The sequence below is a fragment of the Micromonospora sp. NPDC005254 genome (genome assembly GCF_042872525.1).
Taxonomy (GTDB): domain Bacteria; phylum Actinomycetota; class Actinomycetes; order Mycobacteriales; family Micromonosporaceae; genus Micromonospora.
On the sequence record NZ_JBIAKM010000005.1, the window covers coordinates 224,808 to 279,576 of the forward strand.

59 protein-coding genes and 2 pseudogenes (2 of these 61 only partly in view) are annotated in these 54,769 nt (G+C 72.0%); 33 read left to right on the forward strand and 28 right to left on the reverse strand.

The annotated features are described in order from the left end of the window. Both ACFYPR_RS17425 and ACFYPR_RS17430 read left to right on the forward strand, forming a co-directional pair. Positions 1-287, forward strand: the 3' portion of a protein-coding gene (locus ACFYPR_RS17425; RefSeq protein ID WP_387260847.1) for an SRPBCC family protein. It extends 151 nt beyond the left edge of the window; only the last 287 of its 438 coding nucleotides appear in the window; its start codon lies beyond the left edge, outside the window; the stop codon is at positions 285-287. 195 nt (positions 288-482) lie between these two features. Then, on the forward strand, positions 483-1,250 hold the full coding sequence (locus tag ACFYPR_RS17430; RefSeq protein ID WP_355136243.1) for a polyprenol monophosphomannose synthase: 768 nt from the start codon (positions 483-485) through the stop codon (positions 1,248-1,250). 76 nt (positions 1,251-1,326) lie between these two features. Here ACFYPR_RS17430 and ACFYPR_RS17435 read toward each other — a convergent pair whose 3' ends face one another. Further along, entirely contained in the window at positions 1,327-2,937 is a 1,611-nt protein-coding gene (locus ACFYPR_RS17435) for an NAD(P)/FAD-dependent oxidoreductase (protein ID WP_355065640.1), read from the reverse strand. Between the two features lie 72 nt (positions 2,938-3,009). Between ACFYPR_RS17435 and ACFYPR_RS17440 the strand changes: the two genes are divergently transcribed. Beyond that, the gene (locus tag ACFYPR_RS17440) at positions 3,010-4,443 is read left to right on the forward strand and encodes an aldehyde dehydrogenase family protein (RefSeq protein WP_387182042.1); all 1,434 of its coding nucleotides are present in this window, start codon (positions 3,010-3,012) and stop codon (positions 4,441-4,443) included. A 55-nt stretch (positions 4,444-4,498) separates the two neighbouring features. Here ACFYPR_RS17440 and ACFYPR_RS17445 read toward each other — a convergent pair whose 3' ends face one another. After that, positions 4,499-4,900, reverse strand: coding sequence for a ChaB family protein (locus ACFYPR_RS17445; protein WP_354860117.1), 402 nt, complete (start codon positions 4,898-4,900; stop codon positions 4,499-4,501). A gap of 188 nt (positions 4,901-5,088) precedes the next feature. Here ACFYPR_RS17445 and ACFYPR_RS17450 point away from each other — a divergent pair, with 188 nt between their 5' ends. The 4 genes from ACFYPR_RS17450 (at position 5,089) to ACFYPR_RS17465 (ending at position 7,463) form a co-directional block, all read left to right on the forward strand. Next, entirely contained in the window at positions 5,089-6,075 is a 987-nt protein-coding gene (locus tag ACFYPR_RS17450; protein ID WP_355136239.1) for a YihY/virulence factor BrkB family protein, read from the forward strand. Positions 6,076-6,166: 91 nt separating this feature from the next. Beyond that, positions 6,167-6,583, forward strand: coding sequence for a DUF2795 domain-containing protein (locus ACFYPR_RS17455; protein WP_354860120.1), 417 nt, complete (start codon positions 6,167-6,169; stop codon positions 6,581-6,583). A gap of 52 nt (positions 6,584-6,635) precedes the next feature. Beyond that, a complete protein-coding gene (locus ACFYPR_RS17460; RefSeq protein ID WP_354860122.1) occupies positions 6,636-7,097 on the forward strand; it encodes an SRPBCC family protein in 462 nt (153 codons plus the stop codon). A 108-nt stretch (positions 7,098-7,205) separates the two neighbouring features. Beyond that, complete coding sequence (locus tag ACFYPR_RS17465; RefSeq protein ID WP_354860125.1) at positions 7,206-7,463, forward strand: hypothetical protein; 258 nt, start codon at positions 7,206-7,208, stop codon at positions 7,461-7,463. On the opposite strand, the gene ACFYPR_RS17470 is transcribed toward ACFYPR_RS17465, so the two are convergent. Continuing rightward, the gene (locus ACFYPR_RS17470) at positions 7,418-8,785 is read right to left on the reverse strand and encodes an MFS transporter (RefSeq protein WP_387260851.1); all 1,368 of its coding nucleotides are present in this window, start codon (positions 8,783-8,785) and stop codon (positions 7,418-7,420) included. The genes ACFYPR_RS17465 and ACFYPR_RS17470 overlap by 46 nt on opposite strands. Before the next feature lie 157 nt (positions 8,786-8,942). Here ACFYPR_RS17470 and ACFYPR_RS17475 point away from each other — a divergent pair, with 157 nt between their 5' ends. Next, entirely contained in the window at positions 8,943-9,152 is a 210-nt protein-coding gene (locus ACFYPR_RS17475; protein WP_363935782.1) for a hypothetical protein, read from the forward strand. Here ACFYPR_RS17475 and ACFYPR_RS17480 read toward each other — a convergent pair. Beyond that, complete coding sequence (locus ACFYPR_RS17480) at positions 9,149-9,598, reverse strand: hypothetical protein (RefSeq protein ID WP_387260854.1); 450 nt, start codon at positions 9,596-9,598, stop codon at positions 9,149-9,151. The genes ACFYPR_RS17475 and ACFYPR_RS17480 overlap by 4 nt on opposite strands. A 189-nt stretch (positions 9,599-9,787) precedes the next feature. On the opposite strand from ACFYPR_RS17480, the gene ACFYPR_RS17485 reads away from it, so the two are divergent. Then, positions 9,788-10,141, forward strand: a complete 354-nt coding sequence (locus ACFYPR_RS17485; RefSeq protein WP_387260857.1) for a DUF6401 family natural product biosynthesis protein — start codon at positions 9,788-9,790, stop codon at positions 10,139-10,141. 92 nt (positions 10,142-10,233) lie between these two features. Here the strand turns inward: ACFYPR_RS17485 and ACFYPR_RS17490 are convergent, their stop codons facing one another. Beyond that, the gene (locus ACFYPR_RS17490) at positions 10,234-11,097 is read right to left on the reverse strand and encodes a hypothetical protein (RefSeq protein ID WP_354860136.1); all 864 of its coding nucleotides are present in this window, start codon (positions 11,095-11,097) and stop codon (positions 10,234-10,236) included. Positions 11,098-11,295: 198 nt separating this feature from the next. Here ACFYPR_RS17490 and ACFYPR_RS17495 point away from each other — a divergent pair, with 198 nt between their 5' ends. The 3 genes from ACFYPR_RS17495 (at position 11,296) to ACFYPR_RS17505 (ending at position 15,569) form a co-directional block, all read left to right on the forward strand. Continuing rightward, entirely contained in the window at positions 11,296-13,431 is a 2,136-nt protein-coding gene (locus ACFYPR_RS17495) for a SpoIIE family protein phosphatase (protein WP_387182029.1), read from the forward strand. A gap of 63 nt (positions 13,432-13,494) precedes the next feature. Further along, the gene (locus ACFYPR_RS17500) at positions 13,495-14,172 is read left to right on the forward strand and encodes an HAD family hydrolase (protein ID WP_387260859.1); all 678 of its coding nucleotides are present in this window, start codon (positions 13,495-13,497) and stop codon (positions 14,170-14,172) included. Between the two features lie 107 nt (positions 14,173-14,279). Then, on the forward strand, positions 14,280-15,569 hold the full coding sequence (locus ACFYPR_RS17505) for a cation:proton antiporter (RefSeq protein ID WP_355136229.1): 1,290 nt from the start codon (positions 14,280-14,282) through the stop codon (positions 15,567-15,569). A 17-nt stretch (positions 15,570-15,586) separates the two neighbouring features. On the opposite strand, the gene ACFYPR_RS17510 is transcribed toward ACFYPR_RS17505, so the two are convergent. Further along, entirely contained in the window at positions 15,587-16,525 is a 939-nt protein-coding gene (locus ACFYPR_RS17510; protein WP_387261235.1) for an NAD(P)/FAD-dependent oxidoreductase, read from the reverse strand. A gap of 112 nt (positions 16,526-16,637) precedes the next feature. Here ACFYPR_RS17510 and ACFYPR_RS17515 point away from each other — a divergent pair, with 112 nt between their 5' ends. Further along, a complete protein-coding gene (locus ACFYPR_RS17515) occupies positions 16,638-16,856 on the forward strand; it encodes a DUF3072 domain-containing protein (protein ID WP_354860183.1) in 219 nt (72 codons plus the stop codon). A gap of 8 nt (positions 16,857-16,864) precedes the next feature. Here the strand turns inward: ACFYPR_RS17515 and ACFYPR_RS17520 are convergent, their stop codons facing one another. From ACFYPR_RS17520 to ACFYPR_RS17530, 3 genes and pseudogenes are all read right to left on the reverse strand, one after another. Further along, on the reverse strand, positions 16,865-17,365 hold the full coding sequence (locus ACFYPR_RS17520) for a metallophosphoesterase (RefSeq protein WP_355065620.1): 501 nt from the start codon (positions 17,363-17,365) through the stop codon (positions 16,865-16,867). A gap of 70 nt (positions 17,366-17,435) precedes the next feature. Continuing rightward, positions 17,436-18,977 (reverse strand): glycoside hydrolase family 15 protein, encoded by a 1,542-nt coding sequence (locus tag ACFYPR_RS17525; protein WP_387260862.1) that lies wholly within the window; start codon positions 18,975-18,977, stop codon positions 17,436-17,438. Between the two features lie 55 nt (positions 18,978-19,032). Next, positions 19,033-19,248: pseudogene (locus ACFYPR_RS17530) on the reverse strand (hypothetical protein); the annotation flags it as partial. Between ACFYPR_RS17530 and ACFYPR_RS17535 the strand changes: the two are divergent. After that, on the forward strand, positions 19,247-19,837 hold the full coding sequence (locus ACFYPR_RS17535) for a general stress protein (protein WP_387260865.1): 591 nt from the start codon (positions 19,247-19,249) through the stop codon (positions 19,835-19,837). The pseudogene ACFYPR_RS17530 and the gene ACFYPR_RS17535 sit on opposite strands and share 2 nt — an antisense overlap. Before the next feature lie 46 nt (positions 19,838-19,883). Here the strand turns inward: ACFYPR_RS17535 and ACFYPR_RS17540 are convergent, their stop codons facing one another. After that, positions 19,884-20,471, reverse strand: coding sequence for a DUF1684 domain-containing protein (locus ACFYPR_RS17540; RefSeq protein ID WP_355065769.1), 588 nt, complete (start codon positions 20,469-20,471; stop codon positions 19,884-19,886). Continuing rightward, entirely contained in the window at positions 20,468-20,872 is a 405-nt protein-coding gene (locus ACFYPR_RS17545; protein WP_354860150.1) for a helix-turn-helix domain-containing protein, read from the reverse strand. The genes ACFYPR_RS17540 and ACFYPR_RS17545 overlap by 4 nt, the downstream gene beginning before the upstream one ends. 94 nt (positions 20,873-20,966) lie before the next feature. On the opposite strand from ACFYPR_RS17545, the gene ACFYPR_RS17550 reads away from it, so the two are divergent. Further along, entirely contained in the window at positions 20,967-21,965 is a 999-nt protein-coding gene (locus ACFYPR_RS17550) for a hypothetical protein (protein WP_387260867.1), read from the forward strand. Between the two features lie 51 nt (positions 21,966-22,016). On the opposite strand, the gene ACFYPR_RS17555 is transcribed toward ACFYPR_RS17550, so the two are convergent. Further along, complete coding sequence (locus tag ACFYPR_RS17555; protein ID WP_354860155.1) at positions 22,017-22,586, reverse strand: TetR-like C-terminal domain-containing protein; 570 nt, start codon at positions 22,584-22,586, stop codon at positions 22,017-22,019. Between the two features lie 55 nt (positions 22,587-22,641). Here ACFYPR_RS17555 and ACFYPR_RS17560 point away from each other — a divergent pair, with 55 nt between their 5' ends. Next, positions 22,642-23,136 carry an FBP domain-containing protein gene (locus tag ACFYPR_RS17560; protein WP_354860158.1) on the forward strand — a complete coding sequence of 165 codons (495 nt, stop codon included), beginning with the start codon at positions 22,642-22,644 and terminating at the stop codon, positions 23,134-23,136. Between the two features lie 136 nt (positions 23,137-23,272). Here ACFYPR_RS17560 and ACFYPR_RS17565 read toward each other — a convergent pair whose 3' ends face one another. Beyond that, positions 23,273-23,806, reverse strand: coding sequence for a GNAT family N-acetyltransferase (locus ACFYPR_RS17565; RefSeq protein ID WP_387260871.1), 534 nt, complete (start codon positions 23,804-23,806; stop codon positions 23,273-23,275). Positions 23,807-23,963: 157 nt separating this feature from the next. Between ACFYPR_RS17565 and ACFYPR_RS17570 the strand changes: the two genes are divergently transcribed. Then, on the forward strand, positions 23,964-24,449 hold the full coding sequence (locus ACFYPR_RS17570) for a MarR family transcriptional regulator (RefSeq protein WP_354860163.1): 486 nt from the start codon (positions 23,964-23,966) through the stop codon (positions 24,447-24,449). A gap of 10 nt (positions 24,450-24,459) precedes the next feature. After that, the gene (locus ACFYPR_RS17575; RefSeq protein ID WP_354860165.1) at positions 24,460-25,446 is read left to right on the forward strand and encodes a pirin family protein; all 987 of its coding nucleotides are present in this window, start codon (positions 24,460-24,462) and stop codon (positions 25,444-25,446) included. A 56-nt stretch (positions 25,447-25,502) separates the two neighbouring features. Here ACFYPR_RS17575 and ACFYPR_RS17580 read toward each other — a convergent pair whose 3' ends face one another. Both ACFYPR_RS17580 and ACFYPR_RS17585 read right to left on the reverse strand, forming a co-directional pair. After that, complete coding sequence (locus ACFYPR_RS17580; protein ID WP_363935795.1) at positions 25,503-25,694, reverse strand: DUF397 domain-containing protein; 192 nt, start codon at positions 25,692-25,694, stop codon at positions 25,503-25,505. Beyond that, positions 25,691-26,452 carry a DUF5753 domain-containing protein gene (locus ACFYPR_RS17585; RefSeq protein ID WP_363935758.1) on the reverse strand — a complete coding sequence of 254 codons (762 nt, stop codon included), beginning with the start codon at positions 26,450-26,452 and terminating at the stop codon, positions 25,691-25,693. Before ACFYPR_RS17585 ends, ACFYPR_RS17580 begins: the two co-directional genes overlap by 4 nt. A 381-nt stretch (positions 26,453-26,833) precedes the next feature. Between ACFYPR_RS17585 and ACFYPR_RS17590 the strand changes: the two genes are divergently transcribed. Continuing rightward, positions 26,834-27,184 carry a hypothetical protein gene (locus ACFYPR_RS17590; protein WP_387260874.1) on the forward strand — a complete coding sequence of 117 codons (351 nt, stop codon included), beginning with the start codon at positions 26,834-26,836 and terminating at the stop codon, positions 27,182-27,184. A gap of 134 nt (positions 27,185-27,318) precedes the next feature. Here the strand turns inward: ACFYPR_RS17590 and ACFYPR_RS17595 are convergent, their stop codons facing one another. Then, positions 27,319-28,647: a hypothetical protein gene (locus ACFYPR_RS17595; protein ID WP_387260877.1), complete on the reverse strand. Its 1,329-nt coding sequence runs from the start codon at positions 28,645-28,647 to the stop codon at positions 27,319-27,321. 229 nt (positions 28,648-28,876) lie between these two features. Here ACFYPR_RS17595 and ACFYPR_RS17600 point away from each other — a divergent pair, with 229 nt between their 5' ends. Then, entirely contained in the window at positions 28,877-29,428 is a 552-nt protein-coding gene (locus ACFYPR_RS17600; protein ID WP_363935752.1) for a CbrC family protein, read from the forward strand. On the opposite strand, the gene ACFYPR_RS17605 is transcribed toward ACFYPR_RS17600, so the two are convergent. After that, a complete protein-coding gene (locus tag ACFYPR_RS17605) occupies positions 29,401-31,227 on the reverse strand; it encodes an IS481 family transposase (RefSeq protein ID WP_363935790.1) in 1,827 nt (608 codons plus the stop codon). The two genes, ACFYPR_RS17600 and ACFYPR_RS17605, sit on opposite strands and share 28 nt — an antisense overlap. Before the next feature lie 197 nt (positions 31,228-31,424). Between ACFYPR_RS17605 and ACFYPR_RS17610 the strand changes: the two genes are divergently transcribed. Continuing rightward, positions 31,425-32,186 carry a DUF6928 family protein gene (locus ACFYPR_RS17610; RefSeq protein WP_363935749.1) on the forward strand — a complete coding sequence of 254 codons (762 nt, stop codon included), beginning with the start codon at positions 31,425-31,427 and terminating at the stop codon, positions 32,184-32,186. Between the two features lie 40 nt (positions 32,187-32,226). Continuing rightward, a complete protein-coding gene (locus ACFYPR_RS17615; RefSeq protein ID WP_363935747.1) occupies positions 32,227-32,607 on the forward strand; it encodes a hypothetical protein in 381 nt (126 codons plus the stop codon). 44 nt (positions 32,608-32,651) lie between these two features. Here ACFYPR_RS17615 and ACFYPR_RS17620 read toward each other — a convergent pair whose 3' ends face one another. Further along, positions 32,652-33,050, reverse strand: coding sequence for a hypothetical protein (locus tag ACFYPR_RS17620; protein ID WP_363935745.1), 399 nt, complete (start codon positions 33,048-33,050; stop codon positions 32,652-32,654). Positions 33,051-33,097: 47 nt separating this feature from the next. Here ACFYPR_RS17620 and ACFYPR_RS17625 point away from each other — a divergent pair, with 47 nt between their 5' ends. Continuing rightward, positions 33,098-33,421, forward strand: a complete 324-nt coding sequence (locus ACFYPR_RS17625) for a hypothetical protein (RefSeq protein WP_363935743.1) — start codon at positions 33,098-33,100, stop codon at positions 33,419-33,421. Between the two features lie 158 nt (positions 33,422-33,579). On the opposite strand, the gene ACFYPR_RS17630 is transcribed toward ACFYPR_RS17625, so the two are convergent. Next, entirely contained in the window at positions 33,580-33,708 is a 129-nt protein-coding gene (locus ACFYPR_RS17630) for a hypothetical protein (protein WP_354860174.1), read from the reverse strand. A gap of 128 nt (positions 33,709-33,836) precedes the next feature. Between ACFYPR_RS17630 and ACFYPR_RS17635 the strand changes: the two genes are divergently transcribed. Then, positions 33,837-35,426, forward strand: coding sequence for a phospholipase D-like domain-containing protein (locus ACFYPR_RS17635; protein ID WP_355065767.1), 1,590 nt, complete (start codon positions 33,837-33,839; stop codon positions 35,424-35,426). Here the strand turns inward: ACFYPR_RS17635 and ACFYPR_RS17640 are convergent. Further along, complete coding sequence (locus ACFYPR_RS17640; RefSeq protein ID WP_387182005.1) at positions 35,375-36,130, reverse strand: hypothetical protein; 756 nt, start codon at positions 36,128-36,130, stop codon at positions 35,375-35,377. The genes ACFYPR_RS17635 and ACFYPR_RS17640 overlap by 52 nt on opposite strands. Before the next feature lie 379 nt (positions 36,131-36,509). Between ACFYPR_RS17640 and ACFYPR_RS17645 the strand changes: the two genes are divergently transcribed. After that, positions 36,510-37,343 (forward strand): SigB/SigF/SigG family RNA polymerase sigma factor, encoded by an 834-nt coding sequence (locus ACFYPR_RS17645; RefSeq protein ID WP_354860179.1) that lies wholly within the window; start codon positions 36,510-36,512, stop codon positions 37,341-37,343. 117 nt (positions 37,344-37,460) lie between these two features. On the opposite strand, the gene ACFYPR_RS17650 is transcribed toward ACFYPR_RS17645, so the two are convergent. From ACFYPR_RS17650 to ACFYPR_RS17660, 3 genes are read right to left on the reverse strand one after another with little or no spacing between them, the layout of a single operon-like run. Beyond that, positions 37,461-38,051 (reverse strand): GNAT family N-acetyltransferase, encoded by a 591-nt coding sequence (locus tag ACFYPR_RS17650; RefSeq protein WP_354858269.1) that lies wholly within the window; start codon positions 38,049-38,051, stop codon positions 37,461-37,463. Then, the gene (locus ACFYPR_RS17655) at positions 38,048-39,571 is read right to left on the reverse strand and encodes an APC family permease (protein WP_354858271.1); all 1,524 of its coding nucleotides are present in this window, start codon (positions 39,569-39,571) and stop codon (positions 38,048-38,050) included. Before ACFYPR_RS17655 ends, ACFYPR_RS17650 begins: the two co-directional genes overlap by 4 nt. Before the next feature lie 48 nt (positions 39,572-39,619). Continuing rightward, a complete protein-coding gene (locus ACFYPR_RS17660) occupies positions 39,620-40,246 on the reverse strand; it encodes a GPP34 family phosphoprotein (protein ID WP_354858351.1) in 627 nt (208 codons plus the stop codon). Positions 40,247-40,430: 184 nt separating this feature from the next. On the opposite strand from ACFYPR_RS17660, the gene ACFYPR_RS17665 reads away from it, so the two are divergent. Genes ACFYPR_RS17665 through hrpB form a run of 3 tightly spaced genes read left to right on the forward strand, consistent with a single transcriptional unit; the run spans position 40,431 to position 44,045 of the window. Beyond that, positions 40,431-41,255 (forward strand): helix-turn-helix transcriptional regulator, encoded by an 825-nt coding sequence (locus ACFYPR_RS17665; RefSeq protein WP_354858353.1) that lies wholly within the window; start codon positions 40,431-40,433, stop codon positions 41,253-41,255. 41 nt (positions 41,256-41,296) lie between these two features. Continuing rightward, positions 41,297-41,497, forward strand: coding sequence for a DUF397 domain-containing protein (locus ACFYPR_RS17670; RefSeq protein WP_354858273.1), 201 nt, complete (start codon positions 41,297-41,299; stop codon positions 41,495-41,497). Between the two features lie 28 nt (positions 41,498-41,525). Then, positions 41,526-44,045: an ATP-dependent helicase HrpB gene (gene hrpB / locus ACFYPR_RS17675; protein ID WP_387261240.1), complete on the forward strand. Its 2,520-nt coding sequence runs from the start codon at positions 41,526-41,528 to the stop codon at positions 44,043-44,045. Between the two features lie 7 nt (positions 44,046-44,052). Here hrpB and ACFYPR_RS17680 read toward each other — a convergent pair whose 3' ends face one another. Next, the gene (locus ACFYPR_RS17680; protein WP_234587811.1) at positions 44,053-44,778 is read right to left on the reverse strand and encodes a PP2C family serine/threonine-protein phosphatase; all 726 of its coding nucleotides are present in this window, start codon (positions 44,776-44,778) and stop codon (positions 44,053-44,055) included. Between the two features lie 273 nt (positions 44,779-45,051). Here ACFYPR_RS17680 and ACFYPR_RS17685 point away from each other — a divergent pair, with 273 nt between their 5' ends. The 5 genes and pseudogenes from ACFYPR_RS17685 (at position 45,052) to ACFYPR_RS17705 (ending at position 51,172) form a co-directional block, all read left to right on the forward strand. Then, positions 45,052-47,661 carry a glycoside hydrolase family 9 protein gene (locus ACFYPR_RS17685; protein WP_387260884.1) on the forward strand — a complete coding sequence of 870 codons (2,610 nt, stop codon included), beginning with the start codon at positions 45,052-45,054 and terminating at the stop codon, positions 47,659-47,661. A gap of 75 nt (positions 47,662-47,736) precedes the next feature. Continuing rightward, complete coding sequence (locus ACFYPR_RS17690) at positions 47,737-48,000, forward strand: hypothetical protein (protein WP_387260887.1); 264 nt, start codon at positions 47,737-47,739, stop codon at positions 47,998-48,000. Between the two features lie 145 nt (positions 48,001-48,145). Next, positions 48,146-49,395, forward strand: a pseudogene (locus ACFYPR_RS17695) (DUF222 domain-containing protein). Positions 49,396-49,706: 311 nt separating this feature from the next. Next, a complete protein-coding gene (locus ACFYPR_RS17700; RefSeq protein ID WP_354858284.1) occupies positions 49,707-49,847 on the forward strand; it encodes a hypothetical protein in 141 nt (46 codons plus the stop codon). Continuing rightward, entirely contained in the window at positions 49,847-51,172 is a 1,326-nt protein-coding gene (locus ACFYPR_RS17705) for an MFS transporter (protein ID WP_387260889.1), read from the forward strand. Before ACFYPR_RS17700 ends, ACFYPR_RS17705 begins: the two co-directional genes overlap by 1 nt. Positions 51,173-51,215: 43 nt before the next feature. On the opposite strand, the gene ACFYPR_RS17710 is transcribed toward ACFYPR_RS17705, so the two are convergent. The 4 genes in view from ACFYPR_RS17710 to ACFYPR_RS17725 are tightly spaced (at most 52 nt apart) and all read right to left on the reverse strand, a layout consistent with a single transcriptional unit that may run on beyond the window. After that, complete coding sequence (locus ACFYPR_RS17710) at positions 51,216-51,473, reverse strand: UBP-type zinc finger domain-containing protein (protein ID WP_387260892.1); 258 nt, start codon at positions 51,471-51,473, stop codon at positions 51,216-51,218. Next, a complete protein-coding gene (locus ACFYPR_RS17715) occupies positions 51,470-53,044 on the reverse strand; it encodes a Na+/H+ antiporter (RefSeq protein WP_387260894.1) in 1,575 nt (524 codons plus the stop codon). Before ACFYPR_RS17715 ends, ACFYPR_RS17710 begins: the two co-directional genes overlap by 4 nt. Positions 53,045-53,081: 37 nt before the next feature. Next, complete coding sequence (locus ACFYPR_RS17720) at positions 53,082-54,047, reverse strand: TIGR03885 family FMN-dependent LLM class oxidoreductase (protein ID WP_363935918.1); 966 nt, start codon at positions 54,045-54,047, stop codon at positions 53,082-53,084. A gap of 52 nt (positions 54,048-54,099) precedes the next feature. Next, positions 54,100-54,769, reverse strand: the 3' end of a protein-coding gene (locus ACFYPR_RS17725) for an NADP-dependent succinic semialdehyde dehydrogenase (RefSeq protein WP_387260898.1). It continues 746 nt past the right edge of the window; only the last 670 of its 1,416 coding nucleotides appear in the window; its start codon lies beyond the right edge, outside the window; the stop codon is at positions 54,100-54,102.

Consider the following 54,769-nt stretch of genomic DNA (forward strand, 5'->3'; position numbering starts at 1 on the left):
GGCCGTGGCCGTTCTCGTTGCAGGACGCCTCGACGGTGCTGGCCTGCGAGCCGCCGCACCGGCTGGTGCTGCGCGCCGGCCTGTGGCCGGCCGGCGAGGCGATCGTGGCGTTCACCCTGGATCCGGTCGACGGCGACGCCACCCGCGTCCGCCTCGGTGAGGACTTCGCGGCCGGCCCGCTGCGCTGGATCCGCAACAAGGCCAACGACCTCGTGCTGCACCTGCGCAACCGGGAGACGCTGGACCGGCTCTCCGACATCGCCACCCGACAGAAGGGCTCCCGGTGACGGGGCAGACGGTGGTGGTGACCGGCGCGAGCGCCGGTGTGGGCCGCGCGATGGCCCTCACCGCGATGGCCCGCCGCCTGCGCTGAGCGCGCCGCCACCTGCGGCCGGCCCGATCGACGGGGAGCCTTTTCAATCCGGATCGGGCAACTGGCTACCCTCTCAGGTAGCCCTGTCCGCAAACCGAGGATGTCCGACATGATCGAGCCCGTCCAACTGCCGTCGCCGTGGCGAGACGCACACCTGACCGTCGTCGTGCCCACCTACAACGAGGCGGGCAACCTCCCGGCGCTGGTCGAGCGGCTGCTCGCGCTGCCGCTGCCGGGGCTGCGCATCCTCGTCGCCGACGACAACTCCCCCGACGGCACCGGCGAGGTGGCCGACAAGCTGGCCATCGAGTATCCGGAGCGGATCGAGGTGATGCACCGGGCCGGCAAGGAGGGCCTGGGCCGGGCGTACGTCGACGGGATGACCCGGGCTCTCGATGGCGGCGCCGAGTTCGTGGCACAGATGGACGCCGACCTGTCGCACCCGCCGGAGGCGCTGCCGGGGATGCTGGGCGCGCTGCTCTCCACCCAGGCCGGCGTGGTGATCGGCTCCCGGTACGTACCCGGTGGCGAGCTGGACGAGAACTGGCCGCTGTACCGGCGCGCGCTCAGCGGATGGGCGAACCTCTACGTGCACACGCTGTTGCGGGTGCGCATCCGGGACCTGACCGCCGGCTTCAAGATCTGGCGGGCCGACGCGCTGAAGGACATCGGCCTGCACCGCGTGCAGTCCAACGGCTACAGCTTCCAGGTCGAGATGCACTACCTGGCGACCAAGCTGGGCCACACGATCCTGGAGGTCCCGATCCGCTTCGAGGAGCGGCGCGACGGCGTCTCCAAGATGACCACGGCGACCAAGGTCGAGAGCGCGCTGATGCCGTTCCGCCTCCGCAGCAAACACCGCAACATCACCAACTGACCCCGCCCCCAGCGGTGATCAAGAGGTTTGCGTCACCGGCGAGCCGGAATCTGACGCAAACCTCTTGATCACCGCATCAGGTCGGGGGGTAGACGGCCCGGTGGGCGGTGGCGACCGCCGCCGCGTAGGCAGCGCCGGTCAGGGCACGGTCGCGGGCCAGGGCCGCGCGGGCCGCGTTCGCGCCCGGTGCGCCGTGCACCCCACCGCCCGGGTGCGCCGACGAGCTGGCCAGAAAGAGCCGGTCCACCGGGGTGTCCGCCCGGCCCAGGCCGGGAATCGGGCGCAGGAACAGCTGCTGGTACGCGGCGGCGGTGCCCCCGCCGAGCGCGCCCCCGACCAGGCTCGGGTCGCCCTTCTCCAGCTCGGCGGGCCCGGCGACGTGCCGTCCCACGATGAGCTGCCGGAAGCCCGGGGCCGCCGCCTCCAGCACGTCCTCCATGCGCTGCACGTGCCCGGCGATCTCCTCGGCCCGCCAGTCCTTTCGGAACGGCAGGTGGGTGTACGACCACAGCGACTCGGTGCCCGGCGGTGAGTGGCTCGGGTCGGCCACGGACATCTGCCCGACCAGTAGGAACGGGTCGCGGGGCAGTTCGCCGCGGGCGAGTTCGCCGGCGTAGCGGGTCAGCCCGTCGAGGTCCGCGCCGAGATGCACGGTGCCGGCGCCGGCGACCTCCCGGTTGGTCCACGGGACCGGGGCGGAGAGCGCCCAGTCCACCTTCAGCGTCGAGCCGTCCCACCGGAAGTGCGCCAGGTCCTCGACCAGCCGCGACGGCAGCACCGAAGCCCCGACCAGGTCGAGGTAGAGGGCCGGGGCCGGCACGTCGGCGAGGACGGCCCGGCGGGCCCGCCACAGCGCGCCGCCCTCGGTGCGGACGCCCATCGCCCGGCCGCGCGCGGTGAGCACCCGGTCGACCCGCGCGCCGTAGAGGATGCGGCCACCGCGCTCGGACAGGCGGGCCACCAGCGCGTTGGTGATCTGCCGCGCGCCGCCGTCGGGCACCGGCCAGCCGACCTGCTGGCCGAGCATGGCCAGCAGCCAGCCGTACACGCCGGAGCCGGCCTCCTCGGGGGACAGATCGGTGTGCAGGGCGCAGCCGGCGAGCAGCGCCGGCCCGCCCGGACCATCGAACAGCTCGTCGCCGAGCTTGCGCACCGGCACCACGAGTCGGCGGGCCAGCCGCAGGGCGCCCGCGACCCGCAGCCGGCGCAGCAGGCCCAGGCCGCCGCGCACCGGGGGGAACGGCGTGGTGATGGTGGTGAGCATCGGCTCGGCCACGTCGAGCCAGTCGGTGTACGCGTTCAGCCAGCGCTTGCCGTCGCCGGGGGCGAACTGCTCCAGCGAGGCGGCCGTGACGTCCGGATCCCGGTTGATCACCGCCGCCCGGCCGTCGGGCAGCAGGTGTGCCAGCACGTCCGGGGCGTGCCGCCAGGACAGCCCGTACCGGCCCAGGTCGAGGCCGTTCAGCACCGGCGAGGCGTACCCCAGGGGGTAGAACGAGCTGTAGAGGTCGCTCAGGTAGCCCGGGGCGGTCACCTCGGCGGACTGCACCGCGCCGCCGGGTACGGCGGTCGCCTCCAGCACCACCACGTCCCAACCGGCGTCGGCCAGCAGGTTCGCCGCGACCAGGCCGTTGTGCCCGGCGCCGACGACGACGGCGTCCGCGCTCTGCGCGCCGGTGGTAGTCACCCGATCCGCCTACCCGGCGCGCAACCGGGCGAAACGCGTTTGTCTCGCCGGGGCCGGGGCATCCAGCGCCGCATGTACACGGTTGCGCAGCTGGTGGGCGGGGTGTGGGGCGCGGGCGGGGCCGGCGGCGAGCTGGTCGTCCACGATCCGGCGGACGGCGAACCGGTCAGCTCCGTGCCGGTCGCCACGGCCGACGAGGTCGGCAAGGCGGCCCAGGCGGCGCGGGACGCGACCGCGCAGTGGGCGGCGACCGCGCCGGCGGAGCGGGCGGCGGCGCTGCACCGGGCCGCGGACGCGGTCGCGGCCGTCACCGACGAGCTGGCGGCGGCGGTCACCGCGGAGATGGGCAAGCCGCTCGCGGACGCCCGCGGCGGCGTCGAGGCGGGGATCGGCACCCTGCGACAGTACGCGGAGCTGGCCCCGCTGCGCGGTGGGCGGACGTTGAACGGCGCGACGGACGCGGTGGACTTCATGACGCCCCAGCCGCGGGGCGTGGTCGCCGTCATCACCCCCTGGAACGACCCGGTGGCGGTGTCCTGCGGGCTGCTCGGCGCGGCCCTGGTCACCGGCAACGTGGTGCTCTACAAGCCCAGCGAGCGAACGCCGGCGACGGGTTGGCTGCTGACGCGCGCCCTGGACGCGGCGCTGCCGGCCGGGGTGCTGTCCCTGCTCACCGGTGGCCCGGAGGTCGGCGCGGCACTGGCCACACAGGACGTGGACGTGGTCGCGCACGTCGGTTCCACAGCCACCGGGCGGAAGATCGCCGCCGCCGCGGCCCGTACCGGCGCGAAGGTGCTGCTGGAGAACGGCGGCAGCGACCCGTTGGTCGTCGACGCGGGTGTCGACCCCGACTGGGCGGCGGAGCAGGCCGCGCTCGGGGCGTTCGCGAACGCCGGGCAGATCTGCGTCGCGGTGGAACGGATCTACGTACACCGGGAGGTGGCCGACGACTTCGTGGCGGCGCTGGTGCGGCGGGCCGGCGCACTGCGGGTCGGGCCGGGTCGGGACCCGGGCACCGAGCTGGGCCCGCTCGTCGACCGGCGGCACCGCGACCACGTACACGGGCAGGTGAGCGCGGCGGCGGCGGCCGGCGCGCGGGTGCGTACCGGTGGGGAGGTGCCGGACGGGCCCGGGGCGTACTACCCGGCGACCGTGGTCACCGACTGCCGGCACGACATGGTGCTGGTACGGGAGGAGACGTTCGGGCCGGTCGCCCCGGTGGTGGTGGTCGACTCCTTCGACGAGGCGCTGACCTGCGCGGCGGACTCGGAGTACGGGCTGGCCGCGACGGTGCTGACCGCGTCGATGAGCCATGCGCAGCGGGCGTGGCGGGAACTGCCGGTGGGCACCGTGAAAGTCAACTCGGTGTTCGGCGGGGCGCCCGGCGGTGCCGCGCATCCGCGCCGGGCCAGCGGGCAGGGCTTCGGGTACGGCCCGGAGCTGCTGGACGAGTTCAGCGCCACGAAGGCGGTGCACATCGAGGCGCCCGGCGGCGGTCACTGGTGAACGCTACGGGCGGACGCCGGGGTGGCGCGTCCGCCCGTACCGCGCTGTGCGTGGGTCAGTCGCCGCGAGCCTTGCGGGTGGCCCGGTCGTTGGCCTTCTCGATGGCCGTGACCAGCTCCGGCTTGGTCATGCTCGACCGACCGGGTACGTCCAGCTTGCGGGCCACCGACATGAGGTGGTCCTTGCTGGCGTTGGCGTCCACCCCACCGGCGGTGGGTGCGCGCCGCTCCGGGCCGCCGCCGGCGGCCTGCCGGTCGCTCGGTCCCTTGCGGCCCTTCGGCTCCCAGTGGTCGCCCACCTTCTCGAACTGGTGCTTCACCGCCGCGAAGGCGGTGCGGTGCGACCGCTCGCCCTCGCCGTAGGTCTCCACCGCCGAGTCGTGTGTCTTCTCCCAGGTGCGCTGCGCCTTGTCCGGGGAGCGTCGCAGCGTGCTGGGCAGATCCTCGCGCCCGGGCATCTCGTCCTCCTCCGTGTCGACAGAATCACTGTCACCGTTCCCCGCGGGCGGGGTGGCAAACGCGTCGCGGGCGGGGCCGCACCACGGCGGCGTCGGCCCGGGTTTGTCGATTTCCCGCTTCGGGTACCGGCCGGGCCAGGCCCGACCGGATGACCGGTCATCCGGTGGCCGGGGAACAGGGAGCGGGCATGACGACCACGGAGCCCGGTACGACGCGCGCCGACACGCCGGGTGCGCCGGTGCCCCGGCGGATGCGGCAGCTGAGCTGGCGGACCTGGCGCGGGGTGCTGGTGCGCAGCGTGACGAACTTCGTCAACGACAACTGCTCCGACTGGGCCGCCGCACTCACCTACTACGGCGTCCTGGCGCTCTTTCCGTCCGCCATCGTGGTGGTGGCCCTGGTCGGTCTGGTCTCCGACGGCGAGCGGACCCTGGACACGGTTGTCGACCTCGCCAAGCAGGTGGGTGCCGGATCGGTGGTGGCTGACAAGGACGGCGGCGTGGTCGGGGTGATCCGGGCCGTGGTGGTTCAGCAGAGCAACGTGAAGGTGCTGCTGAGTTTCGGTCTGCTCGGCGCGCTGTGGTCGGCGTCGGGCTTCATCGGGGCGTTCACCCGTGCCTCCAACGCGATCTACGGGGTGACCGAGGGTCGGCCGGTCTGGAAGCTGCGGCCGGTGCAGATCGGCTTGGCCGCGGTGACGTTGGTGCTGCTCGCGGTGGTCGCCCTCGCGCTGATCGTCAGCGGCCCGGTCACCGACGCGGTCGGCGACCTGATCCACGCCGGCGGCCTGGCCCGGACGGTGTGGAGCGTGGCGAAGTGGCCGGTGCTCGCCATAGTCATGGCGGTGCTGCTGTCCCTGCTGTTCTGGATCGCCCCGAACGTGCGCCAGCCCCGCTTCCGCTGGCTCACCCCCGGCGGCGCGGTGGCCCTGGTCTCCTGGGCGGCGGTCTCCTTCGGCTTCGGCCTCTACGTGGCCAAGTTCGCCTCGTACAACACGACGTACGGGAGCCTGGGCGCGGCCATCGCGTTCCTGGTCTGGCTCTACCTGTCCAACTCCGCCCTGATGCTCGGGGTGCAGATCAACGCCGAGGTGCAGCGCGGCCGGCAGTTGCAGGCGGGCGAGAAGGACCTCCAGGAGCCGATTCTGCCGCCGCGGAAGGCCGCCGACTCCTAAGCGCCGGTTGTCCGCCCGGATGTCCGGCCCGGGGGCCGGTTCGTGACGCGGTGCCGGTTTACCGGGCGGGGTGCCGGGTAGCGCAGAAGGCATGGAGCGTGGCAACAGCAAGCACGGACCGAGGATCGACGAGCAGATGAGCCAGGAGGTCAGCGGCCTCGTGCAGGGGCCGGGGACCGGTGGCTCTCGGGTCGACGAGTCCCGGGTGCCGGAACCGGCCGGCGAGGACCAGCCGGAGACCACCACGGCACCGGCGGGCGACCTGCGCACCGGCACGCCGCAGGGGATGAGTTCCACCGACGTCGAGCAGCGCAGCCGGCTCGGTCGGTTCATCTCCATGAGCGCGCTGCCCGGCGACCGACTGGTGCTCATCGCCAGCGCCCGGGAGAACGAGGCGCCCGACGACATCGTGGCGGCGCTGGAGCGGCTGCCCGAGGGCACCGAGTACCAGACGGTCTCCGAGGTGTGGGCCGCGCTCGGCAACAAGAACGAGACAACTCGCTGGTGAGCAGGATCGTCCCCCGATCCGGCCATCACCCGCGACCAGAGGAGGGTTCCTGATGAGTGGCGTCACCGAACACGTCGAGGTCTCCGTACCCGTAAGCACCGCGTACGACCAGTGGACGCAGTTCGAGGAGTTCCCCCAGTTCATGGAGGGCGTGCAGGAGGTCCGGCAGCTCTCCGACACGATGACCCACTGGACGGTGGACATCGCCGGCGTGAAGCGCGAGTTCGACGCCGAGATCACCGAGCAGCTGCCCGACGAGCGGGTCGCCTGGCGCTCCACCGGCGGCACCCAGCAGGCCGGTGTGGTGACCTTCCACCGCCTGGACGAGGGCAAGACCCGGGTCACCCTCCAGCTCGAGTTCGAGCCGCACGGGGTGGTCGAGCAGGCCGGCGACAAGCTCGGCATCGTCGACCGGCGGGCCAAGGGCGATCTGGAGCGGTTCAAGACGTTCATCGAGCGGCGCGGTCAGGAGACCGGCGCCTGGCGTGGCTCGGTGGACCGCCCGCAGCCGTGATCCCGCGAACCGACCGAGGATGGCCGCCGGAGTTCCCGGCGGCCATCGTCGTGTCTCGGGCCGGCTGGTACCCGTTTGCGATCATCGCGCCCGGGTACGGCTGAAGTCATGACGGACGACAGGGTGTGGCGCGACGAGGAACGGCTTCCGCTGGAGGAGTTGGAGCGCGCCGTGGCGGGCTCCAGCATCGACGGGCAGGCCGACGACGTGACCGGCAACGACGCCGGTGAGGAGGCCGCCTTCGGGCACGGGCCCGCGGCGGCCGACCGAGGCGGAGAGGCCGAGGGCGCCGGGCGGGAGCCGACCGACCCGCAGCGCGCCTACCGCCCGTCGACGACCGGCCGGACCGGACCGGACAACGGATAGTCCGCGTCGGGCAGAGCGGCCCGGGACTGGGCCGGCGCCCCGGACGCGGCGGGCTCGGACGCGGCGGGCCCGGCCGCTGCGAACCCGGACGCATCGGAGCCGGGGCCGGGCTGCTCCGGCCCGCTTCCGGCGGCGGGCCGGCGGGCGCCCAGTTCGTAGAGCACGATCAACGCCAGCGCGAGCACCACCAGGGCCGGGCCGAGCACCTGCACCGACACGTTGCTGATCAGCACGCCGAGGCCTGTCGGGACGAGCGCCGCGCCGACACCGGCGGCACCGATCTGCAACCCGATGGCCCGGTCCGCGTGCGCCGCGCCCACCCGGTCGGCGGTGGTGAGGGTGAGCAGGGGGAACACCGGCGCGGCGGCGAACCCCAGCACGACCAGGCCGAGCACGGCCAGCACGGCCGACCCGGGCACCGCGATCAGCGCCGCACCGAGGGCCATGCCGCCCAGGCTGACCCGCAACACCAGCCGGGGCCCCAGCCGCTCGGCGACCACGCCCTGCACCACCCGGCCGACGAAGAGGCTGCCCCAGTACGCGGAGACGCAGCCGCCCGCCACGGCGGCGCTCAGGCCGCGCCCCTGGGTGAGCAGCAGGAACGCCCAGAGTCCGGCGGACACCTCGATGGCCACGTACAGCGCGAAGGCCAGTGCCCCGGACCAGACCGCCGGCAGCCGCAGCGTGGCCAGGACCGGCACCCGGACCGCGGGCGCGGCGTCGGTCGTCCCCACGCCCGGCTCGGGAGCGGGAGCGCGACGCTGCCACGCGCGTACGGTGAGCGCGAACGCGGTGGCGAGAGCGAGTTGAGCGCCGGCCACGATGCCGTACCCCCACCGCCAGGCCAGCCCGGCGCTGAGCGCCGCCGTCATGATCAGTGGCCCGATCGCCACGCCGAGGCCGAAGAAGGCGTGCAGCCAGTTCATGTGTCGCGGGCCGAAGGCCCCGGCGGCGTACGTGTTGAGCCCGGAGTCGATCGCACCGGAGCCCAGCCCGAGCACCAGCGCGCAGCCCACGAGCACGGCCAGCCCGGGGCTCACGGCGTAGCCGGTCAGCGCCAGGCTGGCCAGCAGGGTGCTGCCGGCGAGCAGCGCGCCCACGCCGAGGCGGGCCAGCGTGAACCCGGCCAGCACGCTGGAGGCGAGATAGCCGACCGTGCCTGCGGTGAGCAGCAGTCCGACCGCCTCGGTGGGTACGCCGAAGTCCGCGCGGATCGACGGCCAGCCGACGCCGAGCAGTCCGTCGGGCAGGCCGAGGCTGACGAACGCGAGATAGGCCAGCAGGAGCAGCGTGGCGCGGGGCGGCGCGGGCGAGGTGGACACGGGACCCCATCCTGCCGCAGCGCACCTTACCGGCGGCGGGAGCCGCCCGTGCGCCGCGACAAGAACTGGTGTCCGGACGGTTGAGAATGCGGACAGCTCAGCCAGAATCGGCCGATCGGAGGACGGCAAAGGGGCCAGTTCGCGTAAGAATTTCGGGATGCATCAAGGCTCCGGAATCCTCTCCACGCGTCAGCGCCGCCTCGCCTGGCTCGGCTTCCTGCTCGCCGCGCTGCAGGCGCCCGTGTCGGCCTGGCTCGTCTCCGACGAGTCCTGGCTGTTCAGCGTCTGCGTCGCGCTCATGGTGGCCACCGTGATCATCGCCGACGACGCCGCCCGGCGTCGGCCGGCCAACGCGACCAGCGACTAGCCCTCGCCGACCGGCCGGGCCTCGTGTCCCGGTCGGCCCCGGGTGCGGCGGCGCTCCTTCATCTCCGCCTCGAACAGATGGCGTCGCCCGCCCACCAACTCGTCACGGGCCTGCCGGTCCAGTTCGCGGAACAACGCGTGGTAACCGTCGTCGAAGTCCTCGACGATCTGGAACGTCCACCGGCCGGCGATCACGTTGCGGCCGAGCAGTTCGGCGTCGATCCGTTCGGCGATGTGTGGATGTCCGGCGGCGCTGAACTGCTCCACCGCGTCGTCGAGCATCAGGTCGGCGTGCCCGATCAACTGGTGCAGCGAGTACAGGTGCCCACGGGCCCGTTCCACGCACTCCAGCGCCTCGCTGAGCTTGCCCAGCGCCGCGACCGTCTCGTCGCTCACCCCAGCCGGCCGCCGGTGCCGCTCGTCCGGCCCGTCCGTCGGTTCCCCCATCGGTGCCTCCCTGCTGTCCGCCCCACCCGGCGCCGTCCGTGCTCTGTGCCGGGCTGCGCCGTCCCTCTCCTGCTGCCCCGTCTGTGCCGGATCAACCCCCGCGGCCAGCCCGACTCGTCCGGTGGCACAACCGACACCCGCCGAGCGGCCGAGGCCGGCCCGGTGACCGGTCGGTTAGCCTCGGTCACCATGCGTGTGCCGTTGCACCGGGTCGCTTCCCGGACCGCCGTCGAGTCGGCGCGGTCGACCCTGGCCGCCCTCACCGTCTCCGTGGGCACCGCCGGCCTCGCCGCCGCCGCCGCGCGTCCCGGACTGCTGGCGCTGGTCGACCAGCACGCCGCCGCCGTGCGGGACAGCCTGGACGGCGACCGGCGGCCGTTGACCGCCGCGACGCTCGCCGGCTACGCCGAGGGGGTACGCGAGGCCGCCCTGGAGCACGGGTGGACGCCGCCGCGGGGCCCGGTGGACTGGAGCGAGCCGGAGTGGCCGCTCACCCGGCTCGTCGCCGTCTGCGCGCTGGCCCGTTCGCTCGGCCGTTCCTGACCCACCCGGTCACCCCGTACGACTCACGACGCGGAGAGGGCGCCCGCGCAACGCGGACGCCCTTCCCCTCACGATCGTGCCGTCGCGCCCCGCTACGGGCGGTACTGCTGGGTCTCGTCGGCCGCACCGGACTGGTACGTGCCGCGCCCACCGGACATCGTCGACTGCTCGTCGACCCGGGGCATGGCCTGGGTCCGGTCGCCGCCACGGTCGGCCATCTGCCGCTCCATGTCGCCGCGCCCGGCCGAGGTGGCCCGCCGATGCTCCTGCATCGCCCGGGCTTCCTGGGCGGCCCGGTCGAGCCAGCCGTCCCAGCGGTTCTGCATGGGCTTCACCAGACCACCGCCGACGCCGACGATCAGGATGCCGGCGACCGTGGCGAGCACCGCGATCAGCACCGGAGTGGTGACCGTGGTGGCGATACCCACCTGGTTCAGCGCGGCGATCACGCCGAGCGCGATGATGAAGATCGCCGTCAGGTCGGCCAGGACCTTGCCGTACGAGAGCCCGCCCAGCGCCCCGGTGACCAGATCGCGGGCGGCGTTGGCGATCGCGGCCGCGATCACCACGATGACGATCGCGACGAACGCGCGCGGCAGCCAGGCCACCACACCGCTGATCAGGTTACTGATCGCGTTGGGCCCCCAGACTCCGAAGGCGAACTGCAGGGTGAACAGCAGGACGGCGTAGTACGCCAACCTGGCCAGGATGTCGCTGGCGTCGTACTTCGTTCTCTCCAGTGCCCGTTTGATGCCTCCGCGTTCGACGGCCTCGTCGAAATGCACCCGTTCCAGCACCGCATCCACGATCTTGAGGACCGCTCTGGCGATGATCCAGCCGACCACGAGGATGACGATGAAGGCCACTGCCTTCGGGATGAAGAGCAGCACCGACCTCCAGGTGTCGGCGATGGCATCGCCGATGTCGGCCTGCCGAACCGCGAGGGTTTTCAGCATGATGTCCCTCCTGTCGCATGGACTGCGCCGGGGGCATACCCGGCCACCGGTGCGGCAGTCCGCGCGGCTCACTGCCATTTTTCCGACAAGTCGTCAAACAGGGGTCCTGACCTGCCCTAACAGTCACCCCGCCGGGGCCGGCCGCGACCCGCGCACATGATCGGATGCGGCTGGCCGACGGCCGGCTAGGCTGCGAACATGCCAGGAACGGTCGGGCGAGTCCCCACGCCAGCAATCCCGGTCCCCGGCGAATCCACCGGGCCCGGTGCGGCCGCCGTGCTCGCCCACGACTGGTCCGCCACCGCCCTCGGCCCGCGCGAGGGGTGGGATCCGGCGGTCCGGGCCGTGGTCGAGCTGATCCTCGCCTCGCCGATGCCGATGGCACTGGCGTACGGCGACGACCTCGTCCTGCTCTACAACGACGGCTATGCCGAGTTGTTGGGCAGCAAACACCCCGCTGCCCTCGGTCGACCGGCCGCCCAGGTGTACGCCGAAATCTGGTCGCTGCCCGGCTTCGGTGACGTGATCGAGCGCGCCTACCGGCAGGGCGTGCCCTTCCTGGAGAAGGAGTCCACGCTCCCCCTGATGCGGGACAGCTCCGGGGTGGTCGAGCAGGTGGTCTTCACCCGGGGTCACTCGGCCGTCCGTGACAGCGCTGGGCAGATCGTGGGAATCCTGACGGTGGCCGCCGAAACCACCCACGTGACCGAGCAGTTGCAGAGTCTCAGCGACGTCGCCGCCGCGCTCGCCGGCACCCTCACCCTCGACGACGTGGCCCGGGTCGCGCTGCGCCACACCATCACCACGTTCGACGCCGACCGGGTCTCGTTCGTGGTCGACGAGGGTGGCGGTGGCTGGCGGATGGTGCGCCGGGTCCGCGGCGAGCTGATGGACGAGGCTGACGAGCGGTTGCCGCCGCTGTGGCGGCGGACGCCGGCGGACTGGCTGGGCCCGGTCGCGCTCGCGGCCCGCTCGGGCGAGTCGTCGTTCACCCGTGACGGGCAGCCGCTGCGCGAGACCGCCGTGGACCGCCACGACCAGAAGATCCGGTCGATGGCCGTGCTGCCGCTGGGCACCTCGGTGATCCGGGGTGGGTTGACGGTCGGCTACCAGGTGCCGCACTCCTGGTCGGCGGCCGAGCGGGCGCTGCTGGCCGCCTCGGCGGAGCTGATCGGTCAGGCCGCGGAGCGGGCCCGGCGGTTCGAGACCCAGCACGGCACCGCCCAGTTGCTGCAACGCAGCATGCTGCCGGAGCACCTTCCCGACCTGCCCCGGCTGCGGATCGCGGCCCGCTACGACCCGGGGGTGGACGGCAACGCGGCCGGCGGTGACTTCTACGACGCGTTCCTGCTGCCCACCGGCGCGCTCGGCGTGGTGCTGGGCGACGTCGCCGGGCACGACGTGCAGGCCGCGGCGCGGATGGGGCAGGTGCGGGCGGCGCTGCGGGCGCTGGCCCTGGCCGACCCGGCGCCGGACGCGGTGCTGGCCGGGCTGGACCGGCTCGTGGCCAGCCTCGGCGTGGAGGCCGGCACCCACGAGCTGTTCGTCACCGTGGCGTTCGGGGTCATCGACGCCGAGCGCCGGGAGCTGACCCTGGCCAGCGCCGGTCATCCCGCCCCGCTGATCCGCCGGTGCTCCGCGGACGGCCGGTCGCACGCCGAGTACGTGGACCTGCCGGCCGGTCCCCCGCTGGGGCTGGGCGGGCGCCCGACCACCGTCACGGTCGCATTCCCTCCCGGCGACACCCTGCTGTTGTTCAGCGACGGCGTGGTGGAGCGGCGGCGGCAGAGCCTCACCGCCGGGCTGGACGCCCTCGGTGACGCCGTGGCCAAGGCCGGCACCAGTGATCCCCGCGCCCTCTGCGCGGTGGCCACCGCCGCCGTGTCCGGCGGCACCGAGGACGACGTGGCCGTGCTGGCGGTCGAGCACGCGCTCAAGCCGAGCCGGTCGGCGGCGATGGAGGTGCCGGCCGAGCCGACCGCGCCCAGCCGGGTCCGACACTGGATGACCGGCCAGCTCACCGAGTGGCAGGTGCCCGAGTCGGTGATCGGCGCGGCGGTGCTGTGCACCAGCGAGCTGACCACCAACGCGCTGCTGCACGCCGGCACGGCCGCCCGCGTGGAGATCGATCTCAGTCCGGAGCGGCTGCTGGTCTCGGTCGCCGATTCCGGCACCCGGGGCACCGTGACCCGGGCCCGCACGGACACGTTGAGCAGTCGCGGGCGCGGGCTGGGCCTGATCGAGGAGCTGAGCGACGCGTGGGGCACCGATCCGTCGGTGCGCGGCTCGACGGTCTGGTTCGAGATCCTCGTCCCGCCGGCCGAGCCGCGCTGAGGTCGACCGGCGTCGCCGAACCCGGACGAATCAGCCGGCCGCCGAACGGGTAGGAGTGCGCCCATGGCCACCGAACAACCCCACGGGGTGCTCTTCGACATCGACGGGACGCTTGTCGACACCACCTACCTGCACACGGTGAGCTGGTGGGAGGCGCTGCGCCAGGCCGACCACCCGGTGCCGATGGCGACCGTGCACCGCTCGATCGGGATGGGCTCGGACAAGCTGCTGGACCACCTGCTCGGCCCCGAGCGCGACCGCGACGACGACCCGAAGCTGCGCGAGGCGCACAACACCCTGTACACCGAGTACTGGGAGCGGCTGACTCCGCTGCCCGGGGCGGCGGACCTGCTGCGGGCGTGCGCCGAGCGGGGGCTGCGGGTGGTGCTCGCCACCTCCGCCGCGGAACACGAGGTGGGTGCGCTGCGCCGGGCCCTGAACGCCGACGACGTGGTGGACACCATCACCTCCTCGGCGGACGCGCAGGAGAGCAAGCCGGCACCGGACATTCTCGAGGCGGCGCTGGAGCAGTCCGGGCTGCCCGCCGAGCGCGTCGTCTTCGTCGGCGACTCGGTCTGGGACGTCGCCGCGGCTGGCAAACTGGACATTCCCTGCGTCGGGTTGACCTGCGGCGGCACCAGCCGGGGGGAACTCGCCGGCGCCGGCGCGGTGGCGGTGTACGACGACCCGGCCGCGCTGCTGGCCGAGCTGGCGGATTCCCCGCTCATCCGGCCGAGGTGAGACTCACTCCGGTTCACCGGGGCGCACACGCATAGCCGGAAGTCTTCCGGGGCATGGTCTGTGGCCACCTGCCCGCGCCGCGCGGGTGCGGCGAAAGGGTGGTGTCCGTGGAGCCGGTAGACGTCGCGTTCGCGCTTGTGGGCCTGGGCGCGCTGCTCGCGGGCATCCTGCCCCGGGTGTTGGAGCGCCGCCCGTTGTCCATGCCCATCGCGTTCCTCACCCTCGGCATGCTGGTCTTCCTGCTGCCGGTCGGACTACCGACACCGGACCCGCTGGCCCACCCCGAGCTGACCACCCACCTGACCGAGATCGGGGTGATCGTCGCCCTGATGGGCGCCGGGTTGAAGATCGACCGGCCGTTGAGCTGGGCCCGGTGGTCCTCCACCTGGCGACTGCTGGCCATCGCGATGCCGTTGTGCATCGCGGCGGTGGCGCTGCTCGGGTGGTGGTGGGCCGGCCTGGTGCCGGCCGCGGCGCTGCTGCTGGGCGCCGCGCTGGCGCCGACCGATCCGGTGCTCGCCGCCGACGTGCAGGTCGGCGAGCCGACCGATGTGGAGGACTCCGAGGACGAGGTCCGTTTCGCCCTGACCTCGGAGGCGGGCCTCAACGACGGTCTGGCGTTCCCGTTCGTCTACGCGGCCATCGCGATCGCCTCGACCAGCCTCGCCCCGCGCGCGTGGGTGGCCGAGTGGTTCACCGTCGACGTGCTCTGGAAGGTGGGCGTCGGTGTGGGGGGCGGCCTGCTCATCGGCTGGCTGCTCGGCAAGCTGTTCTTCCGGGCGCCCAGCGAGCTGCGGCTGGCCCGGCACGCCGAGGGTTTCCTGGCGCTGGCCGCCACCTTCCTGGCGTACGGGCTGGTGGAGGTGGCCGGCGGGTACGGCTTCCTGGCGGTGTTCGTGGCCGCGCGGGCCATCCGGGCCGCCGAGCGGACCCACGAGTTCCATTCGGTGCTGCACGACTTCGCCGAGCAGGTCGAGCGGTTGCTCACCCTGGTGTTGTTGCTGCTGCTCGGCGGCGCGATCGTGGGCGGTCTGCTCGCCCCGCTGACCTGGCCGGCGGCCGCCGTCGGGCTGGCGCTGGTCTTCCTGGTCCGGCCGGCCGTCGGCTGGTTGTCGCTGCGCGGCGCGCCCGGCCGGCCGGCCGAGCACTGGGTGATCTCGCTGTTCGGCATCCGCGGGGTGGGCTCGTTCTACTACCTGGCGTACGCCACCACGAAGGCGGACTTTCCGCAGGCGGAGCTGTTGTGGGCGACCGTCGGGCTGGTGGTGCTCGTCTCCGTGGTGGTGCACGGCGTCGCGGCGACCCCGGTCATGCAGTTGCTGGACCGCGAGGGTGAGCGGACGGAAGACCCGTCCGAACCCGAGGCCCGGCCGGTCGCCGCCGCCGGGCACCCCTGAGGAGGGGGCAGCGGCGCTCAACCCAGGCGGGCGGCCAGCGCGCGACCGAGGTCGCGGCCGGAGCGCCAGGCGCTCTGCACGCGGGGCTTGCCGAACGCGTCGCCGGCCAGACCGATCCCGTCGGCGTCGAGGTGGTGGGTGTTCCCGGTGAGGTCGCCGGCCGGCTTGGCGTACGTCCAGCGGTGCACGTGCACGTCGGTGGCCGCCTCGGCCAGCCCCAGCAGGTCCCGGACGGCCTGCTCGATCGCCGGTCCGGCGCCGGAAGGCTGGGCCAGGTGCCGGGCGGCGAACTCCGGCACGGTGTGCGCCACCAGCACCGGCGCGTCGTCACCGCGCCGGTCGCCGTCGTCGCAGATGAGCGAGAGCACCGGATGGTCGTTGACGAACGCGCCGTGGAAGTGCGGCCAGCGCCGGGACGGGAAACGCAGCACCGCGGCCAGGGCCGGCGACCAGGTCTGCTCCTGCACGACCCGGGTGGCGTCGGCCAGGGCGGGATCGAGCAGCAGGGCGGCCTGCGGCCCCGGCATGGCCAGGGCGACCGCCGCGTACGGCTCGCCGTCGACGGCCGGCCCCGGCTCCACGGCGAGCACCAGCCGGTCGACGGTCACCGGCACCGCGCCGGCCAGGTGTTCGACAAGCGACCGCAGCCCGCGTGGCGCGGCGTAGCGCAGCGGACCGGGCACGTCGTGGCGGCCGTTGGTGTCGTACGACCAGAAGGTGTCGGTCCACTCCCGGACCAGGCCGGCGGCACGCCACTCGTCGACCACGGCGGCGAAGTCCGGGTCGCTGGCGGTGAAGTACGCGGCGCCGATGTCGGCGGGGCGGCCGTCGAAGCGTTTGCTGGCCATCCGGCCGCCGCAGACGTGCCCCCGTTCACGGACCTGCACCGGCACCCCGGCCCGGCCCAACTCCACCGCGCAGGCCACCCCGGCGATGCCCGCCCCGACCACCGCCACGCCCGAGGAGTTCACGCTCATCCGTTGATCGTAGGTGCCGGCGGTCGCCACGGATGGGCATGAACCGGCGGTGATCGGGGTACTGGCACACCTGTTCGAAGAGAGGGTGATGATGATGACGGACCACAGCAACGACCAGGCCGACCCGCGCGGCGCGATCAAGGACCCGGACGAGTGGGTCACCGGCGACGAGCCGCCCACCGCGGCCCAGGAGTCGTACCTGGCCACGCTGGCCCGGGAGGCGGACGCGACGCTGCCGGACGACCTGACCAAGGCCGAGGCGTCCAAGCGGATCGACGAACTGCAGGCCGAGACGGGTCGCGGCCAGTAGCTCGGCGGTCAGGGGCGCGGCAGGGTGTGCAGCCGGACCCGCGTCAGTCGGGCCTGGGTTGTCTCGGCCTCCAGATAGGTGGCGTGCGGCTGGGATCGGCGGTCGGTGGGCGACCCGGGGTTGAGCAGGCGCAGCCCACCGGGCGCCACGCTGTCCCAGGGGATGTGCGAGTGCCCGAAGACCAGCAGGTCGACGTCGGGAAAGCGGGCCGCGCACCGCTGCTCCCGGCCGGTACGGGGGCCGGTCTCGTGCACCACGGCGACCCGTAGCCCGTCGAGGTCGACGCGGGCCACCTCCGGCAGCCGGGCGCGTAGCGCCGGGCCGTCGTTGTTGCCGTACACGCCGATCAGCCGCCGCGCGCGGGCGGTCATGGCGTCCAGCAGCGACTCGTCGACCCAGTCGCCGGCGTGCAGGACGACGTCCGCCGCCTCGATCGCCGTCCACAGCGGCCCCGGGAGGTCCCGGGCCCGCTTGGGGAGATGCGTGTCCGCCGTGAGCACCAGCCTCATGCCGGCATCATCCCCCGAGCGGGCGCCGTCCACCCGGGGACGCTCGTGGGGGCGCTCAGCTCCGGGCAGCTCAGCGCGGCGTCGGTGTGAAGTACCCGGGCGGCATACCGCGGCGACCCAGCCCCGGGTTCTGCTCGACGTCACTGAGCACACCGGCGGCGTTGATCAGGCCGATGTGCGAGAACGCCTGGGGAAAGTTGCCCAACTGCTCCCCGGTCGACGGGTCGACCTGCTCGGCGAACAGTCCCAGGTCGTTGACCCGCCCGGCCAGCGCGTCGAACAACTCGTGCGCCCGGTCCCGCTCGCCGGCCAGCGCCAGGCAGCACACCAGCCAGAACGAGCAGATGAGAAACCCCGCCGGGTCGCCGTTCCAGCGCCGCAGCAGGCCGTCGTGCGACAGCTGCGCCTCCACCGCGCGGACCGTCGAACGCATCCGCTCATCGTCGGCCGGAAGGAACCCCACCAGCGGCATCACCAGCACCGACGCGTCCAGGTCGTCGGATTCGAAACTCCCGGTGTACGCCCCGAGCCGGTCGCTCCACCCGCGTTGCAGCACCTCCGCGCGCACCTCGTCGCGGGCGGCCGCCCAGCGGGCCACGTCCTGCGGCTGACCGAGTCGTTCGCCGAAGCGGACCGCCCGGTCCAGGGCCGACCAGCACTGCACCTTCGAGGACACGTGGTGGCGTTCGATCCCGCGCTCCCCCCACATCCCCGCGTCCGGCAGCTTCCAGTCCCGCTCCGCCTTGTCGGCGAGCGACCGGAGCAGGTGGTAGACGTCCGGCTCCAACGGTTCCAGCCGGTCGCGCATCAGCCAGGCCGCGTCCAACGCCTCACCGAAGATGTCGGTCTGCCGCTGCCGCCACGCGTCGTTGCCGATCATCACCGGCGGGCTGTCGCGGTAGCCGGCGAGCTGATCCAGGCGGTGCTCCGTGAGGTCCCGCTCCCCCAGCACCCCGTACATGATGGGCACCGGCTCCTCGTCGATCCGGCCCATCGCGCGACCCAACCAGGCGAACTGCCGCTGTACCTCGTCGTAACACGCCGTCCGCCACAGCGCCCGCAGCGTCAGGCTGAAGTCGCGCACCCACACGTAGCGGTAGTCGTAGTTCCGGTCCCCGCCGAGCTTCTCCGGCAGCGAGGTGGTCACCGACGCCACCACCGCGCCGCTGGGTCGGTACGTCATGCCCTGCACCACCAACGCGCTGCGCCGCACGTGCTCGGCGTAGATCCCGTTGTACGCGTGCTGCCGGCCCCAGGAGCGCCATCCTTCGGCCGTGTCGGCGATGGTCCGGTCGGCTTCGGGCACCTGCGGCGCGGCGCGTCGTAGGTCGGGGCGTACCCGAGGGTGAAGTTGTGGGTCGTGCCGGCGCGGACGGTGAACGTCGCGGTGGCCTCGCCCTCGCCGCAGGTCAGCCGCAGGCCACTGACCAGGGCGAGCCGGCTGGCCCCGCCGACCGCCTCCAGGGCGCTCTCCCGCGCCGGGCTCCAGGGCGAGCGCGTCGGTCAGCTCCACCTCGCCCTGCGCGGTGTGGAAGACGGTCCGCAGCACGAGGGTGCCGTCGAGGTAGCAGCGTTCGACGGTGAAGTCGACCTCCGGGCAGATCGACTTCACCGGCGTCCTCGCCGATCAGCCGCGCGAACACCGACGGCGCGTCGAACCGGCCCGGGCACCACCAGTTCACCGAGCCCGAGCGGTCCACCAACGCGGCCGTGCGGCCGTCGGCGAGGAACCCGTGGTCGCTGATCTGTCCGCTCTGCACCGGACTGCCTACCCGGACCGTCCCCGCACATGCCTCACCGGAGACACGCACCCCACTCCGGCGGCGGGCGTTACCGCCCGGCACTGGCGGGAACGCGGTCGGCTGACGAGGGAGGATGCTCATGACCTCAGCTTCGGGGCCGGCCGCCGCGTGGCGGCCCGGCGCAACCAGTGGCGACGTGCTTCCGTCCGGGCCGGCAGGCCGCCTGTCGACGCCGGCCGGGGACGGGCACGGGCCGGAGAGCGGCCCACCCACAGTGACGATCGGCTCGTATCCGGACTATCCGTCCGCGCAGAAGGTGGTCGACTACCTGGCCGACAACCGCTTCCCGGTGGAGCACAGCGCCATCGTCGGCACGAACCTCACGCTGGTGGAGACGGTGCTCGGGCGGATGACCACCGGCCGCGCGGCCCTGCTCGGCGCCGGCACCGGCGCCTGGTTCGGGCTCTTCATCGGCCTGCTGTTCGGCATCTTCACCGTCGGCAACTGGCTGGCGGTGATCCTGGTCGGCCTGGTCATCGGCGCGATCTGGGGCGCCGTGTTCGGCGCTGTGGCGCACGCGATGACCGGCGGGCAGCGCGACTTCACCTCGGCCAGCTCGCTGCGCGCCGGCCAGTACGCGGTGACCGTCGACGCACAGCTCGCCGATCAGGCCCGGCAACTGCTGGGCCGGATGCAGCAGCCCGGCTCGACGCCGGCGAATTCCCGCTGATCCACCGGCACGACCGGCCGTCCCGGCAGTCCGCCGGGGCGGCCGGTCAGCCGTGGTACGCCAGCTCGCCGGCCCGCAGTGGCACGTCGACCCGGTTCTCCGGCGGCGCGAGGGGGCAGGCCCAGCGGTCGTCGTACGCGCAGCTGGGGTTGTAGAGGTAGTTGGCGTCCAGCCGGACCCGGTCACCGGGCAGCAGCTCGACGCCCCGGCCGAAGGTGCCCTTCACCGTGTCGGTGAGGTACCGCCCCCCGCCGTAGGTCTCCTGCCCGCAGGTGCCGTCGCGCAGCGGCACGAAGAGCCCACCCCCGTACGCCTCGATCCACCACAGCGTCAGCGGCCCCCACGGCGTCTCGGCCACCGCCACCCGCCGGTACGCGACGACCCCGTCCGGGCCGCCGGTGTCCACCCGCAGCTCGCCGCTGGCCGGTCGCAGGGGCGCCTCCACCACGGCCTCCGGGTTCGGCGCGAAGTAGCGCACACCGGTGAAGCCGGGCCGCTCGGCCGGCGGTATCGGGCTCTGCGGGTGGGTGGCGAAGAGCTCGTCGCGGCCGGCGCGGAAGCCGGCGAGGTCGACGTCGGACAGGTACAGCCGGGCCACCCGCTCCCGCCAGTCGGCCAGTTCCAGATCGGTCAGCATGCGGCGGACTCCTGATCGATTGACAACTCTCCGGACCGCAGGGGCCTGCCGCACGCCTGGCAGCAGACCTCGGCGACGAACACCTCACCGCACACGTCGTGGATGAAGTCGACCTTGGGTACCTCGGCGTCGCTGTAGGTGTCGCCCCAGCGCTTGAGCACGAGGATGACCTGCCCGAGGTCCCTACCCTTCTGGGTGAGTTCGTACCCGGCGACCTTGCCGTCCTCGGTCGATCGCGCCTGCAGGATGCCGGTCTCGGCGAGCTTTCGCAGCCGGGCGGCGAGCACGTCCCGGGGCGCGCCGACCGCTCGCAGGATCTCGGTGTAGCGGGAGGCCCCGAAGGCGAGCGCCCGCACGATGTGCAGCGACCACCTGTCGTTGACCGCGTCGAGCGCCACAGCGAGCGTGTCCCGAGACGGTTTGGAATTCAAACCACCGGTGCTACGGTTCGTCTGGTTGGACATTCAAACCACACTACCCGAGGAAGCACCCATGACGTCGCCACCCGAACCACGTACCGAGCGGGAAACGCCCGTCGTCACCCACCGCCGAGCCTGGCTCTCCCTCGTGCTCACCGGGCTGATCATCGGTACGGCCTTCATCGCCGTCTACGTCGGGCTGCAACGCGGTCCCGAGCCGCGCCACCTGCCGATCGCGGTGGTCGGTGAGCAGCTGGCCACCACCGCACAGGCCGGGTTCGGCGATGCCGTCGCCGTCACGCCGGTGACCACCGTCGAGGACGGATCGGCCCTGGTCCGCGACGGCGACGCCGTCGCGGTGCTCGGCGCGACCTCCCCCGGCACGCTGACGCTCGACTACGCCGGCGCGAGCGGATTCAGCGAGAGCGGCGCCGCCCGGCAACTCGCCGCCGGTCTCGCCAGGCAGGCCGGCGCGACCGTCCAGGAGAACGACATCGTGCCGCTGGCGAGCTACGACAGCCGCGGGTTGTCCGCCTTCTACGTGGTGTTCGGGGTCACCCTCTCGTCGTTCGTCCTCGCGCAGGGGCTCACCGCGGCCACCGCGAAGGTGCGCCTGCGGCACCGGCTCTATGCCGTGGGCGGATTCGCCGTCGCGATCGGCGTGATCGCGGCGACGGTCGCCGGCCCGGTCTACGGGTCACTGACGGCACCGTTCCCGCTGCTCGCCCTGTCGCTCATCCTGCTGTCGGCCGCCAGCGCCTTCACGACGAAGGCCCTCGGGGCCTGGCTCGGCCCGATCGGAATCGCGCTCGCCGTGCTCACCCTCACCACCATCGGCAACGCGACGAGCGGAGCGACCATCGGGATCGACCTGCTGCCGGGATGGGCGCAGGCGATCTCCGCGAAGCTCCCGCCGGGCGCGGCCGTGCGCGCGGTCAACAACTTCGGTTACTTCAACGGCTCGCACACGCTGGTGCCCCTGGCCGTCCTCGCCACCTGGTTCCTGGCTGGCCTGGGCTTCGTCCTGCTCCGACAGCGGACCACGCGGCGACGCCCGCCCGCGACACCCTGATCCGAGGGTGGAGCCGGCCGGGTGGGCGCACGACGGGTGCCCACCCGGCCGTCACTCCCGAGGCCAGTTGCTCAGGACGGCGTCGAGGGCGTCGAGGGCGCGGGCCCAGGATTCGTCCGTCGAGCGCGGGGTGTGGCGGAAACCGCCGGTCCGCTCCAGGCTCACGAAGCCGTGGAACGTGCTGTGCATCATCCGGACGGCGTCGGTCTGGTCCGGCTCGGAGAGCCGGTAGCCGCGCAGGATCGCCCGGGTCATCTCGGCGTGCCGGACGCCCGCGCTCGCGGCGGCCGTCTCGGGGTCGAGGTCGATCTGCATCGCGGCGTAGCGGCCCGGATGCCGTGTCGCGTAGTCCCGGTACGCGTTGGCGAAGGCGACCAGCGCGTCCTTTCCGGCCCGGCCGGCGAGCGCCTCGGCGACCCGGTCGGCCAGCTCGGCGAGCGCCAGCAGGGCGATCCTGACCCGCAGGTCATGGGCGCTCCTGATGTGGAAGTACAGGCTCGCGTCCTTCACGCCGAAGTGCCGCGCGAGCGCGGCGACGGTCACGTTCTCGACGCCCACCTCGTCGGCCAGCTCGGCCGCCGCCAGGGCCAGTCGCTCGGCGGTCACTCCGGCACGTGCCACGCACCACACCCCAAAAACTAGTCTTGTTAGTCGTTTGCCTAGGAGAGCTAGGCTGATGCCTATGTTAGCCCTCACCGAGCCCGCCATCCGCGCCTCCCTCGTCAACTGCACGCAGGGCGAGGCGAAGCGGCTGGCCGTACCGAACGATCTTGAAATGCGCCCCTGGGACGACCTGGACTTCCTCGGCTGGCGCGAGGCCGCCGCGCCGCAGCGGGCCTACCTGATCGCCGAGGCCGACGACGGCCTCGTCGGGGTCGCGCTGCGGGTGGCGCCACAGCAGACCGGGCGGGTCCGGCGCAGCATGTGTTCCTTCTGCCTGACCACCCACACCGGCGACGGCGTCTCGTTGATGACGGCCCGCAAGGCCGGTCGGGACGGCCGGCAGGGCAACTCCGTGGGCGCGTACGTCTGCTCCGACCTGGCCTGCTCGCTCTACCTGCGCGGCAAGAAGGACGCCGGGCGGCGGATCGACGAGACCATCACCCTGGCCGAGAAGATCGACCGCACCACCAGCCACCTCGCGGCGTTCCTGCGCAAGGTCACCGAGTAGCGGGGGAAGCCGGCCGGCACCCCGGTGGGGCCGCGCCGGTCCGATCAGCCGGTCAGCACGACCGCCCCGGCCGGGCAGGTTCGCCCCCTGTCGAGCTGCCCCATATCTGGTCCGGCCGTCGACGCGGACCCTTCGACTAGCGGTCGGTGGCCAGGCGGGCGTGCAGGTGCTCGTCGTAGCGGCGGCCGTCGCCGTACTGGTACGCCTCGCGCAGCGTCCCCTCGGCGAGATAGCCGGCCCGCTCGGCGACCCGGCAGGACGCCGTGTTGGCCACCGCGTGGCACAGCTCCACCCGGTGCAGCCGAAGGTCGCCGAACGCCCACTCGGTGAGCCGGATGACAGCCCGCGTCGCCACCCCGCGCCCGCGCGCCGCCGGCATCGTCCAGTAGCCGATGGAGGCGTCGCCGTGGTGGATGTGGTGCAGCGACACCGAGCCGAGCAGCTCGCCGTCGGCGGCCTTGGTCACCGCCATGGAGGCGTGGTCACCGGCCGACCAGTCGGCCCGGCGACGCACCCAGAGCAGGGCGGCCTGGTCGTCGACCGGGCCGCCACCCTGCGGGTTCCACTGCGCGATGGCCGGGTCGCGCAGGGCGTCGCGCACCGCCGGGGCGTCCGCCTCTTGCCACGGACGCAGCAGCAGGTCGTCGGCGGCGAGCTCCACGTGTTCCACGAAGCCGGAGTCTGGCACACCCCGCGCCGGCGCCGCCGCCCAATTACCCCGAGCTTTGTTCAAAGCTGTACGAAGCACACCACTAACCGGACAGACGTGACGCAGAAAACGCGCGATAGCGCTAGTTAAATTTTGAACTAGCGCTATCGTGATGGGCGTGACCGAGAGCCTGGACAGCACCCGAGCGGCCGCCTGGCGTGCCTACATCGAGGCCAGCCAGCGCCTGTTCACCCAGCTGGAAGACGACCTGCGCGCCGACAGCGACCTCACCTTCGCCGACTACCACGTGCTGGTCCTGCTCTCCGAGGCGCCGGGGCAACGACTGCGGATGGGCGAGCTGGCCGGCCGGCTGGTCTTCTCCCCCAGCCGACTGACGTACCAGATCTCCTCGATGCAGCGGCGCGGGCTGGTCAGCAAGGAGGCCTGCCCGGACGACCGACGCGGCAGCGAGGCCGTGCTCACCGCCGCCGGACTGCTCACCCTGTCCGAAGCCGCACCCCACCACCTGGCATCGGTGCGTACCCACCTGATGGACGACCTCGACGACGCCGAGGTCGCCTGCCTCACCCGGGTCTTCGACCGGCTCGGCCGCCGCCTGCGGGCGGCCGGCACCACGTCGAGCAACACCCACGCCACACGTTAAGGAGCCCCCGATGCCCGCGATCACCGTCGACAACGTCCTCGTCCTGCCCCGCCTGCCCAAGCTCGACGAGTCCACCAGCTTCCGCAAGGTCCGCACGGTGACCACCGCGCCCAGCGGCTTCGAGGGTGAGGGCTTCCCGGTCCGCCGGGCCTTCGCCGGGGTCTCGACGACCGACCTGGACCCGTTCATCCACCTCGACCAGATGGGCGAGGTGGACTACGCGCCGGGCGAGCCGAAGGGCACCCCGTGGCACCCGCACCGCGGCTTCGAGACCGTCACGTACATCATCGACGGCGTCTTCGACCACCAGGACTCGCACGGCGGCGGTGGCACCATCACCGACGGCGACACCCAGTGGATGACGGCCGGCAGCGGCCTGCTGCACATCGAGGCCCCGCCGGAGCACCTCGTGCTGAGCGGCGGGCTCTTCCACGGCACGCAGCTCTGGGTCAACCTGCCCCGCGCGGCCAAGATGAACCCGCCCCGCTACCAGGACATCCGGGGCCGGGAGTCGGCTCTGCTCACCACGCCCGACGGCGGCGCGCTGATCCGGGTCATCGCCGGTGAGGTGGCCGGGCACCGGGGGCCGGGGTCGACGTTCACGCCGATCACCATCACCCACGTCACGGTGCAGCCGGGCGCGCAGGTCGACCTGCCCTGGAACCCCGACTTCAACGCCCTGGTGTACGTCCTCGGCGGGCGCGGCACCGTCGGCGTCGAGCGCCGGCCGGTCCGCACCGGTCAGCTCGCGGTGCACGGTCCGGGCGACGCGCTGCGCTTCAGCGCGGACCCCACGCAGGACAGCAACACCCCGGCGCTGGACCTCTACATCATGGGCGGTCAGCCCATCCGGGAGCCGGTGGCACAGTACGGCCCGTTCGTGATGAACACCCGCGACGAATTGCTCCAGGCGTTCGAGGACTTCAAGGCCGGCCGGCTCGGCGTCATCCCCACCGAGCGGGTGCCGCACACCGACGGCCAGGGCCCGCGTCCCTGACCCTGACCATGCGAAAGGCCCCCGGTTACCAACCGGGGGCCTTTGCGTAGTACTGGTCAGGCGACTTCGTGTGCCTTCGCCATGTCGACGAAGCCCTGCCACTGCGCCGGCCCGAAGGCGAGCGTCCCGCCGTCGCGGTCCTTCGTGTCGCGGACAAGGACGACACCGGGAAGGTTGTCGGCGACCTCGATGCACGCGCCGCCGTTGCTGCCGCTCTTCGTGCTCTTGCGCCACTGCGCGCCGGTCATGTCCATGCTGATGCCGCTTCCCTGATGAGGTCGAGAGATTGCGTCCTGGGTAGAGCATCGCCAACTATGCGCGCCCACCGCCGTTCGAGGGTAGCAATTTCCGCCGCGTCGTCCGTGATGTGCGCCTTGACCTGGCCATCTTGATGCCCCACACGCGTGCCGTCAGGCCCCTCGGCGAGGATGAATGGGCCACCCATTCCGAGGTACATCGGAGTATCGCGCGGAACCACATGGACCTGCACCAGCTCGGCGCACACGGCGATGTGCTCACACTGCTCGCGCATGATGACACCGCTGGGTCCGACCCGCCGACGTAAGACGGCCTCGTCCATCAGCACGACGACGAGCGGGGGCCGCGGCCGGCGAAGGATGGCCTGTCGCTGCAAACGCGCCGCGGCCAGCTCGTCGACCTCGTCAGGGCTGAAGGATTCGATCTCAAGCGTGGCCCTGGCGTAAGCCTCCGTCTGCAGTAGACCGGGCACCCATGCCAGCTCGAACCATCGAATGACCGTGGCCTCGTGTTCGATCTCGGCCCATTGACGGAACCACGACGGTTCACGACGCTTGAGTACGTCCGGCCAAAGGTCCCCTACGTCCCGAGCGAGCAACCTTGCGATCTGGGAACGGTGACGCGGTCGCGGGACGCGTCCAGGATTGACCCATCGCTGCGCCGTTTTCGGGTCTACGCCCACCTGAGCTGCAAGAGATTCCGCTGTCTCGCCTGCCTCGGTCATGGCCGCGATGAGTCCGTGGTTCACAGCACCTCCCATGTGGACGTCCGGGACACCCAAAACACCTTAACCAACGCTGTGTATCAGTCCCAACACTCTCGGCAGGGTTACGTCAGACGGCGCGGCCGGTAGGGACCACCCGAGACCCGGCGGACGCGTTCGTACCGGGGCCGCCCCTGTCCGGCGAGCACCTCACGGGGGCGGCCCCTTCCCACGACAGCGCCAAGGAGGCACCGTGCGCTTCACGTTCTGGCACAGCGAATCCATCCTGAGAGGGGCAGGCCCCCGCCCCGCCCTGCCTCGCTCGGCCGGGGCCACGGTTCCCTCTGAGGCGTTCCGGGTGGACGAGGTCGGCCGAGTAGGTCACCTGCTCCGGGCACCGGAGTTCCGGGCGAACGGGGGTCAGGCGTGATCTCCGCCCAGGTTTCCGTCCCCGAGCGAGGGCCGATCGCGGACCGTCCGCGCCGGCACGGCCAGGCCCCGCCACACACGCCGTTACGGCCGCACTGGGTGTGCCGTGCCGACGGTCAGCCGTGGCCGTGCCCGACCGCGCGACTCATGCTCAAAGCCGAGTACGAGAACAAGATGCCGAGCCTGTCGATTTACCTGGCCGGGTTGCTGTACGAGGCAATGCGCGACCTGTACCACCTGAACCCACACGACGGGCCGAGCCCGCGAGCCCTGTACGACCGGTTCGTGGGATGGGGACCGTTCCGCAGGCCGATCGTTGAGCCTTCGACCCAGCACGGCGGCACCTAGATTCCCGTTGGCCGCCGTCCTGGCCAGCCTATGAGGGCCGCATCCCAGATCATGTCTTTACCAATGGAAAGTTGCGTGATTCGCTACTCTACGCAGTCCTTGCCGCAGAGTAGCCTCCGGTAGCATGGCCGGCGTTATGCCCGATTGCCCCATGGCACTTGCTCGGTGGAGCCGAACCATCCGAAAGGCGGCATCTGCTTCGAGTAATTGCCGTTGTATCCTATCCGGTGGAGGATTAGCATGGTCAAATAATGCCGCGCCAAAAACCAAGCGTCCTTAGATACGCCTGCGATGTGATAGATCTCGTCTCGCGGCGACTTGGGATGCACGAGACGGTTGCGGAAGCGGACCAGCGCCGCAGGCGCGTCTGTCAACTCTTCCTCCTTGGCGAATTGCTCAAGAGCGGGAAGGTCGAATTCGCTGAAGTTGGTGGGCATTGAGGCCAATCTGAGCACCTCACGGAGGCTCGCTTCGCCGTGCCACCTTTTGCCGTAGACCGCTTCATTTACTCTACCGCTAAGGACCAGCTCGACCCATTCGATGTTCTCGAGTGCCGAGAAGGCTGTCGTTATCCGCTGTTCGACGAACCCAACACTGTTGGTTTGAACTGCCGAAACCATCTGAAACCTGAGTAAACCTTGCCCACCATCCTGGCGGAAAGCTCGCAAAAGCGAGTGCACGTAGTTGTCAAAGTCTTCCGCAGACTGGTAGTAGAGCCATGCCGCGCCGATGTTCTGAAGGGGGTCGCAGAGGGCTGACGACCAAGATTCCCAAATTACGGTGCCGTCAGGCCCGTATCCGACTGGGAGCGCGGGTGCCACCCAGCGGCCCAATGCGAACGAGAGACCTACGCGCATCTGCTCTAGAAACGCCTTCGCAGTTTGGACTGAGAAAGGTGCGTGGTCCGACCGGCGCACTTCCATGACATGTGTCAGGACGAAGACGTTGTCGGCGTGGGCGTCTCTAACGATTTCCGAAAGGTCTGGGCGACTGTCGAGAGTGATGCTCCAGCCCTCGACTTCCCCTCGCCAGCGGCCCGCCCACCAATGAACCCGACCGTCCCTTCGTGCCTCAAGCGTGGCGTTACCCAAGATGTCGGCCAAGTTCATCCAGTGCACCAAGAGTCGATCGAGATGCGCGTCGGGGTCACCGAACTCGCAATGATCTATCCAGCCTTCACCGTGGGTGCGGCACATCCCCTTCAGTTTCCACGGCCTACCATGCCGCTCGATCGTGAAGTCGATCTCGCCCGGCCAGTCAGGGCTGTCCTCATCGTGCGTTTCGAATGACCATTTGAGTCTCGGGGATGGAGCGCAGGAAAGTTGAATCACGCCGTCACGGCACTCAGGGGCCAGGCCGCTGAAGGATCCACGGTGCAGTGAGACCGGCTCATTCGGACTGTTGAAGCGATACAAGGGAACTAGCGGTTCCTCGCTGTCACGTTTCCTGCCGTCTTGGGTCACCCGACACTCCTAACGGATCTGAGGCCAGCCGGACAGGATACGTGAAGGTCGGTGGGATTGCCAGGTTGAAGGCACGAAGAGTGCGAGGCTGAGCCTTAGGTGTCGGGTCTCAGGACGTGCGTGACAGACCAGTCTCGGGACGTGGGTGACACGTCCGGCTAGACGATCTTCGTTTCAGGGTAGCTGTTCAGGGTTCGGGTGGCCGCTCGTGACGCCCTAGGATCGGCGGGTGCTGGCTGACGAGGAACGTCTTCCGCAGTTCCCTTATCACCCGGATCCCGTGGGGACGGGTTCGATCGTGGCCGCTGAGGTGGTGTGCGCGTGTTGCGGGCGGCGGCGGCCGTTCACGTATGCCGGCCCGGTCTTTGCGGTGGAAGAGCTGGACAGGGCGCTGTGCCCGTGGTGCATCGCAGACGGCAGGGCGGCTGCGATGTTCGACGCGCAGTTCACCGACGTGAGCTGGCGGGTTCCGGACGATGTGCCTGCCGACGTGACCGAGGTGGTTCTCCGCCGGACGCCCGGCTTTGTGGGGTGGCAGCAGGAACAGTGGTTGCATCATTGCCGAGACGCGGCGGAGTTCCATGGCTCGGTCGGGGCGAACGAGTTGGCTGCCTTTCCGGACGCGCTGGAACACCTTCGGCTGGAGTTGGCCGGGTCTGGCTGGTCGGACGATGACAAGGACTGGTATCTGCAAGCGCTGAGCAAGGACGGCCCGGTCACCGCCTATCTCTTCCGCTGCCGGCACTGCGGCAGTTACCTCGCGTACTCCGACTCGACCTGACCGCCCGTTTGCTGTCGCGGGGGCTCCGGCTTGCGGACCTTGAACCGGGCGATCGGTTTGACGGTGGTGCGCGGGACTTCGGTGAGGAGCTGGTCGCCGTCGTGGACGCGGAAGGTGGTGTCGGCGGCTTCGACGGTGAGCGTTCGGCCGGCGTGGGCGATGCCGACGTGGATGCGCTGGCCCGCGATGACCAGGGCTCCTCGGCAGCTGACGCGGCGTTCGACCCGCACGGGTTCCGGGTTCGGGGTGGGTGGTGGTCCAGCGGGGCGGGCGTCGCGGATGCTGGCGGTCTCGGCTGGTGTCAGGGGGTTGGGTAGGCTGCGCAGCAGGACGCCGTCGGCGGTGATCTGCAGGAGACCGCGGTCGAGTCGGACGGTCACGCGCCTGCCGGCGAAGTGGTAGCCGACGGGATGCTGTCGGCCGGCGAGGCTGATCAGGCCAGTGGCGTTGACGAGCCGTTCGACCTCGATCGGGGCGCCGGCCTGGATGGGACCGGTGGTGATCGGTGGTGGCCCGGCGGGTTGGCCGTCGTCGGCGAGGAGTTGCCGCAGGTGACTGGGGGTGAGCCGGGATGGGACGGTCTTGAGGCGGACGCCGTCAATGAGCAGGTGAACGACGGTGGTGTCGGCCCAGAGGGTGACCGGAAGTCCGGCGCGGGTGGGGCTGAGCCAGAACTGTTGCCCGCAGACGGTGAGGTTGCCCGAGGCGGGAACGATACGGGTGACCTCCACGGCCAAGCCGACATCGTCGCCCACGGCCACTGGTGCGGCGGCGACGGAGGCCGAGTCGGCGGCTGACCCTTGCGTCGACGGCGGCACGGGCAGCGGCTTTCGGGGAGCGGGGATGGTAGTGGTCAGCGTCGGTGGAAGCCGCAGTGGCAGCTGCTCGTCGGCAGGAGAGGTCGTGAATCGGTCGCATGGGAACGCCATTCCCAGGGACTGGTGCGGCCGTTCGGTGTTGTATTCGTGCCAGAACACGTCGATGGCGGCCTGGGCCTCCTCTGGGCTGGACCAGACCTCGACGTCGTCCAGGAGTTCGCGTTGCAGGGTCTGGTGGAACCGTTCGACCTTGCCCGTGGTGGTGGGTGAACGGGGCTTGGTCAGCCGGTGGGTGATGCCGTTCTCCCGGCAGATCCGGTCGAACATCACCTCCCCGCCGCCACGACCGAACCGGGCAGTGAACTGCTTGCCGTTGTCGGTCAGGACCTCCTCCGGTATCCCGAACCGTTGCAGGGCTTCGGCGAAGGCGAGGCAGACGGCCCGGCCGGTGGCCCGACGGACCACGGCAGCGATCACGCAGAACCGGGAGTGACCGTCGACGCCGGTGACGACCTTCGCCTCACCACCGTCAGCCAGCTGGATGCCGCCGACAATGTCGAGCTGCCACAGCTCCATCGGCCGGCCACGTTCCCATCGCCGGTAGTCCTCCCGCCGACGCCGGCGAGGCGTCGGATCGATCAGGCCGTGTCGGATCAGCACCCGATGCACCGTGATCCGCGACGGAATCGAGCCGGGACAGTCGCGGCGGCCGAGTTCATAGACGAGGCGACGGGCGCCCCAGCGGGGATGGTTCCGGCGCAGCTCACAGATCAGCGCCTCCACCTCCGGCGGAGTCTGCCCAGGTGAGGAGCGCGGCCGGCTGGAGCGGTCGGCCAGCCCTTCCAGGCCCTCATCCTGATACCAGGCCAGCCACCGGTGCACGGCTTGCCGGGAGACTCCGAAGCGTTCCGCGACGTCCGTGACCGTGGATCCGGCCAGCACGTCCTGGACGGCTCGATACCGCTGTTCCATCACGCTCATCTCCACCAACACTTGGCGGAGTGTCACGCAGGTCCTGATACCGATGTGTCACCCAGGTCCCGAGACCGGACACCTAGGCGAGTTGCAATACCTGCGTGACAGATCGGTCTCAGCGCACCTGTAACACCTTCGGCTAGACGATCATGTCCAAAAGCTGGCTGCGGGACAGGGCCTACCGCAGCCCCGAAAGGAGTGACGTGGGCGCGAAGACAGCCCTACTGGCGTTCACCGACGGCGACATCCGTCCGACGCTGCGCGGCGCCACCCGATCGGAGCGAACCAAGACCGAAGCGTTGGTACGGCAAATCCACCCCGGCTACCTGGTCGAACCCGCTGATGACAACACACTGCTCGACGGCACCTACCCCCCAGACGACGTCATGTACGCCACTGTGCTGGCCGGGGCAGAGCTGTACTGCGACCGACGGCTCATGCTCGATCGCCCGTCCCAACTACCGGAGCACCTGCTCCGAGCTGGAGCGGGCCGCCGAATCATCATCCACGGGATGCACTCGGTCGTGGACTGGCTCGGCTTCGCGGTGTGGGAGGACGGCGTATTGGTCAGATCGCTGGGACTGTCGCCCGACGGCGGCATCCAGGAGAGCATCGGCAAGCCCTACGACTTCGAGTTGCCGTACTGGGCCGGTGAGCATCCCGTCGAGCCCGTACCAGGCTGGCACAACCAGGACCCCTACCCGCTGCCATTCCATCCCCTCGACCTCGGCGAAGAAGCGTTGCGTGCGTTGTTCGGCTTCGCCATCGAGGGCCTCCCGTCCCCCGACGATATCGACGCTGATGCCGTGCATTTGCACGGCTTCCGCGTGACCGACCGGTCCGGCGAGGAACAGGCAGCCCGTGAGGGCGCATACGCGGAGGCGCTACGGACCATGGGGCCGCCTCGGAGGTATCGCATGGGACCGGACGGCACGATGTACGAAGTGCAGTCCGACTGCAACTGACTTGTCGATGACCGTGCACCACGCCACGTAGTCTTCAACAGTGGACACAACAGCCCTCACACCCCGCGTGCTGGTGATCGGGTTGGATCCGTATCGGGTGCCGGGGCCGTGGGATCCCAAGCCGGTCGCAGACGGCATCGAAGTCGGAAGGGCCCGATTCGTCGAACACAAAGTGGGGGCTGAGTTCTGCCTGTTCGGCCTCGACGGCAGCGACGATGTGGAGGCGGTGGTCACCACTGCCCTGTGCGCCCAGCCTTGGGAGTGCGTCGTCATTGGTGGCGGGGTGCGCAATCAGCCGGAACTGTTCGAGCTGGTGGTCAATCTGGTGCGTCGGCACGCGCCCGAGGCGGCGATCGCCTTCAACAACACTCCGATGGACACATTCGACGCGGCCGCCCGCTGGGTTGAGGTACCCGGATGATCGCTCAGGACACAGATGCGCCCAGCACACGGTTGACGTACCGCCTAGCAGCTTTGTAGGACCCGTTCAACGTCCGCGCCTGTTTGAATGACCACTGCGTCGGCGCGAAACCCCTCGGGCAGGTGATGCCGCTGCCCTTCGTGCGCGAGCAGGGTGGGGCAGCCAGGTGGAAGCACAACGGCATCGGCGAGCCCGATGAACGTGACGAGCATGTCCAGAACCGCGCCGCCGGAGAACCGGCTGATCATGAGACTGCCCAGCGTGTCGTCGACAAGAGCAGCGTAGACGTCTGCCGTGCCGCCGTCGTCGGCGCTGATGTGCCAGTAGCTGTGCGGGGGTTCGCGGCGGTTGACGCGGGGCCCGAAGACGGCCAGGAACGCATCGGCCGCCATCGGGGCGGCATCGCCCTGCTCGAACCGCTGGACGAACATCTCGTAGCTCACCCGAGCACCCTAGGGCGTGATCCGAACGATCACGGGGCACGACGCAGGTGTCGAGCACCGGCCCGGACTGGTCTTCAATCCCAGAAGTTGAACAGCAGCTCACCGACGGTCGTCGGCTTCCAGTAGTCGATCTGGTCGTGTTCGCCGGCGTCGAGAGCGGTCAGGTCAACCTGTGTCAGATCGGTCTGCAGGTCGTCCGTGTGTTCGAGCATCCGGACGGCGAGGAAGACGACCTGTCAGGCCCGGTCGACGGACTGGAGAAGCTCGCGGGTCAGCACCAGTTGTTCGGCTGGCATGTTGACGGCCGGGTGCTGGAGTTCCTCCGACTGACGCGGGCAGAGCTCGACGTGGACGAGTACGCCTACGGATGAGGCGGCATCTGGTCCACCGCCCTCGCCTTGATCTACCCCAGATGAGTGATGTGGGGGTATCTCGTGGCGCGGAAGACCCCACATCGGCGATGTGGAGACGATCAACGCATCGGCGGACGATCAACGCAACGGCGCCCCGACGGCCGAAGACGTCAGCGTCAGGAGACCGCGAAAATCCCCGCGACGCCCAGAATCACCATCAGCAACACCGCTACCAGCGCACCCCGTTCGCTCTCCACCGCCGGCTCGCGGTACTCGGTCACGGGGTTCGTCGTCTCGCGGTGCATGGTGTGGCCTCCTCGGCTGTTCGGTCGTGCTCGCGTCGTCATCCAGGTCACCGTTCGGCCGGCCTGGCATGCGGACCCGCCTCGGGGGTCCTACCGTGAGGACGTTGTCGACCTCCGGGGGGCTGGACGTGCCGTTACAGGACTGGTTCCTCAGCGCACAGGAACGCGCCAACCCGGTCTCTGGGTTACCCGTTTGGACCAGAGGAAACCTCGCCGAGCCGTTGATTCACGGCGCGGCGTACTTCGACCGGCTGGTCGAGGAGGTGGAGGCGCTGACCGACGGTGACCACCTCTTCTTCACCGACTGGCGGGGCGACCCGGACCAGCGGCTGCGCCCCGACGGCCCGACCGTGGCCCAGCTCTTCGCCCAGGCCGCCCAGCGCGGCGTGGTGGTCAAGGGGCTGATCTGGCGCTCACACCTGGACGCGCTGGCCTACAGCGAGGCCGAGAACCGCAACCTCAGCGAGACGATTTCGGCGGCCGGCGGCGAGGTGCTGCTCGACCAGCGGGTCCGCCGCGGCGGCTCGCACCACCAGAAGCTGGTGGTGCTGCGGCACCCGGGCGCCCCGGAGCGGGACATAGCGTTCGCCGGCGGGATCGACCTGTGCCACAGTCGCCGGGACGACGCCGCGCACGGCGGTGACCCGCAGCCGGTGCAGATGTCTCCCCGGTACGGCCCGAACCCGCCCTGGCACGACGTGCAGCTCGCGGTGCGCGGCCCGGTGGTCGGCGCGCTGGACACCGTGTTCCGGGAGCGCTGGACCGACCCGATGCCGCTGGACTCGGAGAACCCGATGGCGTATCTGCGGGATCGGTTGCGCGGCGCGGACCTGCGGCCGGACCCGCTGCCCGAGCAGCCCGCCGACCCGCCCGAGTGCGGGCCGCACCAGATCCAGGTGCTGCGCACCTACCCCGCCGTCCGGCCGCGCTACTCCTTCGCGCCCGACGGCGAGCGGACCGTGGCCCGGGGCTACACCAAGGCGGTCCACCGCGCGCGACGGCTCATCTACCTGGAGGACCAGTACCTCTGGTCGACCGAGGTGGCCAACCTGTTCGCCCAGGCGCTGCGGGAGAATCCCGAGCTGCACCTGGTCGCCGTGGTGCCCCGGCACCCGGACGTGGACGGCCGGCTCGCCCTGCCACCCAACATGGTCGGCCGGGAGCAGGCGCTGTCGCTGTGCGAGCGTGCCGCGCCGGACCGGGTGCACGTGTTCGACGTGGAGAACCACGCCGGCACCCCGGTCTACGTGCACGCGAAGGTCTGCGTGGTCGACGACGTCTGGGCCAGCGTCGGCAGCGACAACTTCAACCGCCGCTCCTGGACGCACGACAGCGAGTTGTCCTGTGCGGTGCTCGACGACACGCGCGACGAGCGGACGCCCACCGACCCGGCGGGCCTCGGCGACGGGGCACGCGCCTACGCCCGGGACCTGCGGCTGCGGCTCTGGCGCGAGCACCTGGACCGGGACCCGGACGGCACGGACGACGCCGACCTGCTCGACCCGGCCGACGCCGTCGCGGCCATCACGGCCGCAGCCGACGAACTGCAACGGTGGTACGACGGCGGCCAGGTCGGCGATCGTCCGCCCGGCCGGCTGCGCCCGCACCGCCCCGAGCGACTGCCCTGGTACATCCGCACCTGGGCGCTGCCGGTGTACCGGCTGGTCTACGACCCCGACGGCAGGCCGCTGCGCGCCAGGCTGGCCGGCACCTGGTGAACCTGCCGGGCCGGCTCGGGCAGGCCGGCGCCGCCCGGGTGCACGGTCAGGCCGCCGGGGTAGGCGAACGAGGAGCGCGGCGAGAAGTAGCCGAAGCCGATGGTCAGCGGGTTGGCGGGGCGCAGCGCGTACATCGGGTGCCGGGGTTGCAGGAACTCCACCGACTCGATCTCGAACGGCGCGACCGGCTCGGCCACGAACGGGTAGACCGAGCTGAGCAGTTGGCCGTCGCGGCACGTGAAGTAGCGGTGGTGCCCGCTGCTGATCACGTGACCGGTCTCCCCCACCCGACACCGGGCGCGGATCAGCGGCGCCCCGTCCGCCTCGGTCTCGGCGAGCAGCGCCTCGCCGCTCACCTCGATCCTGGTATGACCGGCGAGCACCGGGGCGCCCCGCGCGGTGGCGTACTCGCGGACCAGCCGGCTGGAGGCCACGTAGTGGGTCCACCAGCCGCCCGGGTTGAGCCCCCCGGGCGCGTCCACGCCCGCGAGTGAGACGCCGAGGTACGTCAACGAGTAGGCGCCGAAGCCGGAGGTCTGCGTCTCGTCCTCGACGACGTACTGGTTGAGGAACACCTGCCGGTCCGCACGGGGACGCAGCCCGGCGGGGACGAGTGCGGCGACCGCGTCAGGATCCGCTGGCAACCAGCTGAAGTACAGGGTGCGACTGTTCACGACGAGCTGGGGAGCCGCTGGATCGAGCATGGTGCCTCCGAACCGGGTGTCTACCCAGCGACGCTACGGCCGGTCCCGCCGACGGGACAACGACGGATAGTTGACACTGCCGCCCGAATGTCGGATTTCATGTTGACCACTTGGCGGAGGGTGCGGCACCGACCGGTTGGGCCCAGAGGGACGACCGGGTGCCGCAGGATCGCCCGGCACATGGGTAAGAGACCCCACAACCTGCTCGACGGCTGCCGCTTTTGCGCGTTTTGTGGTTCAACACGCCTTAAGTACATCAACCTTTCGGCTAGATTTCTCGGAGCCGATCAGGTTAAGGTGAGTCCCGAACGGCCCATTCGAAGCTAAACCAAAGCGTCACGTCTTTTTGTCCGCGGACGAGGTGCAGGGAGGACCACCCATGACCGCGCCAACGATCACCGAGCAGGCGAGCACCACGGCTGCCGAGCAGACGAGCACCACCAAGCTGGACCCGCGGGCGCTCACCGACAGCGCCGCCGACCTGCTCAACGCCATGGCCGCACTGCCCGCCAACCACCCGTCGCGCGCCGCTCTGCGGGACCGCGCGATCGAGGCCTGGCTGCCGCTGGCCAACCACCTCGCCCACCGCTACAGCGGGCGGGGCGAGCCGACCGACGACCTGGCGCAGACCGCCGCCGTCGGCCTCATCAAGGCCATCGACAAGTTCGACCCGTCCCGCGGTGTCGACTTCGCCGGCTACGCGATCCCCACCATCATCGGCGAGCTCAAGCGGCACTTCCGCGACCGCACCTGGGACATCCGGGTGCCGCGCCGCCTCCAGGAGCTGCGGCTGGCCATCTCCGACGCCAACAGCTCGCTGCTGCAGACCCTCGGCCGCTCGCCGACGGTCGCCGACATCGCCGCCCACCTCAAGCTCACCGAGGAAGAGGTCCTGGAGGGCCTGGAGGGCGCCCGCGCGTACAACGCGGTGTCGCTGTCCACCCCGACCGGCGACGGCGAGCGGGCCACCGAGCTGGGTGACATGCTCGGCGGCGAGGACAACGAGTTCGAGCTGGCCGAGCTGCGGGTCGCCCTCGGCCCCGCGCTGGCCACGCTCGACGAGCGTGAGCAGAAGATCCTCACCCTGCGGTTCTACGGCAACCTGACCCAGTCGCAGATCGCCGACCAGATCGGCGTCTCGCAGATGCACGTCTCCCGGCTGCTGGCCCGGGCGCTGACCAAGCTGCGCGGCCAGCTCGACGGCACGTACTAGGCACCACACGATGAAGGGCCGGGTCAGCGTGGACCCGGCCCTTCATCGTGTGTCGGGACGTTCGAACGGCGCACCGGCCGGGTCGCTCCCTCAGGGGCAGCGGCCCGGCCGGTCCCGTCAGCGGCCGGCGGGCTCCCGCCACATCGGCCAGAACGGCGTGCCGTCGGGCACCCGGAAGGGCTCGCCGGCCCGGTAACCGTGCCGCGCGTACAGGTCCCGGCTGCGCGGGCTGCTCGCCTCCAGGTAGGCAGGCATCCCGTTGGCGTCCAACCAGGCGTGGTGGTGCCTCATCAACGCGGTGCCCAACCCGTGCCCCTGCCGTCCCGGCTGCACGGCCAGGAAGGCCATGTGGTGGTGGTCCGGATGCGGGTGGTTCGCCGCGAACAACTCGTCGAGATGCTGGAACCGGTCGGTCCACTCGCCGCACGCGGCGGCGAGCCGGGCGTCGTAGTCAGGCGGCGGCGGGGCCGGCTCACCGACCGACGGAAACCAGACCGCGACTCCGGCCCGGTCCGCGGTGGCGTGCACGAACCCGTGCCGCATCGCGTGGTCGACCAGGATCTCGAAGTCCCCGGCCAGCACGGCCTCGCGCTTGCTCGCGTCGGGCACCAGCCAGGAGGTCACCTCCAGGGCCGTGAACGCCTCGGCGATCCGGTTGGCGACCAGCGCCGTGTCCTGCGGCCCGAGCCGTTCGACGGCCACGCTCATCGGGACACCTCCGCACCAGCCGGCGTCGGCGTCGGCTGCTCCCCCGACCGCACGGCCGCCGCGGCGCTCGCCGCGCCGAGACCGATCCGGGCGTACGTGTCCGGACGGTTGGTGCGCAGCAGCAGCGCCCACGCGATGCCGAGCGCGGCCGCCACCGGGTAGACGGCGGGCAGCTCCCAGCGCAGGTTGGAGTCGGGTGCGACGCCGAGCAGGTTGGCGAAGTTCGACACGGCCAACCAGATGATCACGACGAGTGCGACGGTGGCCAGGCCGGGTGCGATGGCCCGGCGCCAGAGGGTCTCGCCGCCGTGGCGGACGAAGTAGGCGATCACCGCCACCGAGGTGGTGGCGATGAGCAGCAGGACGCCGAACCCGCCGGTGGTGCCGCCCCAGAAGAACAGCTGGACCACCGGGTCCCAGCCGTTGACGGTGTAGAGCAGGATGACCAGCAGGCCGAGGACGCTCTGTGCCAGCGACGCGGCCCGGGGCGAGCCGGTCCGCGGCGAGGTCTGCCCGAACACCGCCGGCAGCACCCGCTCCCGGCCCAGCGCGAAGGTGTAGCGGGCCGTGGTGTTGTGGAACGAGATCATCGCGGCGAGCACCGAGGTCAGGAAGAGCGCCTGCCCGATGGTGACCGCGGTGTCGCCGAGCTGGGCGGCGGCCAGGTTGAAGATCAGCCCGACGCTCTGCTCCCCGGCCTCAGCGACGATCTTGTCCGGCCCGACGGCGACGGTCATGGTCCAGGACGAGAGCGCGTACAGCCCGGCGATGATCGCCACCGAGAGGTACGTCGCCAGCGGCACCGTCCGCTTCGGGTCCTTGCTCTCCTCGCTGAACACCACCGCGGACTCGAAGCCGACGAACCCGAGGATGGCCAGCACCAGCACCGCGCCCACCCCCGGCACGAAGAGGTTGTCCGGCGACAGGGCGGCGAAGCTCACCTGACCGTCGGCCGGGTTGCCGAGCTGGCCCAGGTCGAAGACGAGGATGACCACGATCTCGGCGACCAGCAGCGCGGCGAGCACCAGGCCGTTGATGTCGACCCGCAGCAGGCCGAGCAGGCCGACCAGCGCCCACGCCACCAGGGCGACGATCGACCAGTGCGGGTGTCCGCCGAAGATCCGGTCGAGCACCGGCTCGGCCGCGACGCCGATGGTGCCGTAGAGCCCGACCTGGAGCGCGTTGTACGCGATCAGCGCCACCCAGGCGGCGCCGACGCCGGCCGGCCGGCCGAGGCCACGCGAGATGTAGGCGTAGAAGGCGCCGGCGTTCTCGACCTGGCGGGACATCGCCACGTAGCCGACCGAGAACAGGGCGAGCACTGCGGCGACCACCAGGAAGGCCAGCGGGATGCCGGTCACGCCGATGACGCCGTAGCCGGTGGTGACGACGCCGGCCACCACGGTCAGCGGCGCGGCTGCGGACAGGACGAAGAAGATGACCGAGGGGACGCCGAGGCGTCCCCTCGCGAGGGCTTCGGAGACATTGCTGGGTCGGTCGACTGTCGATGTCGATGGCATACGACTACTCCGGATGTCGAGGGGGAGGGGTTGGGGTTACCGGGGGAATCAGGGGATGCCGCGCAGCACGGCTGCGCCGACGGCGGCCTCGGTGTGCCCGACGAGCTCCTTCAGGGGCGCCGGTAGCGCGGGGATGAGGACGTTCAGCCGGTGGTGGGCGCGGGGGCCGGCGCTCCACAGCACCTCGCGGGTCAGCCCGGCGGCCACGACCAGGCCGAGCAGCAGCGCGTCCGGCACGCTCGGCGGGTCGGGGCGTTCCAGCAGCGCCCGCAGCCGGGTGGCCGGCCAGGCCACGGCGTTGAGGTCGATCGGCAGATAGCTGACCGAGGTACGGAGCAGCCGCCGGCTCTCGTGGCGGCGCAGTACGCCGGCCCGGGCGAGCCGCTCGCCCACCGAGGTCGTCGCGCTCTGCGCCAGAAAGCTGAGCCAGACGTTCACGGCCCGGTGCTGCGACTCACCGATCAACTGGTCGAGCACGGTGTGCGCCAGCGCGTCGGCGGGTGGGCGCCGGTCGATGACGGTGACCTGTCCACCCGAGACGGTGATGTGCCCGTAGAGGGTCAGCTCACCGAGGAGCCCGGCGGCCAGGCCGAGGCCGGTCGCCGCCGGGTGGAGCTTGGCCTTGCCGCGGGTGTCGTTGTGGGCGATGAGAAAGAACTCGTCGGCGATGAGCAAACGGTCCTCCCGCTCGGCTGTGTCCACAGTGTTCGCGCCCGGAAAAGGATGCACCGACGGCTACTGCAACGCAACTCCCAGATTTGAAAGTTGCACTCCGTGCAGGCGCGACCTGCGGATCTTGTCGTGACAGACTCGGACGGTGACCGCCGCCTCCACCATCCGGCCCGCCGCCAGCCCCACCGTGCGCCGTCGGCGCATCGCACGCGAGCTCCGCCAGCTCCGGGAACGGGCGGGCATGACCCTCGACGTGGCCGCCCGCCAGCTCGACATGTCCAAGAGCAACCTGTCCCGGATCGAGACCGCGCAGATCGGCATCAAGCCCCGCGACGTGCGGGCGGCGCTCGCCCTGTACCAGGTCACCGGCGCGGACGCCGAGGCGCTGATCGAGATCGCCCGGGGCGCGCAGCAGCGCGGCTGGTGGCAGAACTACAGCGACGTGTTGCCGGAGTGGTTCGAGTTCTACGTCGGACTGGAGGCGGAGGCGGCGGCGCTGCGCACGTACGAGGCCGAGTCGGTGCCCGGACTGCTGCAGACCGAGGCGTACGCCCGGGCGATCTTCCGCCGCACGGCCGGCGAGGACGGCGTGGAGCGCAAGGTCGCGGCCCGGCTGCGCCGCCAGGAGGTGCTGCGCCGCGAGGACCCCGTCGGGTTGTCGGTGGTGCTCAACGAGGCCGTGCTGTTGCGCCCGGTCGGCGGCCCCGCCGTGATGGCCGAGCAACTGGCCCACATGAGCAACATCGCCCAGTTACCCAACGTGACAATTCAGGTACTGCCGTTCGCGGCCGGCGAGCATCCGGCGATGACCACCCCGTACGTGATCCTCAACTTCGCCGACGCCGCCGACGCGTCAGTGGTTTACCTGGATAACCTTACGATGGGCCTGGCTCTGGAGGATGCCGATCATGTGCTCGGGTATAGCCTTCTGCACGAGGAGCTGTGCCGGATGGCACTCGATCCGGGGGCGTCGCTGACCCACCTCAAGGAGGCTTCTCGTAACTTTGCGTGACCGCGTCTGCGGCACGCCGACGCAGACGAGAGGTACCACGGATGACGGCGCTCGACCTGACCCGGGCGGACTGGCGCACCAGCACGCGCAGCAGTGGCAACGGCAACTGCGTGGAGGTCGCGACAGTCGACGGTCGGGTCGCCGTCCGGGACAGCAAGGATCGCTCCGGCCCGGTGCTCGCGTTCGGCTCGGCCGCCTGGCGTTCGTTCCTGCACGGTCTTCCCGAGGTCCGTCGCGGCTGAGTCCCCCGCACCGGTGCGAGACTGGGCCGTGCTCTCCGACGTAACCCTGGACCTGCCGGTCCGTCCGGCGTTGCCGGCGCTGCTGACCGCGCTCGACGCGGCCGGCGCCGCGGTCCTGGTGGCCCCGCCGGGCACCGGCAAGACCACTCTCGCGCCGTTGGCGGTGGCCGACCGGGTCGACGGCCGGGTGGTGATCGCCCAACCCCGGCGGGTGGCGGCACGCGCCGCGGCCCGGCGGATGGCCGAGCTGCTCGGCGAGCGCCTCGGCGACCGGGTCGGCTACGCCGTACGCGGCGAGCGTCGGGTCGGCCCGGCCACCCGGATCGAGGTGGTCACCACCGGCCTGCTGGTCCGCCGGCTGCACCACGACCCGGAGCTGCCCGGCACCGGTGCGGTGCTGCTCGACGAGTGCCACGAGCGGCAGCTCGACGCCGACCTCGCACTCGCGTTCACGGTGGAGGCCCGGGCCACCCTCCGACCGGACCTGTGGCTGCTCGCGATGTCCGCCACGCCGGACACCGACCGGTTCGCCGCGCTGCTCGGCGGGACCGCCGCCGCCCCGGTGGTCCGGGCCGAGTCGGCGCTGCACCCGGTACGGCGGATCTGGGCGCCGCCGCCGCGGCCGGTCGCGCCGCCGGGGGCCGGGCCGGTGGACCGCGCCCTGCTCGACCACGTGGCCGCCACCGTCCGTCGGGCGCTACGCGAGCACGACGGCGACGTGCTGGTCTTCCTGCCCGGGGCCGGAGAGATCGCCGCGGTCGCCGGACGGCTCGGCGACCTGCGGGACACCGTCGACCTGCTGCCGTTGCACGGCCGCCAGCGCGCCGCCGAGCAGGACGCGGCCCTGCGTCCCGGCGTCCCCGACGGCCGGCGTCGCGTGGTGCTGTCCACCGCGCTGGCCGAGACGAGCCTCACCGTGCCGGGCGTGCGGGTGGTGGTGGACGCCGGACTCTCCCGGGTGCCCCGCATCGATCTGGCCCGTGGACTGGGCGCGCTGATCACCGTGCCGGTCTCCCGGGCCGCCGCCACCCAGCGGGCTGGCCGGGCCGGCCGGGAGGCCCCGGGGTACGTCTACCGCTGCTGGTCCGAGGCGACCCACGAGCGGCTGCCCGCCCGGCCGGAGCCGGAGATCGCCACCGCCGACCTGACCGGGTTCGCGTTGGAGCTGGCCGCCTGGGGGCGCCCCGACGGCGTCGGGCTGGCGCTGCCCGATCCGCCGCCGGCCGCGGCGATGGCGGTGGCCCGGGACACCCTCGAGACGCTGGGCGCGGTCGACGGGACGGGCCGGATCACCGGGCGGGGCCGGGTGATCGCCTCCGCCGGGGCGCACCCGCGGCTGGCTCGTGCGCTGCTCGACGGCGCCGGTCGGGTCGGCGCGGACCGCGCCGCCGAGGTGGTGGCCCTGCTCGCCGAGGAGAGCGCGGCCGGCCCGGGCGACGACCTGGTGGCCGGCTGGCGTCGGCTGCGCGCCGGGACCGACGCGGGCGCCACGGCCCGCTGGCGCACCGAGGTACGCCGGTTACGCGCCGCGCTGCCCGCCGGTGGGCGGGCCGCCTCGGGCGGACTCACCGACGATCTCGCCGCCGGGCTGCTGGTCGGTCTCGCGTACCCCGAGCGGCTGGCCCGGGTGCGGCGGCCGGGCGGGTCCGCGTACCTCATGACGGGTGGGACCGCCGCGGAGCTGGCGGTCGGGTCGGGGCTGGCCGGGTCCGACTGGCTCGCGGTGGCCGTCGCCGACCGCCGCCCCGGCGCGCCGTCGGCGCGGATCCGCCGGGCCACCCCGCTGGACGAGGCGACCGCCCGAGAGGCGGCCGGCCCGCTGCTGTCCACGCGCCGCGAGGTGGGCTGGTCCGACGGGGACGTGGTGGCCCGGGAGGTGACCCGGCTGGGCGCGATCGAGCTGGTGGCGCGGCGGCTGGACCGCCCGGACCGGGCGGAGGTGGCGGCGGCGCTGCTGTCCGGCCTGCGCCAGGAGGGGCTGGGGCTGCTGCCGTGGACGCCGGCGGCACGGGGGCTGCGCGAGCGGATGGCGTTCTGCCGGCACCACCTCGGCGACGAGTGGCCCGACGTCAGCGACGAGGCGCTGCTCGCGACCGCCCCGACGTGGCTGGGGCCGGAACTGGCCGCTGCCCGGCGACGCGCCGACCTGAGCCGTGTGGACGTGACCTCGGCGCTGCGCCGGCTGTTGCCGTGGGCCCAGGCCGCGCGCCTCGACGAGCTGGCGCCGGAACGCATCGAGGTGCCCAGCGGCTCGCGGATACGGGTCGACTACGCCGATCCGGCGGCGCCGGTGCTGGCGGTCAAGCTTCAGGAGACGTTCGGCTGGCCGGCGGCCCCGCGCGTCGGAGGCGGCCGGGTGCCGGTGCTGCTGCACCTGCTCTCCCCCGCCGGCCGCCCGGTGGCGGTAACCGCGGATCTCGCGTCGTTCTGGCGTACCGGCTATCCGCAGGTCCGCTCGGAGCTGCGCGGCCGCTATCCCCGACATCCGTGGCCGGAGGACCCGGGCACGGCGACGCCAACCCGGCGTGCCGCGCCGCGTCGGCGCTGAGGAGGGGCTACTCCTCGACGACGTCGGCCACCACCACTGTGACGTTGTCCGGCCCGCCCGCGTGCAGCGCCAGGTCGATCAGCTTGCCGGCGCAGGCGGACCGGTCCGGGTAGCCGGTGAGCACCTCGGCCAGGGTGTCCGGGCGGACGACGTTGGAGAGGCCGTCGCTGCACAGCAGCCACCGGTCGCCGGCCCGGGGCACCATCGTCGCGTACGACGGGGAGACGTCCTCGCCCTGCAACGCCTGGGTGACGACCGCCCGGCGCGGGTGGCTGCTCGCCTGGTCCGCGGTGATCACGCCCTGGTCGACGAGCATCTGGACGAAGGTGTCGTCGCGGGTGACCTGCTTGAGCACACCCTCGCGGAACAGGTAGGCCCGCGAGTCTCCGACGTGGGCGAGGGCCAGGCAGCTGCCGGTACGCGCGAAGAGCAGGGCGGTCAGCGTGGTGCCCATGCCCTGGCGCTCGGGGTCGTCGGCGACCGCCTGCCGGATGCGGGCGGTGGCCAGCGCGATGCCGTCCTGTAGGGCGGCCACCAGAGCGTCCTCGGGTGTCTCCACGTCCAGCGGAGCGACCGCGTCGATGGTGAGCGAGCTGGCCAGGTCACCGGCGGCCATTCCGCCCATGCCGTCGGCGACGGCGACGAGCCAGGTGCCGGCGTGTAGGGCGTCCTGGTTTCCGCTGCGGATCAGCCCACGGTCGCTCGTTCCCACGGAACGCAGCTTCAGGGTCATGGGAGGCAGCCTGCCAGGCGAAGGGCGCAGTTGTCTCTAGGAGATCAGGACGACGGGGCGTGGCGCGGCCAATCTCACGTTGCCCGGCCGACGCGACGACAGTGCGCGGCCGGACCGGCCGCCCTCGTCGCGCGCCAGAACCCATCCAGTCGGATCAATTGACAGGGCGATCCGCCGCTGGAAACATCGAGCCGATACTTGGGAGCGCTCCCAGGTTTCCGACACCACCGCACCACCATCACCGTTCCTCTTCCCGTCCCGGAAGGACTCCCCGTGACGCCATCCCGACGCCGCCTCCTGTTGGCTGCGGCGACCACTCTGGCCCTCACCGGCGCGGGCGCCGGCGCGGCCCACGCCGACCCTCCACCGGACGCCCCCGAGCAGATCGACAACGGCGACTTCAGCGCCGGCGTGAGCCCCTGGTTCTCCTTCGGCACCGGCGCGCTCGCGGTCACCGACGGCCGGCTCTGCACCACGGTCCCCGGCGGGCTGGCCAACCCCTGGGACGCCGGCATCGGCCAGGACGGGGTGCCGCTGATCGCAGGCGCCGAATACACCCTCGGCTTCGCCGTCTCCGCCACCCCCGGCGCGGCGGTCAAGGCCGTGCTGCAGCTCGGCAGCGCCCCGTACACGACGTACGCCGCTGTGGACGCCACCGCGACCGGCACCGCCCAGCGGGTCGAGAAGACCTTCACCGTGCCGGACGACAACCCGAACGCCCAACTGATCTTCCAGGTCGGCGGCAGCGCCGCGACGCAGACCATCTGCCTGGACGACGTCTCGCTGCGCGGCGGCGAGCCGCCTGAGCCGTACGAGCCGGACACCGGGCCACGGGTGCGCGTCAACCAGGTCGGCTACCTGCCCGGTGGCCCGAAGAACGCCACAGTGGTCACCGAGGCCACCGGGCCGCTGCCCTGGCAGTTGCGCTCGGCCGCCGGCGCCGTCCTGGCCAGCGGCACGACCACCACACGCGGCGTGGACGCCGCCTCCGGGCAGAACGTGCAGACCGTCGACTTCTCCAGCTACCGCACGCCGGGCAGCGGGCTGACCCTGACCGTCGACGGCGAGACCAGCCACCCGTTCGACATCTCCGGCACCCTCTACGACCGGCTGCGCGCCGACTCGTTGCAGTTCTTCTACGCCCAGCGCAGCGGCATCGCCATCGACGGTGACCTGATCGGCGACGAGTACGCCCGCCCCGCCGGCCACCTCGGCGTCGCGCCCAACCGGGGCGACACCAGCGTGCCCTGCCAGCCGGGCGTCTGCGACTACTCCCTCGACGTGCGCGGCGGCTGGTACGACGCCGGCGACCACGGCAAGTACGTGGTCAACGGCGGCATCGCCACCTACCAGCTGCTCAACACGTTCGAGCGGACCAAGACGGCGGCCACCGCCGACGGCGGCGCGAGGCTGGCCGACGGCTCGCTGCGGGTGCCCGAGCGCGGCAACGGCGTGCCGGACATCCTCGACGAGGCCCGCTGGGAGCTGGAGTTCCTGCTGCGCATGCAGGTGCCGGCCGGCAAGCCCCTCGCCGGCATGGTCCACCACAAGATCCACGACCAGAACTGGACCGGGCTGCCGCTCGCCCCGCAGGACGACCCGCAGCCACGTGAGCTGCACCCGCCGTCGACCGCGGCCACCCTCAACCTGGCCGCCACCGCCGCCCAGTGCGCGCGGCTGTTCGCCCCCTACGACGCGGCGTTCGCCCGCCGCTGCGCCACTGCCGCGAAGACGGCCTACGCCGCCGCCAAGGCCCATCCCGCGGTGTACGCCAGCCCCAACGACGGCACCGGCGGCGGCGCGTACGACGACAGCAACGTCACCGACGAGTTCTACTGGGCGGCGGTCGAGCTGTACCTCAGCACCGGGGAGCAGACCTACCTGACCGACCTGAGCGCCTCGCCGCACCACACCGGCGACGTGTTCGACCCGCGGGGCTTCGGCTGGCAGAGCGTCGCGGCGCTCGGCCGCCTCGACCTGGCCACCGTGCCGAGCGGGCTGCCGGCCGCCGAGCTGACCCGGGTCCGCGCCTCGGTCACCGGCGCCGCCGACGCGTACCTGGCCGAGCTGCGCCGGCAGGCGTACGGGCTGCCGATGCCCGGTGACGCCAACAGCTACTTCTGGGGCGGCAACAGCAGCATCATCAACAACGCCATCGTCCTGGCCACCGCCTTCGACCTGACCCGCAACGCCGCCTACCGCGACGGTGCCGTCCAGGCGATGGACTACATCCTCGGCCGCAACGCCCTGAACATCTCGTACGTCACCGGCTGGGGCGAACACAACGCGCAGAACCAGCACAGCCGGATCTTCGGCCACCAGCTCAACCCCGACCTGCCCCGCCCGCCCGACGGCTCCCTCGCCGGTGGCGCGAACGCGGCCCTGCAGGATCCGTTCGCGGCGCAGTTGCTCGCCGGCTGCAAGCCGATGTTCTGCTACGTCGACGACATCAACTCGTACTCGACCAACGAGGTCGCGATCAACTGGAACTCGGCGTTGGCCTGGATCTCCTCGTTCCTGGCCGACCAGGGCGAGGCCGGCGCGGTGCCGGCCAGCACCTGCTCGGTGAGCTACGTCAACTACGGCGCCTGGCAGGGCGGCACCGGCTTCACGGCGCAGTTGACCGTGCGCAACACCGGCGCCACCGCCGTCAACGGCTGGGCCGTGCGGTTCGCGTTCACCGGTGACCAGCGCGTCCGGGAGGCATGGCTGGCGAAGGTCACCCAGGCCGGCGCCACGGTGACGGCACGCAACGAGTCGTACAACGCCAAGATCGCGCCCGGCGGCACGGTGACGTTCGGCTTCAACGCCACGACCAACGGCGGCGCCAACCCCAGGCCGGGTCTGGTCACCGTCAACGGAAACCCCTGCTCGCTGTCCTGAACAGGCACGGCTGGTGGCCGCCCTCCCCCGGGCGGCCACCAGCACGGCTGGACCTGCGTACCTACCATCACGAGCATGGATGGACGAACCTGGCTCCTGGCCGGGGCGGCGGCAGCGCTACTGCTGGCCGTCCTGCCGGTCTTCGCACTGCGGCGCCGTCGCCGCACCCGGGCCGACGGGCCCGAGGAGGCGATGCGCCGAGCCCGCCAGGCGATCCGGACCAGCGGGCACGAGCAGCGCCGCCAGCGCCGTGGCAGTCTGCGCGGCGAGGGCTACGGCGGGGACGACAACCGGGCCTACGACAGCGGCGTCGCCAGCGACTCCGGCGGCATGCCCTGAGGCCCGCTTCCATTGTCGATCTGACGGCCGGCGGCAATCGGGACAGCAGAGCGGCCCGCACCCGGCAACCAGCCTGAGCCGCATGAGACGACCGCCGATGTAGGCATGCATCAAAGTTGTCGTACGCCTGTTCTATTCTCGGTCCATGGTGGAGGAGTTGACGCAGGCTGAGGCGGCGGTCGCGGCGTGCGTCGACGCGCCGGCCTGGGCACTCACCGAGCCCGACCTCGTCGCGGCACTCGACACCGCGCACCGGCTTGAGCAGCGCCTGGCGGCCGTGCAGCTGGCCCTCGTGCGTGAGCTGGACGGCCGCGGCACGGCCCAGGCGCAGGGCGCGTCCTCGACGGCCGTCTGGTTGCGTGAGCGGCTACGACTCACGGTCTCCGCCGCCCGCCGCCTGGTCGACCTCGCCAGCGCGCTGGACACCGGAGCGCCGGGGGTGCGCGCCGCTCTGGCCGGCGGCGACATCACAGTGGAGCAGGCCCGCGTCATCGGCGACACGGTCAGCACGGTGCACATGGCCGCCGGCGCCGAGGCCGCCGACAAGGCGGTCGGCGTGCTGGTCGGGTGGGCCGGGCAGTTCGAGCCGACTCTCCTGCGCAAGCTGGGCACCCGGATCCTCGACCATGTCGCACCGGAGGTCGCCGAAGCCGCTGCCCGGGCCGCGTTGGAGGCCGAGGCCCGCCGCTCCGACCGGGACCGTCACGTCACCCTGTCCGAGCTGTCGGACGGCCGCCTGCGGCTGAGCGGCACCCTGGACGCCGAGGCCGGCGGCCTGCTCCGCGCCGCGATCGACCCGCTGACCGCGCCGTCCGGCCCAGACGACGCGCGCAGTCCCGGGCAACGCCGCCACGACGCCCTCGCCGACCTCTGCCGCCTCACCCTGCGCACCGGCGAGCTACCCGAGCACGGCGGCGAGCCCGCGCAGATCGTCGTCACCACCAGCTTCGACACGCTGGCCCGGCAGCTCGACGCCGGCACCCTCGACACCGGCCCCGCCTCACCCCGGAGACGGTCCGCCGCCTCGCCTGCGACGCCGCCATCCTCCCCGCCGTCCTCGGCAGCGCCGGCCAGACCCTCGACGTCGGCCGACAACGCCGCCTCATCACCGGCCCACTCCGCCGCGCCCTCGTCCTGCGCGACCGCGGCTGCGCCTTCCCCGGCTGCGACCGCCCACCCCGCTGGTGCGACGCCCACCACATCCGACACTGGGCCGACGGCGGCGACACCAGCCTGCCCAACGCAGTGCTCCTCTGCGGGCACCACCACCGACACCTCCACCACGGCGACTGGACCGTCCGGTTGGGCCTCGACGGCCACCCCGAATTCATTCCACCGGCCTGGCTCGACCCCGACCAACTCCCCCGCCGCAACCACTACCACCGGCGGACGTGACCGCGGCCCATCCGGCCAGGCATGACGAGCCCGGCACCCAAGCCCGCGTACGACATCGCGCGTGCGCGCCGAGCGCCGCCGCCTCCTGAGGACGGTGTCGCTCGCCGTCCGGCGGCATCCCTACGGACTCTCCTGGCTAGTGCCGCACCCGATTCGTCCGCCAGAAGACGGCGGAACGACAGGCGTACCGCGCACCGGAGCGTCGCCGACGGCATGCCCCCCGGAGTGCATGCCATCGTGGCGGAGCGGTGTGACCGGCCTCGCGTCTTTCGGGACCGCCAACTCCGCCCGGCCTGCCTAGCGTTGCCACCATGACGGTCAACGGCGACACGTTCGAACGGGCCACCGGGAACAACCGGGCCACGCGCCGCGCCCAGGCCACCGACGGCGACCCAGCCACCCACAGCGACCGGGTCATCGACTCCGCCTCGGCCATGGTCATCTCACGCTGATGCGGGGTGTGTCGCCGCTGCCGCCGGCCGGGCGGCTGCGCACCCTCTCCCTCGCCACGTTGGCGAACACCGTCGGTTCGGGACTGTGGCTGACCGGCGCGGCCATCTATCTCACCCGGGACGTGGGGCTGTCCGCCGCCCAGGTGGGCGTCGGGCTCAGCGTCGCCGGGCTGGTCGGGTTGACCGCCAGCGTGCCGCTCGGCAGTCTGGCCGACCGGCGCGACCCGCGTACGCTGCGAGCCGTCCTCCAGGTGCTCCAGGCTGTGGTCGCGGCAACGTACCTGCTGGTCGGCTCGTTTCCGGTGTTCCTGGTCGTGGCGGTGCTCGACCTGCTGCTGACCTCGGGCAACCTCGCGGTCCGCGCCGCGCTGGTCGCCGCCGTCGCCGGCCCGCAGGGTCGGGTGCACGCCTTCGCCACGCTACGGGCGGTGGCGAACCTGGGCATCGCGGTCGGGGCGGGTCTGGCCGGGTTCGCGCTGGCCGCCGACACGCGCCTGGCGTACCAGATCCTGATGGCTGGCAACGCGGCCACCTATCTCGTGTCGGCGGCGCTGCTGTTGCGGCTGCCGGCCTGTCCCCCAACCGCGCAGCCCACAACCGCGCCGGCCCCAACCGCACAGCCCACGACCGCGCAGCGCCCGACCGTGCCAGCCCCGGCTGCGCAGCCCACGACCGTGCCGGCCCCGACGGTCACTGCCCGCCGTGGACGGCCGCTGCGTGACGGCCGTTTCCTCGCGGTCAGTGGCGCGTCGGCGGTGCTCGCCCTGCATCAGACGGTCCTCACGCTGGTGGTGCCGCTCTGGGCGGTGACCGTGGTCGGAGCGCCCCCGCCGGTCGTGTCGGCGGTGCTGCTGACCAACACGGTGCTCACCGTCCTGCTGGCGGTACCTCTGAGCCGCGGCGCGGACACCGCCGCTGCGGCGGCGCGGACGATGCGCCGGGCCGGCCTGGTGCTGGCCGCCACGATGCTGCTGTACGCGGCCACCGCCCGCCTGCCCACCGCTGCGGCTGTCGCACTGCTGCTGGTCGCCACCGTCGTCTACACCGCCGGTGACCTGTGGCACAGCGCTGGTGGAGCGGGACTCGCCTACGACCTCGCCCCGCCGGACGCGGTCGGCGCCTACCAGGGAGCGGACGGCATGCTGGCCGGTCTGGCCCGCGCCGCCGGCCCGGCCCTGTTGGCGCTCGTGGTGCTCGACGGCGGGATGCCCGGTTGGCTGGCCGTCGGCGCGCTCTTCGCCGTGGTGGGCCTGGCCAGCCCCGCGCTCACCCGGTGGGCCCTGGCCGGCCGCCCCGCGACGCCGGGCCGGACCGGCGGCCGGTGAGCGGTGGCCGAGCGCCAGGCCGGCCAGCGCCGTCCGGGACCGGTCAGCCGATCTCCTCGTCGACGAAGCACCAGCGCCAGGCCTCGCCCGGCTGCGCCGAGCGGATCACCGGGTGGCCGGTGGACGCGAAGTGCTTGCTCGCGTGCTGGTTCGGCGACGAGTCGCAGCAGCCGACCTGGCCGCAGCTCAGGCACGTACGCAGGTGCACCCAGTAGGTGTCGCCGATGGCGACGCAGTCGGCGCACTCGTCGGGGGTGCGCGGCTCGACGGTGCCGGCCTCGGTCAGGTGCTGACAGCTCACTGCTCGACCTCCTGCCGCAGCAACGACTCTTCCAGGTCCAGGTCACGATAGGCCCGCACCAGCACCTCCTCAGGAATTCGACCGGCGTCCCGGGCGGCGCGGAACACGTCCCGCTCGGCGTCGATCATCTCTTGTCGCAGCCGACCGTACGCCTGCGACGGGGTCTCCCGCTCGTCGCCGCCGAGCCGTTCCCAGGCCATGTTGGTGCGGTCCTCCTGCACCCGGCGCAGCCGATCCACCACGGACCCCGGTGCGCTCTCGGCCAACTCCTCCAACCGGTCCCGTGCGGCCCTGCTGGCCTGCTGCTGCACCCCGGCGGCCGACAACGCGTCCTGCACCGGGTCGTCCTGGGGCAGCTTCAACCGCCGGGCGACCAGCGGCAGCGTGGCGCCCTGACCGACCAGGGTGACCACGATCACCGCGAAGGCCAACCAGATGAACAGGGCCCGGGGGTACGGCTCGTCGTCGGCCAGGGTCAGCGGGAGGGCCAGGGCGGCGGCGAGCGTCACCACGCCCCGCATTCCGGCCCACCCGATGATGATCGGGAACTTCGGTGACGGGGCCGGATCCCGACGGCGGATCCGGGGAACCAACCGGGCCAGGTAGGTGGCCGGGAAGAGCCACACGAACCGGGTCAGGAAGACGGTGGCGAGCACCACGAAGGTGATCAGGACCAGCGAGCCGGTCGGCTCGTCGAGCTCGCGCAGCACCTCCCGCAGTTGCAGCCCGACCAGCAGGAAGACCAGTCCCTCCAGCAGGAACCGGACCAGCCGCCAGAACGCGCCGACCTGCAACCGGGACGCCGCCGACAGCAGTTGCGGCAGCTTGTGCCCGAGCACCAGACCGGTGACGACCACCGCGACCACACCGGAGGCGTGCAGGTGCTCGGCGGTGAACACCACCGCGAACGGGATGATCAACGACAGCGCGTTGTCCAGCAGCGGGTCGCTGATCCGCCGGTGCAGGAAGCCGAAGACCAGCGCCCCGAGCGCCCCGATCAGGATGCCGCCGCCGGTGGACCGCAGCACCTCGAGGGCGATCTTGTCGGTGCCGACGGCCGTGCCGATGGAGGCCATGGTCGCGACCCGCAGCAGCACCAGCGCGGTGGCGTCGTTGACCAGGCTCTCCCCCTCCAGGATCGTGACCACCCGGCGGGGCAGCCCGACGCGGCGGGCGACGGCCGTGGCGGCCACGGCGTCCGGCGGGGCGACCACCGCGCCGAGGGCAAGGCAGATCGCGAACGGGACCTGCGGCAGCAGCAGGTGCAGCACGACGCCCACCGCGAACGCGGTGAACAGCACCAGGCCCACGGCGAGCAGCAGGATCGGCCGGATGTTGTTCTTGAACGCCGGCACCGACGTCTCCAACGCCGCGACGTACAGCAGCGGCGGCAGGATGCCGATCAGCACCAGCTCCGGGTCGAGCCGGATCTGCGGGAAGCCCGGCACGAACGAAAGCGCCAGGCCGAGTACGACCAGCACGATCGGCGCGAGCAGGCCGAGCCGGCGGGCCAGCGCCGCGCCCAGGGTGGCGATCGCCAGGAAGACGACGACCGGAAACAGGCTTTCCATGGGGTACGAGCCTAGGGGTCGGTCGGCCGACGCCCGATCAGCCGCCCGGGCGCAGCTTCGGCAGCACCTCGGCGCCGAACGCGTCGATGAACCCGCGCTGCTCCTGCCCGACGTGGTGCAGGGCGATCTGGTCGAAGCCGAGCGCCACGTACTCCTCCAGCCAGCCGACGTGCCGGCCCAGATCGGCCGAGATGTTCACCACCTGGGCGATCCGCTCGGGTGGCACGTCGGCCGAGACGACGTCGAAGTGCTCGACGGTCTCCAGGTCCCAGCAGACCGGAGGGGCGAAGACGTTGCTGCGCCACTGGTCGTACGCGAGCGCCTCGGCCTGCGCCTGCTCCGGCGCCCAGGAGACGTGCACCTGGAGGTGCAGTGGGCCGCGGCCACCGGCGTCCCGGTACGCGTCGATCATCTCGCGCAGGTGCTCCACCGGCGCGTTCACGGTGATCAGCCCGTCGGCCCACTCGGCGCACCAGCGGGCCGTGGCCACGCTGACGGCCGCGCCGACCAGCGCGGGCGGCTCTTCGGGGCGGGTCCACAGCCGGGCCCGGTCCACCCGGACCAGACCGTCGTGGCTGACCTCCTCGCCGGCCAGCAGCGCCCGGATCACGTCCACGCACTCGCGCAGCCGGGCGGCGCGGACGTCCTTGCGCGGCCACGGGTCGCCGGTGATGTGCTCGTTGCTGGCCTCGCCGGTGCCCAGCGCGGCCCAGAACCGACCCGGGTACATCGCGCCGAGGGTGCCGATCGCCTGCGCGATGATCGCCGGGTGGTACCGCTGGCCGGGGGCGTTGACGACGCCGAACGGCATGCCGGTGGCCTGCAGCGCGGCGCCCAGCCAGGACCAGGCGAAGCCGGACTCGCCCTGCCGGGCGCTCCACGGGGAGAAGTGGTCGGAGCACATGGCGGCGTCGAAGCCGGCCCGCTCGGCGTGCATCACCGCCTCCAGCAGGGCGCGCGGAGGGATCTGCTCGTGGGAGGCGTGGAATCCGAACGACGTCATGGGCGTACTTCCTACCCATGACGGCGTCCGGTGATGCGTGCCGCGCGGGGAGCTACTCGGCGTGCGCGCCGGCGCCGGCGGAAGCCGCGCCCTCGCCCACCCAGACCGTCTTGATGTTGCAGAACTCCCGCATGCCCAGCTCGGACAGCTCCCGGCCGTAGCCGGAGTTCTTCACGCCGCCGAACGGCAGCTCCGGGTAGGAGGTGGTCATCCCGTTGATGAAGACGTTGCCGGCGTCCAGGTCGGTGGCGAAGCGCTCCTGCTCGGCCGCGTCCCGGGTCCAGGCGTTCGACCCGAGGCCGAAGCTGGTCCCGTTGGCCACCTCGATCGCCCCCTCGTACGAGGACACCCGGTACAGGCCGGCGACCGGCCCGAAGACCTCCTCGGACCACATCCGCATCTGCGGCGTGAGGTCGGTGACCACGGTCGGCGGGTAGTACCACCCGTCGCCGGCGGGCAACTCGCCGCCGCAGAGCACCGTCGCGCCCTTGTCCACCGCGTCGCGCACCTGGGCGTGCACCTCGTCGCGACCGCGTTCGCTGGCCAGCGGACCCACGTCCGTGCCCGGGTCCATGGGGTCGCCGACGCGCAGCGCGGCCATGTTCGCGGCGAACTTCTCGGCGAAGGCGTCGAAGACGTCGGTGTGCACGATGAACCGCTTGGCGGCGATGCAGGACTGGCCGTTGTTCTGGCAGCGGGCCGTGGTGGCCACCTCGGCGGCG

Excerpts from the sequence above, each read along its gene's own strand:
- ACFYPR_RS17720 (WP_363935918.1), bottom strand. The coding sequence starts at position 54,047 with ATGACGTCGTTCGGATTCCACGCCTCCCACGAGCAGATCCCTCCGCGC.
- ACFYPR_RS17480 (WP_387260854.1), bottom strand. The coding sequence starts at position 9,598 with ATGGGGGAACCGACGGACGGGCCGGACGAGCGGCACCGGCGGCCGGCT.
- ACFYPR_RS17605 (WP_363935790.1), bottom strand. The coding sequence starts at position 31,227 with ATGAGCGTGATGGAACAGCGGTATCGAGCCGTCCAGGACGTGCTGGCC.
- ACFYPR_RS17430 (WP_355136243.1), top strand. The coding sequence starts at position 483 with ATGATCGAGCCCGTCCAACTGCCGTCGCCGTGGCGAGACGCACACCTG.
- ACFYPR_RS17655 (WP_354858271.1), bottom strand. The coding sequence starts at position 39,571 with ATGCCATCGACATCGACAGTCGACCGACCCAGCAATGTCTCCGAAGCC.
- ACFYPR_RS17500 (WP_387260859.1), top strand. The coding sequence starts at position 13,495 with ATGGCCACCGAACAACCCCACGGGGTGCTCTTCGACATCGACGGGACG.
- ACFYPR_RS17460 (WP_354860122.1), top strand. The coding sequence starts at position 6,636 with ATGAGTGGCGTCACCGAACACGTCGAGGTCTCCGTACCCGTAAGCACC.
- ACFYPR_RS17630 (WP_354860174.1), bottom strand. The coding sequence starts at position 33,708 with ATGCACCGCGAGACGACGAACCCCGTGACCGAGTACCGCGAGCCGGCG.
- ACFYPR_RS17645 (WP_354860179.1), top strand. The coding sequence starts at position 36,510 with ATGACCGCGCCAACGATCACCGAGCAGGCGAGCACCACGGCTGCCGAG.
- ACFYPR_RS17445 (WP_354860117.1), bottom strand. The coding sequence starts at position 4,900 with ATGCCCGGGCGCGAGGATCTGCCCAGCACGCTGCGACGCTCCCCGGAC.
- ACFYPR_RS17575 (WP_354860165.1), top strand. The coding sequence starts at position 24,460 with ATGCCCGCGATCACCGTCGACAACGTCCTCGTCCTGCCCCGCCTGCCC.
- ACFYPR_RS17560 (WP_354860158.1), top strand. The coding sequence starts at position 22,642 with ATGCCTATGTTAGCCCTCACCGAGCCCGCCATCCGCGCCTCCCTCGTC.
- ACFYPR_RS17475 (WP_363935782.1), top strand. The coding sequence starts at position 8,943 with ATGCATCAAGGCTCCGGAATCCTCTCCACGCGTCAGCGCCGCCTCGCC.
- ACFYPR_RS17715 (WP_387260894.1), bottom strand. The coding sequence starts at position 53,044 with ATGGAAAGCCTGTTTCCGGTCGTCGTCTTCCTGGCGATCGCCACCCTG.
- ACFYPR_RS17690 (WP_387260887.1), top strand. The coding sequence starts at position 47,737 with ATGGATGGACGAACCTGGCTCCTGGCCGGGGCGGCGGCAGCGCTACTG.
- ACFYPR_RS17705 (WP_387260889.1), top strand. The coding sequence starts at position 49,847 with ATGCGGGGTGTGTCGCCGCTGCCGCCGGCCGGGCGGCTGCGCACCCTC.
- ACFYPR_RS17520 (WP_355065620.1), bottom strand. The coding sequence starts at position 17,365 with ATGAGGCTGGTGCTCACGGCGGACACGCATCTCCCCAAGCGGGCCCGG.
- ACFYPR_RS17455 (WP_354860120.1), top strand. The coding sequence starts at position 6,167 with ATGGAGCGTGGCAACAGCAAGCACGGACCGAGGATCGACGAGCAGATG.
- ACFYPR_RS17535 (WP_387260865.1), top strand. The coding sequence starts at position 19,247 with ATGACCTCAGCTTCGGGGCCGGCCGCCGCGTGGCGGCCCGGCGCAACC.
- ACFYPR_RS17490 (WP_354860136.1), bottom strand. The coding sequence starts at position 11,097 with ATGCTGAAAACCCTCGCGGTTCGGCAGGCCGACATCGGCGATGCCATC.
- ACFYPR_RS17670 (WP_354858273.1), top strand. The coding sequence starts at position 41,297 with ATGACGGCGCTCGACCTGACCCGGGCGGACTGGCGCACCAGCACGCGC.
- ACFYPR_RS17440 (WP_387182042.1), top strand. The coding sequence starts at position 3,010 with ATGTACACGGTTGCGCAGCTGGTGGGCGGGGTGTGGGGCGCGGGCGGG.
- ACFYPR_RS17495 (WP_387182029.1), top strand. The coding sequence starts at position 11,296 with ATGCCAGGAACGGTCGGGCGAGTCCCCACGCCAGCAATCCCGGTCCCC.
- ACFYPR_RS17640 (WP_387182005.1), bottom strand. The coding sequence starts at position 36,130 with ATGCTCGATCCAGCGGCTCCCCAGCTCGTCGTGAACAGTCGCACCCTG.
- ACFYPR_RS17515 (WP_354860183.1), top strand. The coding sequence starts at position 16,638 with ATGATGACGGACCACAGCAACGACCAGGCCGACCCGCGCGGCGCGATC.
- ACFYPR_RS17485 (WP_387260857.1), top strand. The coding sequence starts at position 9,788 with ATGCGTGTGCCGTTGCACCGGGTCGCTTCCCGGACCGCCGTCGAGTCG.
- ACFYPR_RS17650 (WP_354858269.1), bottom strand. The coding sequence starts at position 38,051 with ATGAGCGTGGCCGTCGAACGGCTCGGGCCGCAGGACACGGCGCTGGTC.
- ACFYPR_RS17450 (WP_355136239.1), top strand. The coding sequence starts at position 5,089 with ATGACGACCACGGAGCCCGGTACGACGCGCGCCGACACGCCGGGTGCG.
- ACFYPR_RS17580 (WP_363935795.1), bottom strand. The coding sequence starts at position 25,694 with ATGACCGGCGCGCAGTGGCGCAAGAGCACGAAGAGCGGCAGCAACGGC.
- ACFYPR_RS17550 (WP_387260867.1), top strand. The coding sequence starts at position 20,967 with ATGACGTCGCCACCCGAACCACGTACCGAGCGGGAAACGCCCGTCGTC.
- ACFYPR_RS17465 (WP_354860125.1), top strand. The coding sequence starts at position 7,206 with ATGACGGACGACAGGGTGTGGCGCGACGAGGAACGGCTTCCGCTGGAG.
- ACFYPR_RS17700 (WP_354858284.1), top strand. The coding sequence starts at position 49,707 with ATGACGGTCAACGGCGACACGTTCGAACGGGCCACCGGGAACAACCGG.
- ACFYPR_RS17680 (WP_234587811.1), bottom strand. The coding sequence starts at position 44,778 with ATGACCCTGAAGCTGCGTTCCGTGGGAACGAGCGACCGTGGGCTGATC.